General features: G+C 44.0%; 43 protein-coding genes, 2 pseudogenes and 1 other annotated feature (2 of these 46 running past the window's edge). Of the genes and pseudogenes, 9 read left to right on the top strand and 36 right to left on the bottom strand.

The features are described 5' to 3' along the window. The 3 genes from nhaC to C8268_RS09595 all read right to left on the bottom strand — a co-directional run. A protein-coding gene (gene nhaC, locus C8268_RS09605) for a Na+/H+ antiporter NhaC (RefSeq protein ID WP_106767458.1) crosses the window boundary here: on the bottom strand, positions 1 to 175 show its 5' end (the start). 1217 nt of this gene lie to the left of the window's left edge; 175 of the gene's 1392 nt are visible here — the first part of the coding sequence; the start codon lies at positions 173 to 175; its stop codon lies beyond the left edge, outside the window. Between the two features lie 237 nt (positions 176 to 412). Then, positions 413 to 1498, bottom strand: a complete 1086-nt coding sequence (gene asd, locus C8268_RS09600; protein ID WP_106767457.1) for an aspartate-semialdehyde dehydrogenase — start codon at positions 1496 to 1498, stop codon at positions 413 to 415. A 121-nt stretch (positions 1499 to 1619) separates the two neighbouring features. Continuing rightward, positions 1620 to 1882: a binding site (T-box leader), on the bottom strand. Positions 1883 to 1989: 107 nt separating this feature from the next. After that, positions 1990 to 2445: a hypothetical protein gene (locus tag C8268_RS09595; RefSeq protein ID WP_106767456.1), complete on the bottom strand. Its 456-nt coding sequence runs from the start codon at positions 2443 to 2445 to the stop codon at positions 1990 to 1992. 161 nt (positions 2446 to 2606) lie between these two features. On the opposite strand from C8268_RS09595, the gene C8268_RS09590 reads away from it, so the two are divergent. After that, entirely contained in the window at positions 2607 to 3749 is a 1143-nt protein-coding gene (locus C8268_RS09590) for a serine hydrolase domain-containing protein (RefSeq protein WP_234032729.1), read from the top strand. 58 nt (positions 3750 to 3807) lie between these two features. Here C8268_RS09590 and C8268_RS09585 read toward each other — a convergent pair. After that, positions 3808 to 5162, bottom strand: a protein-coding gene (locus tag C8268_RS09585) for an IS3 family transposase (RefSeq protein ID WP_106765786.1) whose coding sequence is annotated in 2 segments (ribosomal slippage) — positions 3808 to 4709 and positions 4709 to 5162 — 1356 coding nt in all. Because the reading frame shifts where the segments join, the coding sequence is not laid out codon by codon here. Between the two features lie 251 nt (positions 5163 to 5413). On the opposite strand from C8268_RS09585, the gene C8268_RS09580 reads away from it, so the two are divergent. Continuing rightward, positions 5414 to 6178, top strand: coding sequence for a S1C family serine protease (locus tag C8268_RS09580; protein WP_234032727.1), 765 nt, complete (start codon positions 5414 to 5416; stop codon positions 6176 to 6178). A 139-nt stretch (positions 6179 to 6317) separates the two neighbouring features. After that, positions 6318 to 7628 carry an acetamidase/formamidase family protein gene (locus C8268_RS09575; protein ID WP_106767453.1) on the top strand — a complete coding sequence of 437 codons (1311 nt, stop codon included), beginning with the start codon at positions 6318 to 6320 and terminating at the stop codon, positions 7626 to 7628. Between the two features lie 111 nt (positions 7629 to 7739). Here the strand turns inward: C8268_RS09575 and C8268_RS09570 are convergent, their stop codons facing one another. The 4 genes from C8268_RS09570 to C8268_RS09555 form a co-directional block, all read right to left on the bottom strand. Next, on the bottom strand, positions 7740 to 10121 hold the full coding sequence (locus C8268_RS09570; protein ID WP_199794832.1) for a polyprenyl synthetase family protein: 2382 nt from the start codon (positions 10119 to 10121) through the stop codon (positions 7740 to 7742). 406 nt (positions 10122 to 10527) lie between these two features. Next, complete coding sequence (locus C8268_RS09565; protein WP_106767451.1) at positions 10528 to 11742, bottom strand: MFS transporter; 1215 nt, start codon at positions 11740 to 11742, stop codon at positions 10528 to 10530. Between the two features lie 17 nt (positions 11743 to 11759). Next, entirely contained in the window at positions 11760 to 12785 is a 1026-nt protein-coding gene (locus C8268_RS09560; protein WP_106767450.1) for an ROK family protein, read from the bottom strand. A 426-nt stretch (positions 12786 to 13211) separates the two neighbouring features. Then, positions 13212 to 13889, bottom strand: a complete 678-nt coding sequence (locus C8268_RS09555; protein ID WP_106767449.1) for a protein kinase family protein — start codon at positions 13887 to 13889, stop codon at positions 13212 to 13214. A gap of 239 nt (positions 13890 to 14128) precedes the next feature. Here C8268_RS09555 and C8268_RS09550 point away from each other — a divergent pair, with 239 nt between their 5' ends. Further along, a complete protein-coding gene (locus tag C8268_RS09550; RefSeq protein ID WP_106767448.1) occupies positions 14129 to 15139 on the top strand; it encodes an FUSC family protein in 1011 nt (336 codons plus the stop codon). On the opposite strand, the gene C8268_RS09545 is transcribed toward C8268_RS09550, so the two are convergent. Genes C8268_RS09545 through C8268_RS09525 form a run of 5 tightly spaced genes read right to left on the bottom strand, consistent with a single transcriptional unit; the run spans position 15124 to position 20489 of the window. Further along, on the bottom strand, positions 15124 to 15753 hold the full coding sequence (locus C8268_RS09545; protein WP_106767447.1) for an NTP transferase domain-containing protein: 630 nt from the start codon (positions 15751 to 15753) through the stop codon (positions 15124 to 15126). The genes C8268_RS09550 and C8268_RS09545 overlap by 16 nt on opposite strands. Beyond that, a complete protein-coding gene (locus C8268_RS09540; RefSeq protein WP_106767446.1) occupies positions 15746 to 16789 on the bottom strand; it encodes an XdhC family protein in 1044 nt (347 codons plus the stop codon). The genes C8268_RS09545 and C8268_RS09540 overlap by 8 nt, the downstream gene beginning before the upstream one ends. 24 nt (positions 16790 to 16813) lie before the next feature. After that, on the bottom strand, positions 16814 to 17293 hold the full coding sequence (locus tag C8268_RS09535) for a (2Fe-2S)-binding protein (protein WP_106767445.1): 480 nt from the start codon (positions 17291 to 17293) through the stop codon (positions 16814 to 16816). Between the two features lie 3 nt (positions 17294 to 17296). Next, a complete protein-coding gene (locus C8268_RS09530; protein ID WP_106767444.1) occupies positions 17297 to 18130 on the bottom strand; it encodes an FAD binding domain-containing protein in 834 nt (277 codons plus the stop codon). Next, positions 18117 to 20489, bottom strand: a complete 2373-nt coding sequence (locus C8268_RS09525) for a xanthine dehydrogenase family protein molybdopterin-binding subunit (RefSeq protein WP_234032725.1) — start codon at positions 20487 to 20489, stop codon at positions 18117 to 18119. The genes C8268_RS09530 and C8268_RS09525 overlap by 14 nt, the downstream gene beginning before the upstream one ends. A 175-nt stretch (positions 20490 to 20664) precedes the next feature. On the opposite strand from C8268_RS09525, the gene C8268_RS09520 reads away from it, so the two are divergent. Next, positions 20665 to 21324, top strand: coding sequence for a L,D-transpeptidase family protein (locus C8268_RS09520; RefSeq protein ID WP_420094274.1), 660 nt, complete (start codon positions 20665 to 20667; stop codon positions 21322 to 21324). A gap of 26 nt (positions 21325 to 21350) precedes the next feature. Here the strand turns inward: C8268_RS09520 and C8268_RS09515 are convergent, their stop codons facing one another. The 5 genes from C8268_RS09515 to treC form a co-directional block, all read right to left on the bottom strand. Beyond that, entirely contained in the window at positions 21351 to 21647 is a 297-nt protein-coding gene (locus C8268_RS09515; RefSeq protein ID WP_106767442.1) for a hypothetical protein, read from the bottom strand. Beyond that, on the bottom strand, positions 21648 to 21947 hold the full coding sequence (locus C8268_RS09510; protein WP_106767441.1) for a DUF2089 family protein: 300 nt from the start codon (positions 21945 to 21947) through the stop codon (positions 21648 to 21650). 181 nt (positions 21948 to 22128) lie between these two features. After that, positions 22129 to 22860, bottom strand: coding sequence for a trehalose operon repressor (gene treR / locus C8268_RS09505; RefSeq protein ID WP_106767440.1), 732 nt, complete (start codon positions 22858 to 22860; stop codon positions 22129 to 22131). 41 nt (positions 22861 to 22901) lie between these two features. Continuing rightward, positions 22902 to 24923, bottom strand: a complete 2022-nt coding sequence (gene treP, locus C8268_RS09500; protein WP_106767439.1) for a PTS system trehalose-specific EIIBC component — start codon at positions 24921 to 24923, stop codon at positions 22902 to 22904. A gap of 27 nt (positions 24924 to 24950) precedes the next feature. Then, complete coding sequence (gene treC / locus C8268_RS09495; protein WP_106767438.1) at positions 24951 to 26669, bottom strand: alpha,alpha-phosphotrehalase; 1719 nt, start codon at positions 26667 to 26669, stop codon at positions 24951 to 24953. A gap of 222 nt (positions 26670 to 26891) precedes the next feature. Between treC and C8268_RS09490 the strand changes: the two genes are divergently transcribed. Further along, on the top strand, positions 26892 to 28826 hold the full coding sequence (locus tag C8268_RS09490) for a BglG family transcription antiterminator (protein ID WP_106767437.1): 1935 nt from the start codon (positions 26892 to 26894) through the stop codon (positions 28824 to 28826). 111 nt (positions 28827 to 28937) lie between these two features. After that, positions 28938 to 30932 carry a PTS fructose transporter subunit IIABC gene (locus C8268_RS09485; RefSeq protein WP_106767436.1) on the top strand — a complete coding sequence of 665 codons (1995 nt, stop codon included), beginning with the start codon at positions 28938 to 28940 and terminating at the stop codon, positions 30930 to 30932. A gap of 82 nt (positions 30933 to 31014) precedes the next feature. Here C8268_RS09485 and gshAB read toward each other — a convergent pair whose 3' ends face one another. The 7 genes from gshAB to C8268_RS09445 all read right to left on the bottom strand — a co-directional run bounded on the left by gshAB (position 31015) and on the right by C8268_RS09445 (position 40310). Further along, positions 31015 to 33342, bottom strand: a complete 2328-nt coding sequence (gene gshAB / locus C8268_RS09480) for a bifunctional glutamate--cysteine ligase GshA/glutathione synthetase GshB (RefSeq protein ID WP_199794830.1) — start codon at positions 33340 to 33342, stop codon at positions 31015 to 31017. Positions 33343 to 33366: 24 nt separating this feature from the next. Next, positions 33367 to 34710: an MATE family efflux transporter gene (locus C8268_RS09475; protein WP_106767435.1), complete on the bottom strand. Its 1344-nt coding sequence runs from the start codon at positions 34708 to 34710 to the stop codon at positions 33367 to 33369. Between the two features lie 38 nt (positions 34711 to 34748). Further along, positions 34749 to 35066, bottom strand: a complete 318-nt coding sequence (locus tag C8268_RS09470) for an ArsR/SmtB family transcription factor (RefSeq protein WP_106767434.1) — start codon at positions 35064 to 35066, stop codon at positions 34749 to 34751. 233 nt (positions 35067 to 35299) lie between these two features. Further along, the gene (abc-f, locus tag C8268_RS09465; protein ID WP_106767433.1) at positions 35300 to 36856 is read right to left on the bottom strand and encodes a ribosomal protection-like ABC-F family protein; all 1557 of its coding nucleotides are present in this window, start codon (positions 36854 to 36856) and stop codon (positions 35300 to 35302) included. Positions 36857 to 37514: 658 nt separating this feature from the next. Next, on the bottom strand, positions 37515 to 38282 hold the full coding sequence (locus C8268_RS09455; protein WP_106767431.1) for a GNAT family N-acetyltransferase: 768 nt from the start codon (positions 38280 to 38282) through the stop codon (positions 37515 to 37517). 91 nt (positions 38283 to 38373) lie between these two features. Further along, on the bottom strand, positions 38374 to 39237 hold the full coding sequence (locus C8268_RS09450; RefSeq protein ID WP_106767430.1) for a sugar phosphate isomerase/epimerase family protein: 864 nt from the start codon (positions 39235 to 39237) through the stop codon (positions 38374 to 38376). After that, entirely contained in the window at positions 39237 to 40310 is a 1074-nt protein-coding gene (locus C8268_RS09445) for a Gfo/Idh/MocA family protein (RefSeq protein WP_106767429.1), read from the bottom strand. The genes C8268_RS09450 and C8268_RS09445 overlap by 1 nt, the downstream gene beginning before the upstream one ends. A 183-nt stretch (positions 40311 to 40493) precedes the next feature. On the opposite strand from C8268_RS09445, the gene C8268_RS09440 reads away from it, so the two are divergent. Continuing rightward, positions 40494 to 41270 carry a DeoR/GlpR family DNA-binding transcription regulator gene (locus tag C8268_RS09440; RefSeq protein WP_106767428.1) on the top strand — a complete coding sequence of 259 codons (777 nt, stop codon included), beginning with the start codon at positions 40494 to 40496 and terminating at the stop codon, positions 41268 to 41270. A 25-nt stretch (positions 41271 to 41295) separates the two neighbouring features. Here the strand turns inward: C8268_RS09440 and C8268_RS09435 are convergent. The 5 genes and pseudogenes from C8268_RS09435 to C8268_RS09415 all read right to left on the bottom strand — a co-directional run. After that, positions 41296 to 43458: pseudogene (locus C8268_RS09435) on the bottom strand (heavy metal translocating P-type ATPase); the annotation flags it as partial. A 214-nt stretch (positions 43459 to 43672) separates the two neighbouring features. Next, positions 43673 to 44047 (bottom strand): ArsR/SmtB family transcription factor, encoded by a 375-nt coding sequence (locus tag C8268_RS09430; RefSeq protein WP_234032723.1) that lies wholly within the window; start codon positions 44045 to 44047, stop codon positions 43673 to 43675. 989 nt (positions 44048 to 45036) lie between these two features. Further along, positions 45037 to 46821, bottom strand: a complete 1785-nt coding sequence (locus C8268_RS09425; protein WP_106767426.1) for an ABC transporter ATP-binding protein — start codon at positions 46819 to 46821, stop codon at positions 45037 to 45039. After that, positions 46818 to 48563: an ABC transporter ATP-binding protein gene (locus C8268_RS09420; protein WP_106767425.1), complete on the bottom strand. Its 1746-nt coding sequence runs from the start codon at positions 48561 to 48563 to the stop codon at positions 46818 to 46820. Before C8268_RS09420 ends, C8268_RS09425 begins: the two co-directional genes overlap by 4 nt. Positions 48564 to 49023: 460 nt before the next feature. Then, positions 49024 to 49974 (bottom strand): acetylxylan esterase, encoded by a 951-nt coding sequence (locus tag C8268_RS09415; protein WP_106767424.1) that lies wholly within the window; start codon positions 49972 to 49974, stop codon positions 49024 to 49026. A gap of 231 nt (positions 49975 to 50205) precedes the next feature. Between C8268_RS09415 and C8268_RS09410 the strand changes: the two genes are divergently transcribed. After that, entirely contained in the window at positions 50206 to 50703 is a 498-nt protein-coding gene (locus tag C8268_RS09410; RefSeq protein ID WP_106767423.1) for a hypothetical protein, read from the top strand. A gap of 100 nt (positions 50704 to 50803) precedes the next feature. Here C8268_RS09410 and cydC read toward each other — a convergent pair whose 3' ends face one another. The 6 genes and pseudogenes from cydC to C8268_RS09380 all read right to left on the bottom strand — a co-directional run. Then, positions 50804 to 52537, bottom strand: coding sequence for a thiol reductant ABC exporter subunit CydC (gene cydC / locus C8268_RS09405; RefSeq protein ID WP_106767422.1), 1734 nt, complete (start codon positions 52535 to 52537; stop codon positions 50804 to 50806). Beyond that, positions 52534 to 54366, bottom strand: coding sequence for a thiol reductant ABC exporter subunit CydD (cydD, locus tag C8268_RS09400; RefSeq protein ID WP_106767421.1), 1833 nt, complete (start codon positions 54364 to 54366; stop codon positions 52534 to 52536). Before cydD ends, cydC begins: the two co-directional genes overlap by 4 nt. 65 nt (positions 54367 to 54431) lie before the next feature. Further along, a complete protein-coding gene (locus C8268_RS09395) occupies positions 54432 to 55445 on the bottom strand; it encodes a cytochrome d ubiquinol oxidase subunit II (protein ID WP_106767420.1) in 1014 nt (337 codons plus the stop codon). Further along, a complete protein-coding gene (locus C8268_RS09390) occupies positions 55442 to 56809 on the bottom strand; it encodes a cytochrome ubiquinol oxidase subunit I (RefSeq protein WP_106767419.1) in 1368 nt (455 codons plus the stop codon). The genes C8268_RS09395 and C8268_RS09390 overlap by 4 nt, the downstream gene beginning before the upstream one ends. Before the next feature lie 681 nt (positions 56810 to 57490). Beyond that, a pseudogene (locus C8268_RS09385) lies at positions 57491 to 57628 on the bottom strand (excalibur calcium-binding domain-containing protein); the annotation flags it as partial. A gap of 6 nt (positions 57629 to 57634) precedes the next feature. Beyond that, a protein-coding gene (locus tag C8268_RS09380) for an alanyl-tRNA editing protein (protein ID WP_106767418.1) crosses the window boundary here: on the bottom strand, positions 57635 to 57671 show its 3' end. 1139 nt of this gene lie beyond the right edge of the window; 37 of the gene's 1176 nt are visible here — the last part of the coding sequence; the start codon falls outside the window, past its right edge — the gene reads right to left on this strand; its stop codon occupies positions 57635 to 57637.

Raw genomic sequence — 57671 nt, 5'->3', positions numbered from 1 at the left:
ACTCCACCTTTTTCCATGTAAAGCCGAATAATCGCAATAGAGCGGCTGTGCCGACGGTTGTTGCGAGAAGCGGTATATGCGGTTCCGATTTTAAAAGAAAAAGGGTCACAAACAATAGGGTTAGAATAAAAACCATAAGTATGACACTTTTTGTGAAACTCAGTTGTCTGTCCATGTTGATAGAACTCCTTAACATTTATAATAATCGGGATAAAATTCGTATCTCCGATTCCATAATAAAGCTTCTCCGCTTTTATGCTTTTTGGCTTTTTTGCATTGAAGCACAGATGTATAATATAAACGATAAAAGATTTCCAGTCAATACTCTTCGTTCCGATAGCGTCCTTAGAACAGACAAAGGAGCCGCCCCGGGTCAATAGACCTTTTGGAACAGCCCCTTAAACTAATGTTTTTATTTCGCTTGAATGTAGCCTTCCGCTTTCAGCAGCTCAGCGATCAGAACGGCACCGCCAGCAGCACCACGCAGCGTATTATGAGATAACCCTACAAATTTATAATCGTAGATCGAGTCCTCACGTAATCTTCCGACAGAAACGCCCATCCCGCGCTCAATATCACGATCCAGCTTCGTTTGCGGTCTGTTTTCTTCCTCAAAATATGTGATAAACTGCTTTGGCGCACTCGGCAGACCGAGCTCCTGTGGTCTTCCTGAAAATTGACGCCAGCGATCCAATATCTCCTCTTTCGATGGTTTGTTCTCGAACGATACAAATACGGTTGCTAAATGTCCATCTGTTACAGGAACGCGAATACACTGTGTTGTAATTATAGGTGAAGCTGCTTTTACGATTTCACCGTTTTCAATACTGCCCCAGATGCGCAGCGGCTCCTGCTCGCTTTTTTCCTCTTCACCACCGATATACGGGATTACATTATCCAGCATCTCCGGCCAATCGTTGAAGTTTTTACCTGCACCGGATATCGCTTGATACGTCGATGCAACGACCTTGGTCGGTTTGAAATCAAGCAAGGCATGAAGCGCCGGTACATAGCTTTGAATGGAGCAGTTCGGTTTCACTGCAATGAACCCGGTGGAAGTTCCCAATCTTTTTCTCTGTGCTGCGATGATCTCGATATGTTCCGGATTAATTTCCGGAATGACCATTGGAATATCAGGAGTCCAGCGATGAGCCGAATTGTTGGAAATAACGGGCGTTCCTGTTTTGGCGTAAGCCTCTTCCAAAGCCTGAATCTCGTTCTTCTTCATATCAACTGCACAAAATATAAAGTCAACCTGGGCCGCAACCTCATCCACTTTCGAGGCATCCTGTACGACGATATGTTTCACATCTTCAGGAATCGGAGTGGACAGCTTCCATCTGCCCTGAACGGCTTCCTCATATGTTTTGCCTGCTGAGTTACTGCTTGCTGCAATGAGGGTTACTTTGAACCATGGATGTTCATCCAGCAATTGAACAAAACGCTGTCCAACCATACCTGTTCCACCGACAATACCAACTTGAAGTTTTTTTGCCATGAGCTATTCAATTCCTTTCTTAATAAATACATATTCAGACTCGCTGAATTGTGTACATTTCCTTTTTCAATATGCTTGATATGCATGAAATAATAAAAAATCCCACCCCCAAGACCGTAGTCTTAGGGACGAGATTGTATACCCGTGGTACCACCCCAGCTTTGCGAGATATGTCGCCATATTCGCCTTGTCGAGTACGACATTACACAATCATGCTATACTCCAGCTCTGTAACAGGAGCTCCTGTCACACCATCCCCTATTGATCTGGTTCCGACGTGCTGCTCAGAGTCTTTTTTCAATAAGCAATCCTTTACTCCTTCTCAACTACCGGAGCTCTCTGTGAAAGAATTCGTTTATTTACTCTTCTCTTCATCGCATTTGATACGATTATAATATAAAAATCACTTCAGGGGTAACCTTTATTTATATTTTTTATAATTATGCTTTAAAGCGCACATAAATACCCCGTTACTTCGAGTCGACTTTCGTTCATTCATTGAATAAATCAGTAACTTTCGTAATATCAAAATCGTTTGTAACCTCATATTCTCGATTGTATTTCTTATGCATGGTCTCACTGTTATCGATTCTCATGAGCTTCTGATCGTTAAAGACTACATAAAACGAAGGACCACTCTTAGTATAAATATACATTTTATAGCTGTCCTCGAATAGAAATCTTTGTTCAATCACTTTTAATTTTGCACCCGAAAAAACTTTCATGATTTCATTGATCTCATCAGAGTCCGTAATTTCAATTCCTGGTTGTCTCTCTTCATCATCTTCCTTATATAAATGGATCGACTTAATTTCATCTGGTTCATTCAAATGATCAAGAACGAGCTCCTGAAATGACGTTCGGGATTGGGCCTTATCGTACACGAAGGCACTCAGAACAATCAAAACGACTGCCGTAATAAAAATCTTCCATGACCGGTTACTCATGCTCTACATCCCTCCCATTGATTTTCGAATCCAGATCGCACGTATTCCAATTTACGATGAAATTGGTAAAACATCAAGACTCTTCTATCGATTTTGTATCCTTTTCATAGTAAGGTACAATAGTAGAATATATAACATAAATATGGCAATTGGAGGTCTTGATGAATTTGAACACGGCAGACAAACAGTATGATTTAACCAAGCTGGCAACGATGCTAGATGAAGAGCATATTGCATGGAGCTTCAGAAATATGAACAAAATCATGCCCAAACATGATATTAAAGCGCCGGAACATAAATTTGTTTTTAAGAAAAACGAACAACCGCTGAATGAAATCCATTATGAGCATAATGGCCTAATCAGCACAGTCGCAGATTATTTGCAGAAGGTTCTTGCCACCGGGTTTTTGGTCATTAAAGACGATACGATTATGACCGAGCAATATTTCAACGGATACCAAGAGCAGTCGACCGCGATGTCAATGTCTGTAGCCAAATCAATCGTCTCCGCTCTAATCGGCATTGCGTTTGATGAAGGGGCTATGAACGATGTCCATGACCCGGTTACATCCTATTTGCCGGAGCTGATCGGCAGCGGTTATGACGGAGCAAGTGTGAAAGATATTTTGCAGATGTCTTCGGGCGTTCGCTTTAATGAAGATTACAGTGATAAGGATGCTGAAATTCACACATTTTTGATTGATGTATTTAGTGAAAAAGCTGTGCCTATAACCGAATATGTACAAAAGCTGACAAGATTGCAGCCACCCGGAAAATTTGAGTATAAAAGCGTAGATACTCAGATTCTATGCATGTTAATTGCAAGAACAACCGGTATGAATGCCGCCGCTTATTTGGAAGAAAAAATTTGGCAGCCGCTTGGTATGGAATACGATGCGTATTGGAACACCGATCTGCACGGCAATGAGATTGCATTTACGTTCATTAATTCAACGCTCCGAGATTACGCCAAATTTGGAAGACTCTATTTACATAACGGAGATTGGAACGGACGTCAGGTTATATCTGAAAAATGGGTAAAAGAATCCGTCACGCTTGACGGCCGGGCAGATTTGCTGCCAGAGGCAGCGGATGATTTCTTCGGATACCAATATCAATGGTGGGTTCCGCAAAATAGCAACGGCTCTGAATTTATGGCACGCGGCATTTATGGCCAGCATATCTATGTGAATCAGAAGGAACGTACAGTCATCGTCAAAACCGGAGTAGATCCGACGATATTTAATGTTCATGATTACGAGGCGGTTATCGCTTACCGCGCGATCATCGATCATTTGAAATAAAGAAATCAACAAGCCGCAAGTCTGAAGTGACCCCCAAAAGTTAGACACGGTTATTTCATCAGGCAGCTTTCTCAAAATGAGTTCGGTACTGTACCGGACTCATTTTGAATTTTGCCTTCAACCGTTTAGTATTGTAGTATTCAATATATTTTTTCAGTTCTTTCTTGAAATGTTCCACATTTTCAAACTCTTTACAGTACAGAAACTCCGACTTGAGAATACCGAAGAAATTCTCTATGACGGCATTATCGTAACAATTCCCTTTTCGTGACATGCTCTGGAGAATGCCTCTCGACTTAAGCGCATGGCGATACGGCTTCATTTGGTAATGCCATCCTTGATCTGAATGAAGAAGAAGATGGTGCTCTTCCGGCAGACGCTTCAGTCCTGCATCCAGCATTTCAGATACCAGAGAATATGTTGGTCGTGAACCAATGGTATAGGTGATAATCTCCCCGTTGAATAAGTCCAAAATGGGTGATAGATACAGCTTTTCTCCAAACAACTTAAACTCCGTGATGTCCGTCACCCATTTCTCATTTGGCGCCTCCGCCGTGAACTGGCGGTCCAGATGATTCGGTGCAATCTTGCCCACTGTCCCTTTATACGACTTATACTTTTTCATGCGGACTAGGCATTTAATGCCTAGCTTTTTCATGAGCCGCTGAACCTTCTTATGGTTTACTTTCCATCCACGGGTTACCAGTTCATCACGAATACGGCGATATCCGTAACGCCCCTCATGTTCCGCGTAAATTGACTGAATTTCAGCTTCCAAATCGGTATTCAAATCTGGTTGATTTATACGTGCTATAAGGTTGTAATAGGTGCTGCGCGGGATACCAGCCAGCTGTACGAGTGCCATCACCGGATATTTATGCCTCAGTTCCCAGACGACTTGTGCTTTGTCTTGTTTGGTGATTTTTCCTTGTTTCGAACTAAGGCATTCAACTTTTTTAGATACTCATTTTCCATTTCAAGCTGCTTGATACGTTCTTTAAGTGCTTCGTCAGACCCTTCAACTACGGATCGTTTGATAGACGAATTGGAATCTTTCTTCATGGATGGACGCCCCTTCTTTTTTGGCTCAAGGGCTTCTAGACCGCCTGTCTCCATCTTTTTCTGCCAGGAATACAACATGGAGAAGTCCGGAAGGTTGAACAGAGCAGCGGTATCCATGAGAGAAGCGTCTGATTGAGCCATATGATTGAGTACGTCCAGTTTAAAGCTTGCCGGATAATTTGTATAGCCGTTAATAAAGGCTGACTGACCATGCATCTCATAGAGCTTCAACCAATATTGGAATTGGGACTTAGTAACGCCCATTTGATTTGCGTATTCCGTCTGCGATATAAGATCAGGGTCATACCCTTGAATTATCGCCAATTTACTATCTTTCGTAAATTTAGTCATAAAAAAACTGCACCCCCAACTGTTAGAGTGTGTCTAACAATTGGGGTGCAGTTCAGTCTCAACGACTTCGGCTTGTTTTGTTTTTTTACAAACATCATGTACCTGTTTTCGACTACAGCCTGCCAAGGTTTGTTATAATCATCTTGAATCTGTAATGTTTATTTTCTCATAGCAGGGAGGTACTGACGATCCGTAACGAGGAGTTAAATGATCAAAAAGCATCGACAGATCCACTAGAGAAGCCGGATGATTTGCTTCATGAACAGGATGAACAATTTTGGAATCTAGACGAAGATAATGAAGAGGATGAGCTTCATACTCCTCCAAAAAGAACGTGGGTCAAGAAAACAATCATTATTATGCTCGTCATCTTGCTTTTTGGAAATCTGATTGCCTTTATACCGCAGGTTTACAACCTTCCGTCGCTCCGGTTTTTGAAGAAGGATTCCCAATTATCACAAGAAGAACGGATTCAGCAATATAAACAAGCCGTAGTCAATGTCAGTGTCGGCGATCGCAAAGGCACCGGCTTTAATATCGACCCAAGCGGCCTTATTATTACGAATCAGCATGTAATGGCTGATGACAAGGCTGGCATAGTCCAATTTCTCCATGGAGAATCATATTTGGCCGATGTTATCGTCCATGACAGTGAAATCGATATTGCAATACTTAAGATTCGAGACCATGAAACCAACTTGCCTACGCTGCAATTGGAAACGGAGAACACGTATCAAGCAGGCGATCCTATTCATGTTATAGGAAATCCATTAGCATTTTATCGAATTGCCACTGAAGGTACCGTAATAGGTATGACTCCATCAGAGAGTCGCGAGCTTCCCATGCTGATGATAAAGGCCCCAATACATAGCGGGAACAGTGGCAGCCCAGTGATCAACACCAATGGACATGTCATCGCCGTTGTGTATGCTACAACAACTATAGCTCAGCAGGACCAATCGACTACGGTCGGGCTTGCTATTCCAATTGATTATTTAGAGAAATATTTAAATTGAAGCGGGTAAAATATCCGATGCCTATTCTTCCAAGCATCCACCTGCTACCTATTTTGGATACAGAGATCAATATGGACTATACTAGTAATTAGACACCGCACAAGTCATACGATCATCTAAGAATAAGGAGAGACGATGAATGAGCACAGCGCAAGCAAAGGAAACCGTTTATGTTGACACTTATACGAATGGCATTTTAGATCCAAACGAGCCTATGCTAGGTCCTGTTCGTGATGGCGGGCATATTATTGCCAATACCGCACCTGGTTGTTGGGGACCGATGATTACGCCCAAGCTTCGCGGAGGTCATGAAGTAACCAAGCCAGTATTTGTTGAAGGTGCAGAGGTCGGTGACGCAATCGCCGTTCATATCAAATCGATTCGTGTGACTTCGATTGCAACCGCTTCAGGGAATGACAAAACGATGGAAGGCCGGTTCGTCGGTGACCCATTCGTTGCGGCAAAATGCAATACTTGCGGAACCATGTATCCGGAAACGCGGATTGAAGGAATCGGGCCGGAATCGGTTCGCTGCACTACATGCGGCTCCGATGTAACACCGTTTGTGTTCACAAATGGTTATACAATGGGCTTTGACTCGCATCATCAGTTAGGAGTTACCCTGCATCAGAAAGCGGCAAAACAAATAGCGGAGGATGGTCACCGATTCATGGCGATCCCCGGCGGTTCCAGTCAAAATCCGATCGTTACATTCGCTCCACATGACATCGTCGGTGCAGTTGCTAGAGTTAGACCGTTCCTGGGGCAACTGGGAACAACACCGTCTCGCCCTTTTCCCGACTCACATAACGCCGGTGATTTCGGTTCCTTCCTGCTTGAAGCGCCTCATGATTATGCCGTAACCAAGGAGCAGTTGGAGGAACGCACAGACGGACATATGGACATCAACCGGGTGCGTGAACATGCAACCTTGATCTGTCCGGTCAAAGTTCCGGGAGGCGGAGTGTACTTGGGCGATATGCATGCCATGCAAGGAAATGGAGAAATTGCAGGGCATACCGCAGATGTCGCCGGAATTGTAACACTACAGGTCCGCGTCATCAAAGGGTTGAAGCTGGATGGTCCAGTCCTGCTGCCTGTGGAAGAAGATCTCCCATATCTGGCAAAACCATTTACCCGTGAAGAGAAAGAACGAGCGCTGCAAGCAGCCCGAAGCTGGGGGCTCGATCATATCGAGGATACCGCACCGATTTCCTTCATCGGTACAGGCGCTACCCTCAACGAGGCGACCGTGAGCGGTCTGCAACGGGCAGCAAACGTACTTGGGATTTCCGTACCGGAAGTGATGAACCGGGCGACAATAAACGGTTCGATCGATATTGGCCGGGACCCGGGCGTTGTGACTGTAACCTTCTTGGCACCTGTTCCTCTCCTAGAGAAAGCAGGATTGGCAGATGTGGTGCTGAAGCATTATCAGTTGGAATCGTAAAAGGCTGGTTAAGCTCAGGCTTTTTTCCAGAAGGGATAGAAGGCGTTTAACGCCGTAAACATAATGAAGAAGACGGCCCTTGAGCCGTCTTCTTTCAAATACAACGCCCGCTTACGATTCACGGTTAACGATATAATTCAATAAATGCTTTAGGAAGGGAACATTTCGAGGTATCTCTTTTAGCGTCTCCATCCCAAGGCAGTAGTGCTCCCACATCTCTTTTCTGGCCCCTTCTTGACCAAGAACCGTAACAAATGTGGAGGTGTTGTTCTCTACATCCTGGTGTGTCGGTTTGCCAAGCAAGAGCAGATCCCCTTCCGAATCAAGCAAATCGTCTTTTATCTGAAATGCAATGCCCGCATGATAGGCATACTTTTTCAATGCTTCAATCTCTACAGCCTCAACCTCAGCAAGTATAGCAGGCATCACAAGACATGCTTCAAATGCAATCCCCGTTTTGTAGAAACATATCGTATTCAATTGCTCCAATGTGAGCGATGTTCCTTTGTACTGTAAATCCATCGCCTGTCCCATGCACATTTCCCCTGCTTTTCGGGACGAATACTGCATCAAGGCAAGTACGTTTTTCGCATCAAACCCACTTAGAGATGCTTGTTCCTCAATCGCTTTCTGAATCAGGTACAAGCCCGTTAATTCCGCAGTGGAACTGCTATGGACTTGATGCAGGGTCGGTATTCCTCGACGGGTATCAGCATTATCCTGCGAAGGCAGATCATCAAAGATCAGCGAAGCGGTGTGCATATATTCCAATGATCTGAGAAGCGGCACAATGGCCGAAGATTGAAGACCATATTCTTCTACACCCATGACCCAGGTTATGACAGGGCGAAGTCTCTTTCCATCTCCTTTTAGGCTGTAGTTGGCGGCATCGATTAAAGACTCTTTCATAGGAGGCCCGTCATCTTGAGAAATTGGCAATTGGTCGTTGATCTGATCGCGAACGGTTTTTAGCGTATTGAAAAAATACTCCTGTTCCTCCCGATCAGTTTTCAGATTGTTCACCATCTGGTCCCTTAGCAGCTTATCAAAGAAATCGACATCATCAGCTTTTCGAACCATTTGCTGTACGAGACGATTGAATTCAGGATTCCCAGAGGCAAAAACGCCCATTATTTCATTGTATTTTTCTGTACCTACCCGTGCCTTGCACCGCTTCAAGCCATTGATCGCCCGATTTAGTATCACTTCGCGGGTTTTGGCATCAGAGTGATACACGTTATGGATCAAATGGAAGATTACCGTCCAATACAACTCAAACGGATTTATCAGATCCGGACGCTGTTTTCGATACTTCAGATAATAGGTGTAAGGTGTGACGGCTCCGTCCTCCATATCGTCAAACATATCCGCAAAGTCATCCGCAAGCTGATTATAGATACCATAAAAAAAGGTTCGATCCTCAAAGCCTTCATCCTCGGGGGCACTAATGACAGAGCGTACTATCAAGCGAGAAGATGAGGATTTTAAAATGATAGGTAGAAAGAGTTCTTCATTGGTGTAGTTTGCGTTTGAAAGGTCCTTAATCCGATCCAAATGCTGGGACTGAAAAAATACATAAGACTGCTCGAAAAACGTTTGCTGCATTTCCGGGCGCTGATATTTTTTAATGTACTCAAAAGCTTCTCGAAGCTCCGAATGGACATAACGGATCAAATCTATATGATGTCTTTCCCATTCCCCTAATTCCGGTACAAATCGACTTACAATGGCAGTACGTATCATGCGTGAATACTGTTCTTTCTCTTCATCGTTTAGGACCCCTGAATCGAGAAGGTCGTCAATAAACGGATAAGTCAAACCGTAAGAGTAACCGAGCCTGATCGCTTCATCAAGTCGCTTGGAACGCTCCTCAGGCGGTACCTTATCATCCATCTCTTCCATCACATGCAAAATCACACCAATGATGATTTTAATCAGTTTACGCTGCGCTTGCTCTGCATTCATCCCTTCCGGAATATGGGAAGCTACGTTTTTCAACTTGTCGATTACCCAGATCGCGGCCGTTTCGATTCCTTCCTTCTGAGCCCATCGGTAAAAGCCGGTTAAGCTCATGTACTCAGGCGGGTCTTCCCTTCTAGTTTTGCCGGAATCAATCAAATGTTTTTTGAGCTTGGCAACGAAGCGTTGAATCCTGATCTGAGTATCGGAGGAGTCTAATGATTTACCCAGATCCCTCATGTACATATAAGAAACACTTCGATCCAAATAATCGTCCAACTTACCTGTAACATTCAGCCAATCGATATATCTATAATAATCCCGGGAATCCGGTTTACTCTTTATCCGTGAATAGAAAGATAACCACGACATATGCCGAATATGCTTCTTTTTCCACAGTTGAATGTCTTCTGTCAGAGCAGGTATATAAGTCTTGTCATTTAGCTGAACTTGAAGGGCTTCAAAATATGAAGCTGCCTTCTGTTCAGCCAGCCGATACGATGATTCGGCATAATCTGTAAATTGTTCATTCATACGTTGGATTACCTCAACAGTCTATTATTGTTAAACATGAAGCCATAAGAGAGAAGGAGGTTTCTCCATGGACGTAAAACGGATTTGAATGGCTTAAAAACCATTTCATCAGATCATGTTTATATCTATATACGTGAAGAAGTCTTGGGAGGTTACGAAATGTTAGGTCGCTGAAACATGTGGCATCCCTATATCCGAGGCTGCCTCGTCGTCCAGTCCTGAAGCGCGAAGCTTTGAAGTAACCATCTTCTTTAACACGGGTTCATCAAATAATACATAGTGCATCTGAATATCACATGTTCATTCATCCTTCACATATTTTCACCAAATTATATCATGGTTTCAATAACAAAAAACGCCATACATCCACATCAGAATAGTGAATGACTGGCGTTTCTATTATCCATTAACTAGAGACTGTTTCCTCTCGTACCGATCGCAGCTTCATGATTCGGTTGACACTTTCAGAACCGAACAACATCATGATCACATACACCGCAACGAAAGAAGGTAAAATCGCAATTGTTGTCTGGGAAGCGATCCAACCGAGCATCGGAGGAAGCAGTGTTGTGCCTGTATAAGCAACAGCCATCTGATAGCCCATAAGCTTCTGGGTTTGCTCCTTGCCAAATCGGTTAGGCGTTTCATGCAGCAAACACGGGTATACAGGGGCGAAGCCAAGACCAATGAGCATAAGCCCGATCAGAGACATTATAGTTGGCAGCGGCAGGATCATAAGAAACACTCCGATTAGAGAAATGAACAATCCGCTGCGAACAAGAACACGATTGCTTAGCTTAAAGGTCACAAAACCGGTGATGAACCGACCAACGGTAATGCCGCCGTAATACATAGACACCCACTGTGCTGCCATCGCTGCCGACAACCCTTTCGTGTTGACTAGGAAGCTGCTGCTCCATAATCCAACGGTTGCTTCAGCACCGCAATAAAATAGAAATGTCATTAAAGTCAGTTTGACACCCTTGATCTTCATCGTCCGCTTTGCAGGCTTATCGGAATTACGATGAAGGTCTGTTTCCTGACCAGATTCAGCAGCATGACGATGAGTTTTCTCCATCCGCTTCCATAGTGGGAGCGTAATAAACAGCACAACAACTAAAGCGAATTGTATAAGGGCAACGGTTAAATAGCCGTCTCGCCATAAATCATTTTCACGAATAAACCCGGACATAATAATCGGCCCAAGTGTAGCTCCTACACCCCAGAAGCAATGAAGCCAGCTCATATGATGGGCTTTATAGTGTGTGGCTACATAATGATTCAATGCCGCGTCAACCGATCCCCCACCTAGCCCGAGCGGTAATGCCAATACCACTAACCAACCTATAGAAGGGGCAAAATAAAATCCGAGCAATGCGGTTGCTGTCATCAAGCAGCTAATTAGTGTTACTTTCCCTGTTCCGAGTCGTTTCAGCATCATACCGCTGGCCAAGCTTGATACAATCGTCCCGCCTGCAATGATAATCGATAAGACGCCCGCAGCGCCAAACGGTGCTCCATAATCCGCTTGCATTACAGGCCAAGCTGCTCCAAGTAATGAATCAGGCAACCCCAAGCTGATAAACGATAAGTATATAATGATCAAAAATAATGTTGCCATTTTCCCTGTCTCCTCAATTATTTAACTTTCGATAATACGATGTCCGGTTCCAACGTAGCTAACGTCTGTGCGATCATTCCTTCCAAGTAATCAGCTGTAAAATCCTCTGAAATGATGATCTCGGGTACCGCACTTGCCGGTAATTTTTGCTTACACTGTTCTGCTACTTTTCTTCCACTTTCCTGTTCCATAAAGCTCCCGTTTAAAATGATATAATCCGGATTCAAAACAGCACAGATTGAAATGACCAGCTTGACGACAGCTTCTTCAATCTGCTCAGGAATAGTCGTACTTTTTACTTCATCCCATGGGATGCCCAAAGGGATATTCGCAATTTCACCTGCAAAGTTTCTCGTTCCTTTAAACAACTTTCCGTTAATGAGAATACCTGCCCCTGGCGGAAATCGATCTGGGAAATACAAATAAACGATAGCTCCATCCGATTGGATCTGCTTCCGTTCACAATATCCAACGACTGCAGCATTTACATCATTTTCCATAATGACAGGGATTCCATAACGCTTCCTGAAATCATCCAGAATGGAAACGCCAATTAAAGCTTTATAGTCGGAAACAATAATTTCTCCTTGCCACTCTGCGCCTGGCAATCCAAAGCCAATAGCACGAATTGCTGGATAAGAAACGATTAGAGAATCGATAATTTGCTCGAAACATGCTACATCAATATCATCTACCTCATCCGTTTGCTCAAAAACACGATTACCGAAAAGATTAACAACCGTACTGCGAATGATGATCTGACCTGCGGCTTCATATGGAAAGAGAATCAGTGCATATGCATAATCACCGTTATATTTAAAACGCTGAGCCGGCCGGCCTCCACTTGAAGAGCAGAGCTCTGCTTCCTTCACTTCGGATGTTTGCAGTAATTGTTGCAATATAGTTCCTACTGTAACTGCACTAAGGCCTGTTTCTTTCGCAATCTGCTGCTTGGTTGCTTCGCCTTTTGATTTCATTATCTTTCGGACAAGATTGATATTCACTTCTTTCATCACCATAGCATTGCCGCCAATTCGTTTCATCGTTAGGCCCCCCATTTTAGAAGTAACGACGTCGTCATTTTGTGTGAATAATGAAAAGTATTTTCGAGAAATGTGAAGTGATTCCCAGGTGAAATTAACACTTAATAAAACACTTTTATTAAGTGTTTTATTAACTCGTTTACTGTATCTAACTTATGTATTATTGTCAATATCGTTTTCGTTTAAAAAAGCACAAAAGGACCAAAGCGGCAGTACCGCATTGGTCCTTTCTGCGTGGCCAGAACGTTACCCGTTCCGTTAACTGGCCATAAGGAGGAGAAGAAAAGGTTACGAATACCTTGTCCTCTCATAAGTTATTTTAACGCCTTAGAACAAGAAAAACATCAAGTAAGTTTTGGTAAGCCATTATTATCCATTCATATCTTTTCATATTTATTTATATGATAGATCATCTCATCGGGATATCTATTTTTTTAAAAACAGCCGTTTAATTCGACTAGCAAATTCCGGCAGGTTCATGTTGGATGAATCCAAACGATAGTATCCATTTTTCACAGCCTCCATGACCCAAGCAGGTATCTTTCTTCCCTCCAATAACGGATAAACGTTATCATACGCCCACACAAGATGCTCCCATCTCATGTCGTTTCCGGGCTGTATATATTCAGAAACATCCAACACTTTACCCCGGCCATCTTGCAGAAGAACATTTTTCAAATGAATATCTCGCGGGTTAAGCCCCTTTTCCCTTACGAAGGCTCGTGCAACTTCAACGTCATCGATCACCTGTCTAGGAACAGGAACCCCGTATAGTAAACAATCGTATAGCGTTATCCCTCGTTCACGGCTGATCACTACATACAAATCTCCAGCCCCATAAAACATCGGAAAATAAGGATTGCCCGCCAATTGACGATAGACTGTAATCTCCGCTTCTTTTTTATGCAAAGCGTCCTCTGCATACAGTTTGTAGGCATAAGCCGGCATAGGCTCATAGACAAATACAGCCGCATCGGTTCCAATGCCGATACAATGCAGTTCATCCGAACCACCTTCAATCATTACCGGGTCGTTTACTCCTTGCTTCAATACTTTCACACAAGACAGAGCTGTTTCAGCCTGCTTCCATCGTTCATTATTCATGAGCCACCTCATTTGGCTGTTGCTGAAATTTATAGTTATTCTTAAAAATTACCCATGTCCCTGTCCACATTAACATGGCAAGACTTTTTCTCCTGCTTCAGCTGAAGCCTGCGCTTTAAATGTTTCATTTTAAATACAGGATTCATAAAGCAAAATCTAGATTGACATACTACGTGTGATATATTGTTCGTTAACAAAACAGCAAGTATGAACAGACCATAACAGATGGAGCTAAAGGTATGAATACAATTATGGATTTCGTAAAATATAAAGCGGTTTTTTGGAAGATCCCATTGGCAGCAGCACTGGCATGGGAAATTGCGGAATGGGCTGGCTCCAAACATCCTTATCTAGCCTCTCTGGCAGTGATTTTAACTGTTCAATTAACCGTTCATATGTCAGTACAATTTGCATGGAAGCGTGTCCTGGGAACGACGGCGGGTGTTATTCTCACAACTGCCATAATCCCTTATGTGGAAGTGAACGGCTGGAGTGTGGGCCTCCTTCTTCTTATTGGAATTTTTATCATCATGTGGCTCCGATTAGATCATTCTTTTATGGTCCAAGTGGCGCTGAGTATTGTATTGGTTATGTTTTTCCAAAGCAAAATGCCCAGTTATCCCCTTGATCGCATACGCGATACCGTGATCGGTGTACTCGTTGCCTTACTGATTCATGTCCTGATATTCCCGCCCGATTCCATAAACAAAACCAAGGGTAAAATGAGCCGCTTTACGGGTCATTTATCCAATCATTTCATAGACACTGCGCACTGGGTGAAAAACGGCTGTCCCCCAAATGAAGTTGAGATTTTGCTATCCCAATTACAAAGCTTGTTCCAGGAACTTCATCAAGCGACAACGGAGCTGATAGAAGCGGAGCAAAGTTTTCGTTACCGTCCGTTTGGGCGTAAACAACGCCTGACATTAAAACAATTAGCTGTGGATATGCAGCTTCTTCAATCGGGTTATGCCAACCTTACCGATATGATGCGAGTTCTTGAACAATGGTCCGAAAGCGGCAGCTTTGCCCAAGCAAAGCAACAGGAGTGGGCCGATCATCTATACTCGCTGGCGGACGTGATAAAAAATTGGAAAAAGAAACTGGAAGATTCCACTGGTTATAGCCCACTTTCCCATGTTCAAGCTTTACAATTCCAAACCCCGATAGATTCAAAAAATGACCTCTACCCTATGGCATTATATATGAATGCGGAACAAGTCATTGAAGATTTTCAAAATTCCATTTGATCAAGCAAAGTTCTGTAGTCTTCGGCGGTATCTACATCCAGAAACAAGTTCGGACTTAAAAAATCAATACAGATCCCGGATTTGCCTTCACGAATCAAATGACGGGCCCCCTGATCATCCTGAAGCTGCAAAAGCTCTTGGTACATTTGCTTGTCAAAAACAACTGGCGGCCTTGCCAAATGTTCATATCTCGATGCCACAAAATGTATATTGCTCTTCATTCGATGTGTCTGATAGCATTGCAGCAGTTCATTGATCATTTTGGTTGAAATAAAGGGCTGGTCTGCCAGCAGGATCATGACAGCCGTTGCTTTCATTGCCATCGCTGCCGCAAGACCGCATCGCAAGGAGTATGCTTGCCCGTACAATGCTTTGTGGCAAAGGGTTACAGACCATTTTCGGTTAAAGGGTTCTTGATACAATGTACTATCGATCCAATCGGGTACATTATCATTTGCAATGACACAGACAAAATCCAAATCGGAGTGCAAAGCTGCAGTCAGCGCAATACTCCCCAAATTCATGGAGCCTAGTGTAAGCTTCAGTTTATCCGTACCCATACGAGTGCTCAAACCTGCTGCCAAATAGATGCCCACGATCTTATGACTAATCATGATAAGAAGGGCTCCCTGCTCTATTTTTTCGATACATATAAATCATTTCAGCGAGAATGCTCACTGCGATTTCCTCCGGCCCTTCAGCCCCAATGGCAAGTCCTACAGGAGAATAAACTTCGTTTGGAATCCGCTTGCCATGGAATAATCGAGCGGTTCTATTCTTCGAGCCGAGAATTCCCAAATAACAAAGCTGTTGTTTAGAGAGGAAACGAACGAGCTCTTGATCACGTTTAAAATGATGGGTCATCACGACAGCATAATCGGAAGGTGTGAAATGAATCATGTTGATCGTTTCCTCTGGAAACCCCAAAAGGATCGAATCTGCATCCGGGAAATAACGCCGATTGCAAAGAGCAGCTCTCCAATCAGAGACGACAACAGAAAAACCAGTAGCCGCGGCAAAAGAAGCAAGCGATCTCGCATCCGGACCAGCACCAAACAGAAGCAGGCGAGGCTTAGGATAATAAGTATGGAGAAATACATCCGATTGTATGGATGGGACTAACTTCACCCCGCTTCTCCTTGCTTCCTCAGATAATGTCCCGTCTCTGAATGCTTGCGGAAATTCTCCTGCCCATTCCCCGAACAGGAGCTGATCCTTAGTCAGAAATGCATAATCGGACACAGAACCATCCACATCAAATCTTTTAACATGGATCACCTCCGTTTGATGATCCAAATGTTTTTTTAATGTAAGCAAATGATTCTTCAACCGATCGTGAACAGCTTCCATCGTTACATGAATAACACTGCCGCATCCTGAATCTTCACCAAAGGACAGAGGATCAGGCGATGACATGTCAAAGATAAAGCTTTGAGAGCTTTCCGCCGCTAAAATATCCGGCACGCAGGCTGAAAGATGGGTCTCTAAACAACCAGCGCTCAATACCCCGATGTGTGAGCCATCTTCCAGAAACAGCATGGTGGTTCCTTCTTTACGATATGCTCTGCCTTCGACGTGAGTAATGGTCGCCAGCACACTTTTTTGATCGATACGCTGAATGGTTTCCAATATACGATGGATTTCTTCCATATGCGACCTCCCCCAAGTCCCCGATCACCCTTCGTTTTTCAACTTAAAGACGTCCATGACGACCTGATGGATTTCTTCATAGGATGTGCACCTGCAAATATTGGATTCCAGCCATAACCGAATGGTTTCTTGGCCTGCATCCGGCTCAGCATTCAACAGTCCCTGACAGTTCATAATAAATCCGGGAGTGCAGTATCCGCACTGAAACGCCTGATTCCGGGCAAAGGCATACTGGACGGAAGAGTTCTTCAAACCCTCAATCGTTATCAGCTGTTTTCCGGCAGCTTCGACGGTGAGCATCAGGCATGATTTCATCGGGAATCCGTCTAATAAAATGGTGCAGGCGCCGCAATCTCCGTTATCACAACCGGGCTTGCATCCCGTAAGTCCAAGTTTGTCCCGAAGTGTATACAGCAGGATATCCGCTGCTCGGACTCGAATGAACTGCTTCTCCCCATTGACTTGTAATTCAACCGGATAGTTCGCTGCATCATGAAATGACATGCTTCACCTGCTTTCCAGTGCATGTATCGTGTCCAACATCGTTTGTTGAAGCACAAATTTGCGATAAGAGGCTGATCCTTCCGTATCTGTCATAATGGGAGCAGGCAGCTGAAGAATCGCCTCATGAACTCTTTGAGCACGCGGCAACGAAATATCGTTCAACAACCGATCCATTTCAGCCGACTGAAACGGGAACGGGCAAACTCCACTATAAGCCGTATGAATTTGTGTGTCTTTCTTGAGTGCGGCTATAGTTACAAGCGGATAACCGACAAAACCGATCTGTCGTTTTTTGTAATGAACATAAGGTAACGTTAGATACGTTCGGTCAATGAGAACACATACAAGAAATTCTCCAGCTTCCAATCTCCTTTGCTCCGAAAAGACATGATGAATCGAAATCTCTCGTATACCTTGTTTTCCGGCGATAACGATATGACTGTTGGACAGCAATAGCGGGAGTACGGCTTCTCGATAAGGAATTTCACTGAAAATATTTCCTCCCATCGTTATTTTGTTGCGGGCGGTCTGGTCGGCAACTCCCTGTGCCGTTTCACTAAGCAGCGGAAAAGGGTTGACTGCTGTGAGCGTCGATAATGTGACGCAAGCCCCGATCACCAGCCTATCGTTCTGAAATCCCAACAGATTGCATTCAGGAACCGATTTCAAATCTATAACAGCTCCGGGTTGGATGGATTGGTTCCGAGCCAATGTAATGATTTCGGTTCCTCCGCCGTAATAGATCGGATTCTTCCCTTGTGCTTGCAATGATTGAAACCATTCAACAGCCATCGAAATGGATTCAGGTCTGTAGTATTCAAAATCAAATGGGATCATGAATCGTCCTCCAGATCATTTCGGGGGTTAAAGGCAAGTGGTTAAGCTCTACACCGGCGGCTTTTGACAGGCTGTTGGCCAATGCCGCTGGCATGCCGATTAAACCATGCTCGCCGATTCCACGTAGTCCGTAAGGAGCTTCCAAGTGAGGGGTCTCCACGAACTCAACACAGTATTCCGGCTGCTCTCCATATCGAAGTAATTTGTAAGTCCGAAATTGCGAATTCAAGATGATGCCTTGATCATCAAATAGAAAAGCTTCTCGACTGGCAAAGCTTAACCCCATACTCATAGCACCTGTTATTTGGCCTCGGGCGAGCTCAGGATTGATTACATTGCCTGCATCAATGACCGTTGCCGCTTTAACGATCCTATACGTGTAATCTCGTGTATTGAACTCTATTTCGACTGCTTGTGCCCCTAAAGTCCACTCCGGACCGGGATTTCCTTGTCCCGTTTCCGGGTCCAGCGATGTTAAATTCCGCATCGAATAGCTTCCACGACCGATGACCTGACTACCAATCGTATTTCCATTGGGAAATGTATATCCGTTGGCAATATTTTCGATCCTGATTCCGATTTTCGGGTTCTTTTTACAATAGACTCTGCCTCCTCCGACTTTTAGCTCCAATGGCGAACATTGCAGAACGACGGAAGCAATGTTCTTTAGCTGTTCGATGGCATCATCAGCAGCAATCAAAATGGCGTTGCCAACCAGAAAGGTACTGCGGCTTGCTACCGTTTTCCAATAATAAGGATCGGATTGCGTATGGACATCCATCGAAATATGTATCATTTGCTCATCCATGCCCAATCGTTCTGCCAACAGCTGCGTCAGCGTCGTTCTTGTCCCCTGGCCAATTTCGACTGCACCGCACAGCAGATTGACACTTCCATCCGGGTTGAATTGAATAACTGCGCCCGCTCCGGCATTGGTTGGCGTGTTCGAATTTTTCCAGAAACAGCTTACCCCTTTTGCTCTGATGAGGTGCTCACTGATTTGTTGACATATAGGCTGTTCATCCCAGTGGATTAATGCTTTCAAGCTGGCAATACACATAGGTAAGTTCCCTACATTGCTTCTATTTAATACCGTTTGTGTCGGAGTCGTATCCCCCGGGCCAATGGCGTTGTGAAAACGGAATTCTAGCGGGTCCATTCCTGCTTTTTCTGCCAACCTATCCATTGCTCTTTCTATAGCTAGCGTATATTCCGGGTGTCCAAAGCCTCGAAATGAAGTGGAGTAAGGATGATTCGTGTACACACATAATGAATCGCATTGAACATGATCAATCCGATAAGGGCCTGTGCTGTCTATAGCGCCTGCACGGTTCATGATTGCACCGCGATCGGAATAAGCTCCGCCATCATACAAATATTCAATTTCAGCAGCCATTAATTTTCCCTCGTTCGTACAGCCCAGCTTGATACTGGCATCCAGCCCAATATGAACCGGAGAAGAGACCATATCCAGTTCTCTTGGGTTTATCAATGCCACCGCCTTTCCACCGACTGCGGATGAAGCTATGTAACCAAGATACTCCAGCTGAATTGCGGCTTTACCGCCATAGCTACCACCAACCAACGGTGTATGTACGATCACTTTGTGCAGCGGAATTTGAAAGGTTTCACTGATTTCTCTACGGATCTCATAGGGTGATTGCGAAGCAGAATGAATGGTTACGATTCCATCCCGTGAGATTTCTGTTATACAGCATCGTCTTTCCATGGCAGCATGATCCGATTGAGGTGAAGTGACCCGAACTTCAATCACATGATCGCATTTCCTCCACCCTTCCTCCATATTGCCTTTACGTATTTTGGTCCGATTGGCAATGTTGGTTCCTGGCTCTGGATACACCTCTTGATCCCGTTTGTAATCGGCAAGATGCTCATGAATGAGCGGCGCATTGCTTTGAATAGCTTCTCTTGCGGAAAGAACCACGGGCAACTGTTCATAATCCACTTGAATTAGAAGAGCTGCCATCTCGGCAATATATTCCTGCTCGGCAACAACGAGGGCGACAGGTTCGCCATAATATCTTACTTTATCGATGGCGATCGGCGGACGGTCTGCCAGTGGAGAACCGGTCAGTATCGGACAATCTTTTCCCGTAATGACCGCCTTTACACCTGGTATTTTTATCGCTTCTGAGTAATTTATTGATTTTATGATGGCATGAGCATAGGGGCTGGCGGCTATTTTGGCATGTAAAAGATCCGATCTTGTGAAATCATATATATACTGCGCTTCTCCGGTTACTTTTCCCCATGTTTCTTTTCTGGGAAGACTCGTTCCAATCGAGCGTTCGATGGACCTTCCCTCCCTTCTTCTATCTTCATTTCTATGTATATACAAAATTTATTGTCCATATTATCTATACCGTTGAAAAGATCATGCTATTGAAGAGAAGAAGCTGGATCAACGAATGAAAATCCATCATTCGGACAACCTACAAGTACCTAATTAAATGTGGTGAGATATGATGATGTTAAGACAAAAACCGTGGCTTCCACTTCGTGTGATTACGATAATGTTAATGATTTTATTCATAACTGAAAAAACGAATGCCGACTCTTTGTTTGCTGATCCATCCCTGCCCATTGTGGCGGAGCAAAGCATTTATTCGATCGAGGTTTATCCTCAATATCATCAATTGATTGTACGAGCACAAGGACAGAAATTCAAAACATATCCTATTGCTGTGGGAAATCCTTCAACGCCTACTCCTGTTGGAGAATACAAAATTGTGTATAAGGGGAAAGATTGGGGGCCGTCTTTTGGCCCTCGGTGGCTTGGTTTAAACGTTCCTTGGGGGACTTACGGGATTCATGGCACGAATAGACCGCATTCCATTGGGCAGCATCAAAGTCACGGCTGTATTCGTATGCGTAATAGAGATGTGCTTGAGTTATTTGAGATCATACCGATCGGTACGAAAGTGACCATTTATGGGCATGTATTGGGGGGACCGAATCATAACCCGCGAGATCTTGCAGAAGGTGATGTGGGCGGTGACGTGCAATTGATACAGTCTCGTTTGAAAAGTGCCGGTTACTATACAGGGGTATGTGATGGAAAGTTTCGATCGGGTACAACGGCAGCCTTAAAAAACTTTCAACGAGACCATCAATTGGCAGTAAATGGAGTGGTATCAAAAAAGGTGTATGAGGCGTTAGGATTGGTAGAATGAATGCATAACTTGTGGGTATAGACGAATCATAAATCTTTTGCTTTCATCATGTCCATTTCTTTCTGACGACGTTTATGGAGAGATCTTCGACCTCTTACCCACTCCTCTATCAAAAAAATTAATCCAACCAGAAGCAACACAATGTATTTCGTCGTACTTTCAATGCTGTTGGTAATAAACATCCATGTCATTCCAGCAGTGAACATCAGAGGTACGATTGCACCAAGCAAGAAACTATTTCTACTAGCTATAAAAAACTTAGCCAGAAAATACTGAAACGCACACATACCAACAATAATAAAGAATACAACAAACTCAGACATCTATTTACCTTTCCTTTCTGCATTATATTTATCGATAAGAAGTCGTGCATCTTCCAATGTTATACGCTCTTCAATGGCAAGTTTCTTAATAAGACTAACTAACGGCTTTGATTCATCATTCTGGGCCAATTCGATTTTTTGAATTAGTCTGTCTAATCTAATACGAACAGTAGGATAAGAAACGTTATATGCTTTTGCAAGATCCTTTAAGGAACCAGAATTAATAATGAATTTACGTACAAATTCGATATCTTCTGAATCCAACGATAAAATCCACGAAGGAATATTGCCCTTGCCCATCTATCCACCTCCTTCTACCCAAGGATATCATATTTAGTGAATAAAAGTAAATATTATTTTTAACTTTATTTAAAAAAAATAAATTTTATTTATAACTCTCGCGATTGTTGATACAAAAAAAGAGGCTACCCGGAAAGTCGAACAATACTGACTTTCTGGATAGCCTCATTTCGATTGAAACTTAAGGATTATCTGCCCTGGATATTCTTCTGGCAAAATCAACAAACTGAAATTTGTCCAGACGATGTCGCGACTCCGTATATTGAAAGAGTGTTGTATCATCCAAGTGGACATATCCACGCACGACAACCACATGAGTATCATTTTTAAGATCCATATACTTACGGTCCATCTCTGTAGCACGCTCTACGCAAATTACTTTATTGGCATAACTGATCTTGAGTTGAAGCTCCTGCTCCAGATATTCATAAATGGAATTTTCCGCAATTTCTTTTGTCAAATTCGTAACGATGTCGGCAAGCAAATAATCGATGTCGAGGATGATGCGTTCCCCTTCAATTTCCCTGGCGCGTATAACCTTCCAAACCGGTTGGTCCGGCCCGATCTGAAGCTCCTTGGCGATACGGCTCCCTGCCGGAACACATTCTGTCACATAAACAAGGGTTCGGCTCTTTTTGCCCATCCGTTCAGAGAGTTCTTTATAACTGACTAGGCCCGATACGGGAAATTTCAATCTTCCGGTATCCAGAACAAATGAGCCCTTCCCTTTCACCTTGTTAATGTAGCCGTTTTGAGCCAGCAGGTTCAGCCCTTTACGCACCGTTTCTCTTGAAATCTGATAGGTTGCAGCCAGCTCATTTTCCGACGGAAGTTTGCTTCCAGGCTTTAGAGCTCCCGAATCGATCCGTTCGGCGAAATCATTGTACAGTGTCAAAAATATATTATTTCTCATCGCTTATCACCATCGTTATTGTACCATGTTTTGCGGAAAATTCATTCCTCCCCCTTTGGGGTGGAAACGATGGATACCTGTAGAATCGGTGTCTCTCCTTGAATCGCTTCCCCTTCATACTCTGTAATCCCGTCAATATAATCCTGACCGTCCGGAATGACAATCGGAGTAATGGCAGACAAGCCTGCTTGTTCAATACGCTCTTTATCAAATTCCAGCAAAAGCTGTCCTTTGGTAATTTTGGCTCCTGTTTCTACATGAGCGGTAAAGCCCTCTCCTTTGAGGGAAACCGTATTTATTCCTACATGAATCAATACCTGAATCCCGTTAGGATCGATAAGCACAAGTGCATGTTTACTTTTGATCAGGTGCGCGACAGTTCCATCAAATGGAGCATATACTTTGCCTTCGGATGGAATGATAGCGATCCCTTGCCCCATCTGTTTTTCAGAGAAAGCCGGATCAGGAACTTCCGATAGGGATACGATCTTTCCATTCAGCGGTGATGCAATTTCTATATTCTGTTTTGCTGGAGACAAACTTGTTTCCGATTGCTCTTCTTTCTCTTTCCGATCATCTTCTGCTTCTGTCGTTGCGGCCCCTTCATTTATTGCTGTGCTCGGCGAATGTTCATTTGTGGTAGCCAGTTGTCTGGTCATCTGGTATCTACCGTACAATAGCGTGCCGGCAAAAGGAACTACTAATACAATCGCCATCCCCAGGAAGAAAATCCCCCATTGATTCGGGAAGATCGACAAGAAACCCGGAATACCGCCTACACCGATGGAAGAAGCAAGAACGTTATTTACAGCTAGTAGCACACCTGCAATAGCAGAGCCGATCATTCCGAAAATAAAAGGATATTTCGCCCGTATATTGACACCGAAAATCGCCGGTTCAGTTACCCCCAAAAAGGCGGAAATGGATGAGGTTACGGCAAGTCCTTTCGCCTTCTGTTCTCTTAGGACGAACATCATGGCAAGCGCCGCGGCGCCCTGTGCAATATTAGACAGCGCTAACATCGGCCACAGGAAAGTTCCGCCCTGGCTTCCGATAAGCTGAATATCCACAGCCAGAAAAGTATGATGCATTCCTGTTATAACGAGAAGGGCATATAATCCGCCGTATATTAATCCCCCGAGTGCTGCAAATGAATTGAAGATATTCACAAGCCCTGAGGTAAGCACATTACCGATTGCGAATGTAATCGGTCCTACAACGATGAATGCAAGGAAACCGGTTACCAATAAAGCGACAGGGGCCACAACCAGCAGTTTAATAGAATCATGGACCCGTTTGTCCAGGAACTTTTCAATCTTGGCTAGAATGTAAGCGGAGACAAGTACAGGCAGCACTTGCCCTTGATACCCGATCTTTTCGATTTCAAATCCAAATAGATTCCAGACAGGTACCGTTCCTTCCAGCTTAGCATCTGCATATTGATAAGCGCTCATCAAGTCCGGATTTACAAGAATCAGACCTAAAACAATCCCCAGCAGTGGATTACCCCCGAACTGCCTTACGGCAGACCAACCGATCAAGACAGGCAGGAAAGTAAATGCTGTACTTGCAATCAGGTTGATGATGGAAGCGACATCTCCCCACTGCGGATGAACCTCAATCAACGATTTCCCGTCGTAAAAAATGCCTTGGCCTGTAAGGATGTTATTAATCCCGAGCAGAAGACCCGCCATAACGATCGCCGGCAGGATTGGAATAAAGATATCAGCAAGTGTCTTGATGGCACGCTGCAGCGGGTTTTGTTTTTTGCTCGCAAGCGATTTTACATCTTCCTTGGTCGCTTTCGCTCCCCCTGTCACTTCAAGCATCTCATTGTATACCTGTTCAACCAAGCCTGGCCCGATCACAACCTGAAACTGACCTTGGGAAGAAAATTGTCCCTTGACCAGATCATTTTCATCAAGTGCTTTGGAATCAACCTTCCCCTCATCCACAAGGGCAAATCTTAATCTGGTCACACAATGTGTAGCGGCTTCAATGTTGTCTTTTCCTCCGATCGCTTCCACGATCTGCTCCACATGTTTACGATTTACTTTTGACATGGCCACACGCTCCTGACTCTAAAGATTTTAATGAGTGGTCTTCATCAGCCACATATAAGACCCATAAGGCGGGAGTTTCATAATCGGTGAGAGTTCAGGTTGATCCTCTGTGTTCCCTATTAGAAGTTTTGCTGATCCATCTTCAGGAATCTTCTCGGTGAAGTTCTTCGGAAAATCAAACCGAGCCTCTTCTTGGCTAAAATTAGAAACGACGACAAGCGTTTCAGATGCGTTTATCCTTGCATAAGCGTATATCTGCTTATGTCCTTCATCAAGGCGAACATATTTGCCATCGGTTAATACTGGAATTTTCTTGCGATATTCGATCAACTTACGATAATGATGGTAAATGGAATCCGGATCTTCCACCTGTACCTTGGCATTGATGAACGGGTAACGTTCGTCAATCTTGATCCATGGTGTGCCTGTCGTAAATCCAGCTTGATCACTATCATCCCACATCATAGGAAGGCGCGAGTTATCTCTGGAGCGTACACTTACAATATGGGCAGCTTCTTCAGGAGTTTTCCCCTTCTGCTGAAGAATGTTATACATATTCCTGGATTCAACATCCCGAAACTCGGAGATATCGTTCCATTTGGGATCAGGCATACCGATTTCTTCGCCTTGGTAAACATAAGGGGTGCCTTGCAATCCATGCAGCGTGGTTGCAAGCAGTTTGGCGCTTTCATTCCGATACTCACTATCGTTCGTAAATCGGCTTAACGCTCTAGGTTGGTCGTGATTGTTCCAAAACAGCGCATTCCAGCCGCCGCCCTGCTGCATACCGACCTGCCAATCGGAAAGCACTTGTTTTAGTTCCTCAAAATCGTAAGGTTTAAGCTCCCACTTTTGTCCGTTAGGATAATCTACTTTAAGATGATGGAAGCTGAAGGTCATGGAAAACTCATTTTCCTTCGGATTGGAATACCGAATACAGTGTTCCAGCGTGGTTGATGACATTTCTCCTACAGTAACGAGATGATATGGTCTGAATACTTTTTCATTCAGTTCTTTAATATACTCATGTACCCGAGGTCCATCCGTATAAAATTTTCGGCCATCCCCTGGCGGTACAGAGCCATCATCATTCGGGAATGCAGGGTCCTTGGATATCAAATTAATCACGTCCATTCGAAACCCGCTTACCCCTTTGTCAGCCCAAAATGTCAGCAGGTCAATGACCTCCTGCCTTACTTTTTCGTTTTCCCAGTTCAAATCTGCTTGAGTTTTATCATAAAGTGTTAAATAATACTGCTTCGTTCCTTCGTCATATTGCCATGCAGATCCTCCGAATTTGGACTGCCAGTTGTTTGGCGGCCCTCCATCCTCAGCCGGATCTTTCCAGATGTAATAATCCCGATAAGGATTATCACGAGAAGACTTCGCTTCTTTAAACCAGGGATGCTCTGTCGATGAATGATTGACCACGATGTCGATCATCAGATGCATGTTTCTTTTCTTAAGCTCCTGAACAAGCTGCTCAAAATCCTCCATGGTACCGTATGCCGGATCAATATTGTAATAATCCGCTACATCGTAACCGTTATCATTTTGTGGAGAAACATAGACCGGCTGAAGCCATACGATATCGATTCCAAGTCCTTTTATATAATCAAGCTTTTCTGTCAAACCGCGAATATCGCCCGAACCGCGGCCGGTTGTATCCTTGAAGCTTTTCGGATATACCTGATAAACCGTCGAGGTTCTCCACCAATCCGGAGCCCTTTTTTCCTCATTTTTCAATATGTTCACCACCCTCTTCATCTTGTATATACATGTTGTTTATAACCAAATCATATACCTGTATATACAGGATGTCAACCACTTGGAAATAAGTACACGTTTCTCGCTGTGATGAATCTACATTTGACTTATCTGATTGGATAACCTTGAATGCTAAGTTATAATGAGGGCTATTCGGAGGTATTCACAAAATTAGAAAATGTAGCAAGGTGTGACATAACGATGAACATGCGTCAAAAGGAAATCATTCGGATGCTGTTAGCTGATACAGACCGATATTTTATCGTGCGCGACATAGCTGTGGAATTAAACTGCTCTGAAAAAACGATCCGAAACGATTTCGAAGCAATTGATCTTTATTTATCCGAGCATTTCGATGCCGCTCTCGTTCGGAAGCCTGGGAAGGGTGTTTGTTTGAACATTGAAGAGCACGAGCAAGCTGAACTGTTCGATCAATTGTTCCAATCCGAACGGGAGAAAGAGTACAAGCGGGACAATCATCGAATGGCGGCTATCGCCTACAAACTGCTCATGAGTATAAAGCCGATCACATTACAGGAGTTCGCGGACGAATATTATGTCAATCGATCCGTAATCCGAAGAGATTTGGACACTCTGGAAAAGTGGCTTGCAAAATGGAGACTTGCCGTGATTTCCAAGCAAAAGGTTGGCATTACCGTCGAAGGAACCGAAAAGAATAAACGGGCCGCGCTTTCAAAAGTACATCAATTAATCGGTACAACGAGCACTCAATTCATTAAAAATCAGTTCGAAGTCCACGAAGTTGAGATCGTAACCCGGGAGCTTCGGCGGCTCGAGGAACAAGAAACGTTTCGTTTTACAGATGAAGCCTTTGATAATCTGCTCGTTCATACTCTATTAATGATCCGAAGAACGAAACTGAAGCAGCCGATTTCATTTTCGAAACAGGAGAAAGCCTTTATTCAAAACAAAAAAGAATATCCAGGGACACAAGCCTTCATTAAAGAGCTTGAACATTTATTCTCAATCGATTTCTCTGAAGATGAGCTGTCTTATTTAACTGCACATCTTCTAAGTGCTAAAATCCGCTCGAACACTCGGGCAGATACCGTTCAGCTATCCCATCATCCGTTCATCATTACGGCAGAGGTCACCGAACTGGTCGATTCGCTTCTGCGAAAAATGTCCCGTTTAACATACGTTGATTTCACTAGAGACGCTACGCTTACGGAAGGGCTATGTATTCATTTAAGCTCCACGATCAACCGTCTGAGCTATGGATTCAGCGTTACCAATCCGCTGACCCAGGATATTAAAAAAATGTATCCCTATATGTTCAATATGGTTATTTTCGCTACAAATCAATTGAAACAAAATTACCAGTTCACGATCCCCGAAGATGAAGCCGCCTATCTGACATTGCATTTTCAGGCAGCCATTGAACGACTGAACAAAACGAGCATGAAACGTATTGTAACCGTATGCCATATGGGAATAGGTATTTCACAAATACTGCGAACGAAATTGGAAAGCCATTTCAAAGATGTTGAAGTGCTGGATTCGATCAGAAAAGCGGATCTGACAACATATTTAAATCAGAATTCCGTTGACTTTATTGTCTCTACTGTTTCTTTGGAGGATATAGAGGTTCCCTTTATCATAGTATCCCCTTTATTGGAGCCTCCAGATATTAAAAGATTAGAACATTTCCTTCATCAGCTGGATGAGCAGGCTGCGGAAACTGCGCCCTCGATTTTGCAAACATATACACGACCAGCATTGATCTTTCCGCAAGTTGATGTTTCTCATCGCTTCGAAATAATCGAACAATTAGGCAACCGTTTATATTCACAAGGATTTGTAGAGCAAGATTATGCCCATCAGGCACTTTTGCGAGAACGGATGTCTTCGACAACGATTGGCGGCGGAATTGCCATTCCACATGGCGACCCGAAATTAGTGAAACAGTCACAAATTGCTGTAGCTACACTGAAGAAACCATTGGAATGGGAACAGGAGAAAGTATGGATTGTGTTTATGCTGGCTTTGCGAAATGAGGAGCAGCAGAATACTAAAAAGTTGTTTCACCGTCTGTCCTTGCTCAGTGAGCAGCCCTCTTTAAACGAACAGATCATTCAGGCCAAACGCTCAGAGGATATTTTCTCCTTATTGTAAAAGAATAAACTTGTTTTACCGCAGGCTGCGGTAAAATAAAAAACTTTTCCTCTTTTTTAATCAGGTAGAATGAAGTTGTAAACGTTTTAAAGGGTAAGGAGGAAGGTCAAAATGAAGCTACTGGCAATTACATCCTGTCCGAACGGTATTGCACATACTTACATGGCTGCGGAAAACTTGCAAAAAGCAGCGGACAAGCTGGGTGTCTCCATGAAGGTGGAAACTCAGGGCTCCATCGGCGTGGAGAACGAGTTTAGCGAATCAGATATCACCCAAGCGGATGGGATTATTATAGCTGCTGACAAGTACGTGGATAAAAGCCGGTTTATCGGCAAAAAAGTGTTAATGGTCGGCGTTCAGGAAGGGATACGAAATCCGGAAACGTTAATTCAAAAAATGATCAGCGGGGATGTTCCCCTCTATCAGGAACAAGTCGGAGCTGACCCGAAAGACACCCAAGTGAATCAAAATCCAGGGCAGCAAAACCAGATTTACCGGCATCTGATGAGCGGTGTATCTTATATGGTTCCGTTCATCGTTGTTGGCGGGCTGCTTATCGCTATTGCATTATCCATCGGTGGTGTACCAACGCCAGGCGGTTTGCAAATTCCAGAGGATTCTTTCTGGAAGACGGTCGAGAGTCTGGGGGCCGCTTCCTTTACATTTATGGTTCCAGTCCTGGCCGCTTTTATCGCCTTTAGCATAGCGGATCGGCCCGGTATTGCTCCAGGTATGATCGGTGGTTACATTGCTGCTAACGGAAGCTTTTATGGCAGTGAGGCCGGAGCAGGATTTCTCGGCGGTATTATTGCCGGATTTATGGCAGGGTATGTCGCGTTATGGATTAAAAAAGTGAAAGTGCCTAAAGCGATCAATCCGATTATGCCGATCATTATTATTCCGGTCCTGGTATCGCTTATTGTCGGCTTACTCTTTATCTATGTGCTCGGCGGACCGATTGCGGCAATTTTTGAATCATTAACCGTCTGGTTGGCAGGCATGCAGGGAACAAGCTCGATTTTACTCGCTATAATACTCGGGGCGATGATCTCATTTGATATGGGCGGTCCTGTTAACAAAGTTGCTTTCCTGTTCGGCTCGGCCATGATCGGTGAAGGAAACTATGAGATCATGGGAGCTATCGCAGTTGCCATATGTATTCCGCCTATTGGTCTTGGCCTTGCAACATTTTTATTTAAAGAGAAATTTCATGAGGCAGAACTTGAATCCGGGAAAGCTTCCTTTACAATGGGGTTGTTCGGAATTACCGAAGGCGCGATTCCATTTGCAACCCAAGATCCACTGCGTGTCATCCCAAGCATTATGATCGGCTCGATGACTGGTTCTGTCATCGCCATGATCGGAAATGTCGGTGACCGGGTCGCCCATGGCGGACCGATCGTTGCAGTACTAGGTGCAATTGATAATGTGTTTATGTTCTTTATTGCTGTCACAGTCGGCTCAGTCGTTACTGCTTTCATGATTAAACTGCTCAAGAAGGATACCGTTCAACCACAAGTAATTATGGCTGATGGCGAGAATATATCTCCATCCGTTGTTGATCAGTCTAGTGCAGACCAGTCCAATGTTATTCAACCACGTGGTGATTCCAAGCCTCTTCATCAATCAGCAGAACAGCATAAAGCTGTTGGCAAGTTAACGGACATTATCAGTTTGGACCTCATTGACACAGCATTAACGGCCAATTCCCGTGACGGCGTTATTGATGAGATGATTGACAAGCTTCGCGCGGACGGTGCGCTCAGCTCTTCGTCAGAATTTAAACAAGCTATCCTCAATCGTGAGCAGGAAAGCTCAACCGGTATCGGCATGAACATTGCCGTTCCCCACGGGAAATCAAATGCCGTCCTGAAACCACGAGTTGCATTCGGAATCAAGCGGGAAGGTATCGATTGGAACAGTGTAGACGGGACTCCCGCCAAATTAATTTTTATGATTGCTATTCCTGCCGAGAATAAAGGGAACGAGCATCTGAAAATTTTGCAGATGCTCTCCCGTAAACTGATGGACGACGAATTCCGTGACCGGCTGTTACATGTACAGACGAAACAGGAAGCTTATGAACTCCTAGATGAAATTCATTAGAAATTTATAAATCGAAAAGCCCCCTTACAAGGATCAAGTACGATCTTGCAAGGGGGCTTAACGTTTAATCGTTTAGGTCACGCTAGCCGAATAATAAATCTAAAATTTTCTCATCGGCCTTTCGATTTTTTCCTTTGTACGGATAGCAGTGGATGTGAATGGCCGGGTTAAAATTAATTTCGATAATGCTGTAATTGGTATCCGTAGCCTCTTCCTCTATATTATCAATCATCATATCCACACCGCAGAACGTTGCTCCCGCAGCTTTAGCCGATTGAATAGCCAATCTCTTATAGCTCTCGGGTATATCATCGGTATAGTCAATACTGTCTCCACCTGTGCTGATGTTCGAATTTTCTCGCAAATAAACGATTTCTCCTTTTTCAGGGATATCATTCCAGCTCTTAAAGTGATTTCTTAAAAACATCTCTTCCGCTTCTCCTAGCTGAATCTTCTCAAGCGGAGTTTTATAGCCGCGCCCTCTAAGCGGATCTTTGTTTTTCTCATGAACGAGCTGCTCAATCGTGTGGACGCCATCTCCGATCACATTCGCAGGGACACGATGCAGAATTCCTACCACCTCGTCTCCCATGACCAGAAAACGGTATTCCTTGCCTGTCATGAATTCCTCCAGAAGTACCGTCTGATCATGCTGGAAGGCCATTTCGAACGCCTGCCGCATATCGTCCTTGGAGAAATCTTGATTAAAGATCGTAATGCCCAATCCGAAATTAGTTGATTTCGGTTTAATGACGATCGGCATACCGCGATACTTATCATAGGCCGTCATCGCTTCGTCCACACTTCGAAACGCTTCCCCGGACGGAACACGAATGCCGTGCTGCCTGAGCACTTGTTTCGTAACCACCTTATTCTCCATAATCAATACGGTGCTGTAGGAATCCAAGGAGGTCTTTGTAGCTTGTTTCACATACTCTTCCTGATCACCGCGCGTTAGCAATACAAAGTTCTCATCTCGGTCAACCAATGTGAACTTAATCCCTCTTTTTACGGCAGCCTTCAAAAGCAGCTGGGTAGACAGTTCAAGATCCTCAAATCCAGCAAATCGATATCCGTTTCGAATGCTATCCTCCGTATATTTTCGGGCTTTATTCAAATGGTACGTCAGATAAGACGATTGTTGAATATCGGACCTTACGATGGATGAAGGGCTCAGATCCGGATTGACAATCTTTCTCTTTTCACCATTCAGTATGCTCAAATAATCCTCTCTTTCAGGAAAAAGATGTTCGATCATTTCCTTCATCTCTTGTATACAAGTAAGCGCCATTTCTTGCATCGTTATTCCGTGATTCTCGTGATCATTCAAGCGACCCTCTATACCTTGCGTGATTAATTGATCATGATTTAAATTCGCTATCTTTTGATCCTCTAGATCGAAAGGTTCATCTACTTTAAGGAGCATAAATAGAATGAACAAATGAATAAAATGCATCGTTTCTTTATTGATTCCAATTTTGTAAAGCGGGTTTAGGTCAATAAAACGAAGCTCTATATAAGCTACCCCATCTTCCATAAGTTCCTGTAAAGGATCGATACCTTTTTCTGTTTTCATACGAACAGGGCTATAAAATTCTTTAACGTCCATTAGCACATCCTTGCCAATCATTTCTTTCAAATCCTGGACATATGCCTCAGTCGACTCAAAAGAGACGTACACCGGTTTGTTATTCCGATATCCACAAGCGCTGTTCCGAAGCGAAATCATATTTGGAAAATAAAAGCTTCGCTCATCATATGAAGCACCTAAAGCTACGCAGCGTTCGATATATGTTTTGTCAAAAACCGGACTTGCCCCGGTTAAATAAATAAGTATCCAACGATATCTCAACAGATTACGTGCCACTTTAAAATAGATGGCATCCTTGAATTCTTTAAAACTTCTGCCCCGACCTTCAGTTTCATAAAGCTTTCCCAGAAAATCTTCGTCAAACGAAAAATTATAATGCACTCCACTTAGCAATTGTTTTTTTCGGCCATATTTACCCGCCAATTCGCTTCGATATTCCTCAGCGGCAGGGTCATTCATTTTGGCGATGGGAATCTCATGCTCTTTAGGTAACATCGGAGGATTGCTGCTCGGCCACAAATATTCATCTTTTAATTCCAAGGAAACGATATCTTGCAAGGCTTCCATGAAATGATAAGTCTCTTCAATCGAACGAAAAGGCGGAGTGATCAACTCGATCTGACTCTCTGAAAAATCAGTCTGTATATATGGATTTTCCGTTTTGCTGCCAAAAGCTTCAGGATGAGGTGTCAGTGCAAGCTTTCCATCCAGATCAACCCGTACATTTTCCTTTTCCAAACCAAACTGGCCCTTCAGCAGACCTGCTTGTAATCCTCTGTCAATTAACATCTGTATAAGCTCATGATTTAACAATTTCACCTGTATAACCGTCCTTGTTTGATATTAATGAATAGCTTGCGCTACATTTATTTTTCGTAAGTATCTTTTGAACCAAAAGACCAAAATAACTCCCTTGAGCATACTGCTTAAAGCAATCGACATCCATACCCCATTCAAACCAAATGGCTCGGACAAGATCAAAGCGAGCGGTATACGCAGTGCAGTCAACAAAATACTGAACATCGGCGGGATATGTGTCTTCCCGATTCCGTTAAATGCACCTACTGTCATCAGTTCCAGACACATGAACAGCTGGGAATATCCGATGATTACCATATAATCCTTCCCTAGCTCCAAACTTGTTTGATCCGTTAGGAATAATGAAAAGAGCTGGTGCGGGAACATAATAAATATAAATGATATCATGATGCCAAACACACTGGTGATTAGCAGCGCTTTACGATAACCTTCCTGAATTCGGTCCAGCCGACGAGCTCCATAATTTTGTCCAAAAAAAGCAGCGATTGCCCCTTGCAAGCCACCTATCGTCATAAAGGAGATCGATTCGATCTGTATCCCGATTTTCTGCACCGCAATGGCCTCTGCTCCCCACTGTACAATAATTTTGGCAATGATGATGGATATCATCGTAAACGTGACACGTTGGACTGTAATCGGAATTCCCATGCGCACTACCTCTCTCAAAAGATGGAAATTCCATGCGGACGATTTGGATATCAATCGTGAGTTTCTAGTATGAATCACAAATAACCCGGTCACTAATAAATTGGCCGTTAATGTCGCAATGGCTGCTCCTGCAACTCCCCATCCCTTGAAATTTCCCACTCCAAAAATTAAAAATGGATCAAGGATGATGTTTAAAATCAGCCCGGCTGAGAAAATATGAAACGGCTTCTTACTGTTTCCCATAGCGTTCAAGATGGTAGCGTACAGATTATTCAGAATTGAAAAAACGGTCCCCATGATAGAAATGGATAAAAATTGTTTGGCCATCTTCTCAACTTCATCGCTCCCTAACTCGAAAAAACCAATCAGTCGATCCTGAGTTAAAACGACAAACATCATGTACAGAAGTCCCAATAAAACAGACATGAAAAATCCGTTCTTGATATACAACCTTGCCTGTTCGAACTTCCCTGCTCCCATACAATGGGATACCTTGATTCCCGTACCGATGGTAACTATCGTTGATAAAGCAAGCGCTAGATGGATAAAAAAGCTTGCCGTCCCAATCGCAGCAACAGGACCGCTTCCCAGCCTTCCAACCCATATCATATCTATAAAGCCATAGGTAGTAGAAATGAAATTGGTTGCAATGATCGGAAGCGTCAGCTTCATTAATGTCGGCATAATAGGACCTTGGGTTAAATTGTTAGTACCCTTCATGGTCTAATTGCTCCTTGTTTTCCTGATGCAAAAATTGCTTATTCGCACAAGATGCTCTTTATTTTTTGGCGGTCCTTCTCTTCAAGCTTGGGCAGATGTGCAAGCGCATGTTGAAGATGCGGCTGATCCGATAGGTGCAGTGAATAATAAATCCATTGCCCCCTTCGTTCTTCTTTCACCAAGCCTGCATGTTTCAATTTACGAAGATGCTGGCTTACATTCGGTTGTGTCGTTTCAAGCAAGTCAACCAACTGGCATACACAAAGCGAATGTTCGTTTAAAATAAACATCATTTTTAACCTGGTTTTATCTCCTAACAGCTTAAATTGCTCAGCCATTTCTTCGATTGAAATCATGAATCATGTATCCTTTCTTTAAAGTTTAATCGCATAATATAATCAGCTCGTTATATAAGTGATTGATTATATGTTTGTATCTAAAATAACACAATATAATGGAATCCTCAAATGACATACTTGCTCCGTAACCTTTTTTAAAGGACACAAAGAAAAGAGGCTATCCCAACAGTCATTGAAAATGACTTGGGACACCTCTGGTTAACTGTATTCCTCGCTGGAAGTGCCATTTTTTAAAACACTTTAGTTGTCCATGACTCACAATTCCATATATCCGTTGCAATATCTTTATAGAATTCAGGTTCATGCGAAATCATCAAAATGCTGCCTTTATATGCCTTCAAAGCCCGCTTCAGCTCATCTTTCGCATCGACGTCCAAATGGTTCGTTGGTTCGTCGAGTACGAGCAGATTCGTTTCACAGTTAATGAGTTTACACAAGCGTACTTTTGCTTTTTCTCCACCGCTCAACACAGCAATTTTGCTCTCAATATGCTTTGTGGTAAGGCCGCACTTGGCTAGAGCCGCACGCACCTCAAACTGGCTGAGGGAAGGGAACTGTTCCCAGATTTCCTCAATGCATGTATTGTAATTGCCTTCTTTCATCTCTTGCTCGAAATAACCGATCTCCAGATTATACCCCAGCTCCACAGTGCCGGACAATGCGGATATTTCACCTAAAATACTTCGCAGCAATGTCGTCTTTCCGATTCCGTTGGCCCCTACCAGCGCCACTTTCTGACCCCGTTCCATCCCGAGATCAAGCGGCCTCGACAGCGGGCTGTCGTAACCGATCACCAAACCTTTTGTCTCAAAAATCATTTTTCCAGACGCTTTCGCTTCTTTGAAGTTAAATTGCGGCTTCGGTTTTTCCTTTGCCAGTTCAATCATTTCCATCTTGTCGAGCTTCTTCTGTCTGGACATCGCCATATTCCGGGTAGCTACACTGGCTTTGTTACGGGCCACAAAATCCTTAAGTTCCGCAATTTCCTGCTGTTGTCGGTTATAAGCCGATTCAAGCTGTTGCTTCTTCATTTCATATACTTGCTGGAACTGATCATAGTCACCCACATATCGGGTCAACTTCTGATTTTCCATATGGTAAATCAGATTGATTACACTGTTTAAAAACGGAATATCGTGCGAGATCAGAATAAATGCATTTTCATATTCTTGAAGATAACGCTTTAGCCACTCAATATGCTGTTCATCCAGGTAGTTGGTCGGCTCGTCAAGAAGCAGAATGTCCGGCTTTTCCAGGAGCAGCTTGGCGAGCAATATTTTTGTACGCTGTCCGCCGCTGAGCTCGTCTACGTCACGATCCAGTCCCAGGTCTGTAATTCCCAGGCCGCGGGCGGTCTCCTGTACCTTCGCATCAATCATATAAAAATCCTGGTTGGTCAGCGTATCCTGAATCGTCCCAACCTCTTCAAGCAGCTTCTCCAGCTCTTCCGGTGAAACTTCGCCCATCTTGTCATACATTTCATTCATTTCCTGCTCAAGGTCAAACAAATATTGAAATGCGCTTCGCAGCACATCTTGAATCGTCATCCCTTTCGTCAGAACAGCATGCTGATCAAGATAACCTACGCGTACCCGCTTGGACCACTCGATTTTGCCCTCATCCGGCTGCAGCTTGCTCGTAATGATGTTCATAAAAGTCGATTTTCCTTCACCGTTAGCACCGATCAAACCAATATGCTCGCCTTTTAACAATCTGAACGAAACATCTTTAAAAATGGCTCGATCCCCAAAACCATGACTTAAACCTTCTACGTTTAATATACTCATTCGATAGACACCTTTTTCTATATTTATCGATCTATTATAAGCATGATGAAGTGAAAAGTTCAATAAGGAGTATGCAGTCACAGCAGGAATCGCTGGTGTGATAGACAATAGACTCAAGCGAGAAACTTTTCCAGGTCCCCTCATGGGCATGGTAAATTATGGTACAATACTTAGAGCTGTTCAAACTCATCAGCTTCTTTCCATAAAGGGGGCTTACATAACTTGTTATTCAGATACCTCAAAGGCGCTGGAATTTCATTATTTGTTGGAATAGTGCTTTTTCTTTTTGCAGATAAAATCCATATTGAGTATATTGAATTACATCTCCTATTTGTCACTTTATATAATTATATTTTTTGCTTACTTGGGCTTGCTGTGTTCTTTGTTCTCAAAAAGATGAAAATTGAATCGAAGCATTTCATCAATGTAGTGATTTATATACTTTTAGGGGCTGTTTCATCACTAAGTTTTCCTCCTCTTTATTTCATATTTATATCAGGCTCTGTAGTTTTTTATTTAACGCAACAAATACAGAACAGAAAGTTATCTATAGCTCTAACTTTCTCTGGTCCTCTTCTCTTCATTGTCCTGTTATTGGTTTTTTAAACAAACCGTTATGTCCACTAGAGGATTAACGCAAAAGTATTATTCCTCGTGTTTACGAAGTCTTTTGGTCTAAGCTCAACAGCCATTTTTCAAATTTGTTTGGGCTCATAATATCATGGGTCATAAACTTGCCATTGTAAAACATAGAAAAGGTTGTCCATACGGCCGGGGACTTCCGCGCCTCTTCCCTCGTGTTTAGTCGATGACTCGTAAAATTGATTCCCTGCTGTACAGCAACTTTCCTGAGCTCCTCTACAACCCCTACTGCAAACGGGCATTGAGCTGTATAAAACACAGCAACCCCGCTATTAGCAGGCAACGTGTTGTTAACCGAATCTGCAAAAGCGGGCATAGAAGCCTGATCATTCCACTTGAGGACAGCCAGTTCAAAATAAGGGTCTGCATGATCAACGATTTTAAAGCCCATATGCTCAAAATAACGCTTATCACTTAAATAAGGAAGCTTCTTTTTGCCTACAATGTGGACGATTCCATCCATTCCAAGTGCCATCGCATCTTCTTTGCATTTATCCAGCAGTGCTCTACCATGTCCGTTGTCCTTGTGCCGACCAGAAACCCACAAACAATTGATATACATATAATTGGGTGCTTCAATCGGTACCCAAGCCTTTTCTGCAGGTAAATATTCGATAAAAACTTTGGCTCGATCATCCAGCCGGTAAAAGGTTAATCCTTCTTTCATGCGCTCCTTCATCCAAAGCTTCTTCTCATGAACAGCCTGTTCATATTGCTTTGCACCCAGAGCACAGCAAATATGTTCGGGGTCCACATTGTCTTTTGTGATATGAATATATCCCATGTTCTTTGGCTCCCTCTAATCTATAAGTAATTTGTAATCACGATTAAGTATTTGCAATTGTTTGAAATTGAAATTGGCTCTAACCTCACCCCTATCCATTGTAAGTCTTTTCTTCATCTCTTTGCATTTCCTCAAGTATGTCTCGGACATAAGATATGCTCTCTTCTACCTGCTCTTCCTTCAAACCGTGCAATATCAACGCGCCATTAAATTTAGCAGCTTTAAGCAACTTCAAATAATGTCTGTAGTCAATTACACCTTGACCAGCTGCAACAAACTCGGATCTACCACTGCCTGTGACATCCTTTGCATGTGCTATGACGATTTGATCCCCTAGCAGGTCAAATGCCTCGCTTAACACGTCATTCATAGGTCTGATCTGCCCGGGATCGTACAGATTGGCAGCATCCATCACAATTTTCACGTTCGGTGATTTTATTTCGTCAAGCAGTTTTTTTGCTTTTCTGGCATCATAAACGACATTGGATAATTCAGGCTCAACGCCGAGCGTAACGTCATATTCCTCAGCAATCGATACTGCCATAGCCATTGTGTTCATCATGTCATGCCATGCATCAGCACTGCGGTTATCCGGATGATGCCGCCACATGCTATCCGTATTTCTGCTTCCTGTGCAAAGCGTAATAACCGACGTGCCGAGGCTGCTGTTTGCCTCTGCCAGAATACGAAGCCGATCAATCCCCTGCTTTCGGATCTTTTCACCCGGGTGCGCCATATTAAACGTCCCGGAAACGGCAGACATGTCAATCTTTCGCTGCAAGCACTGCTGCCTGATATTGGCTGCCCGTTCAGGATCAATCATCTCCGGCATGGATGGCAGGCCAGCACAAGACATATTAAATTGAATACTGCGTAAATGATATTTATAAACCGCATCCAATACTTCCTCTACAGAATGCCGGATAAACGTTTTTGCAAAGATTCCTATTTCCATCATACCGCTCCCGAAACGTCAGCCAGTTTTATTTTTCCGCCGGTCTCAACCGATCTGGCGATCGCGACAAGTGCTCTCATATTGTGAACGCCGTCATGAACGGTTGCGCCTATCATGGGAGCACCGTGCAAAATTGTATCGGCAAATCCTTCTAATTGCAGCTTGTAGAAATGCGCATCTGCGCCAAGTGGCTTGCGAGTCAGACCATCTTTAGAGGAAAACACCTCTACATCGCTTGCTTTAAACAACCAAGGGTTATATGTTTTGGCGATCACGCTGCCATGCTCTCCGTATACCTGAAAACCCTCATGCCAATCCATGCGTACGGGTACGGTAAGATCAAGCTGGCCTACAACGCCGCTTGCATATTCGATGGTACACAGCCAGTTATGGGCTCCGAATTTATGAGTATGCCAGGCCTGAACACTCATCATCTCTCCTCCCAAAAACATAGCCGTGTCAATCAGGTGACTGCCATGAGTCATCAAATAATAGCGCTGCCTATCAAGCTTTGGATTACCCTTCGGTTTCTTGGCATGCTGGCTGGAAACGATAACCGGCATGACATTATCGGTCATCTCGTAGCGATAGATAGAATCACAATACCACGCTTTTAGCGCAAGCATTTCTCCCATCTCCTCTTGAATGAACCTTTGTGCATATAAAATACCGGGATCAAAGCGTTTCATGTTTCCTACCTGCAATACCAGATTTGAGCGACGAACAGCCTGTTCCAGTTCTTCGCATTCCTCGATCGTAACGCCAAGCGGCTTCTCCACAAGTACATGCTTCCCAGCGGATATCGCTTTTTTAGCCATGGGCACGTGAAATTGGTCGGCAATGCCAATAATAACGGCTTCCACTTCAGGATCTGCCAACATGGCGTCATAATCGTCATAAGTACGTTTGGGGCTGTATTTATTGCTCATACTCTCCAATAAGTCATGTGCGACATCACAAATCGCATGCAGTTCCACATTATTTGCCCTTGTACAAGCTTCTAAATGAGCAGCCTGAGAAATAACACCGCAGCCTAACACGCCAATTTTCAACTTTTTGTCTTCTGGCTTCATTGTATCACCCTGCTTATCTGATGGTTACAGCTACAATATCACGCAAAAAACAAGTACAGTCAATTATAAAAACGCAAAATATACTCCGAATTTAGTAGTATCAAACCGATTGACCTGCATGTTTTTACACGTTATAGTATCCATATCTCTAAAAATGCTTGAAATGAAAGGATTGTAAGCAGCATGTTGAAAGAAGAACGGCATCAGTTCATCTTGGAGCTTCTTCATAAGGAAGGGAAGCTTATAGCTACTGAATTAAGTGCCCGCTTGAACGTATCCGAAGATACGATTAGGCGTGATTTGCGCGAATTAAGTGCTTTAGGGGCTTTGCATCGTGTTCATGGAGGAGCTCTAAAGAAGGGGCCTTCAACTGTAAAGTTTGAAGAAAAATATAAACAGGCGCCGGAAGCGAAAGCTTCTATTGCCCAAGCAGCCTTAAATCTTGTTCATCATGATCAGGTCCTCATTATTGATGGCGGAACAACTCCCTTGGCATTTGCCCAGGCATTGCCTGCTGATTTGAAAGCGACAGTTATTACCAACAGTCCTCCTGTAGCCGTCTCTCTGGCTTCCCATGCCAATATAGAAGTCATTATGCTTGGGGGAAATTTGTTCAAAGATTCTCTAATTAATATCGGAGCTCAAACGATAGAGGAACTTCACCATATCCGTGCGGATCTGTATATTATGGGAGCTTATAGCGTTCACCCCCAGATCGGCATTAGCATTCCGAATCGGGAAGAAGCGTTTATCAAACGGAAAATGGTGCATGTATCTGCGGAAACCGTTGTTTTGGCCGAAGCTCATAAATTGGGCACTGCATCCACGTTTATCGTTGCAAATATGGATGAAATCAGTTATCTGGCGACAGAACCACATGTTTCCCGTGATGTTCTCGCCCAGTATGAACAACTTGGGGTTACAGTGCTGCAACAAGAAAAAACGCCATCGTCCTTTTGATGAGGATGATGACGTTTCTCAAAAATTATGAAATAGAGTCCGTTTTTAATACACGGATGGAGTTTAATACGGCTAGGATTGTGACGCCGACATCGGAAAAGACAGCTTCCCACATCGTCGCGATACCGAAGGCACCAAGTATGAGGAAAATAGCCTTTACACCCAGCGCAAAAACGATATTTTGCCAAACAATGCGGCGTGTCCGTTTCGCAATGCGGATCGCGGATGGAAGCTTCGAGGTTTCGTCGGTCATAATGACAATGTCCGCAGCCTCGATCGCTGCATCCGAGCCAAGGCCTCCCATGGCTACGCCGATATCAGCTCTTGCCAGCACCGGTGTATCGTTGATACCATCACCAACGAATATGATCTTTTCGTTCGGTGATTTTTGCTTATCCAGCTTCTCGATTTCTTCCACTTTATGTTGAGGTAACAGTTCGGCATGTACTTCATCCAGATTCAGCTGGCGGCCTACAGCTTCTCCAACAGCTCTCGAATCACCCGTCAGCATAACTGTCTTCTTAATTCCCAGCTCTTTCAGAGAACGGATTGCTTCCGCCGAATCTTCCTTCACTTCATCGGCAATGACAATGTATCCGGCATATTCACGATCAATCGCTACGTGCACTAAGGTTCCAAGCTCTTTCGGTTCCGTGAATGCAATATTCTCTCTAGTCATTAATTTCGCATTACCTGCAAGCACTTCTTTTCCATTATATTGAACCTGAATACCGTGTCCGGCAATCTCATTGTATCCTTCAAGCATATCTTCTCTTAGTTCTTGACCGTACGCTGCCCGAATCGATTCTGCAATCGGGTGAGTGGAGTGCATTTCTGCATGAGCAGCTATTTTAAGCAGCTCATCTTTGGAAATATCGCTTGAAGTATGAACCTTGGTTACTGTAAAGACGCCTTTAGTAAGTGTTCCCGTTTTATCGAAAACGACATATTTCACATCATTCAGCGCTTCTAAATAGTTGCTTCCTTTAACCAGGACACCCTTTTTGGAAGATGCGCCAATTCCACCAAAGAAGCCAAGCGGAATGGAGACAACGAGCGCGCACGGACAAGAAATAACGAGAAACACCAGCGCGCGATACATCCAGTCAGAGAACGTGGCTCCGCTAATGAACAGCGGTGGAACAACAGCGAGCAGTACGGCTACAATAACGACAACCGGCGTGTAGTACCGAGCAAATTTCGTAATAAAGTTCTCGGTCGGTGCTTTTTTATTACTTGCATTTTGAACCAAATCCAGAATTTTTGAAACGGTCGATTCGCCAAACTCCTTCGTCACTTCAACAAGCAACACACCGTTTTTATTGATAAACCCACTTAAAACATCATTGCCAGCCTCGACCTCTCTAGGAACAGACTCACCGGTCAATGCCGACGTATCCATCGCCGAATTCCCTTCGATTACGACTCCATCCAGCGGTACACGCTCACCTGGTCTGACAACGATAACATCGCCAATCTTGACTTCTTCAGGAGTAACCCGCTTGGTTTCCCCGCCGACTTTCAAGTTAGCGTAATCCGGACGAATATCCATAAGAGCACTGATCGATTTTCGCGATCGGTTTACAGCCATCCCCTGGAACATTTCTCCGACCTGGTAGAATAGCATAACGGCAACGCCCTCAGGATATTCCTGAATAGCAAATGCACCCAGCGTTGCAATGGTCATTAGGAAATTTTCGTCAAAAACCTGACCCCGGACGATATTTTTAGCTGCTCTTAAAACAATATCTCCACCGACAATGATATAAGCTATGACGAATAATGCCAGTTCCCAAAAGCCGGTGAGCGGACCAAATACACCTACAGCTGCCAAAATGGCGCTAATCATAATTCGAGTCAACGTACGTTTCGTGTTTACATCACCATGATCGTGATCATGAGCATGTCCCTCTGCATGATCATTGGTTTGCGTATTGCGCGATTTCAAACCCGACTTGTCAATGACACGGATATGAGGTTCAAGCGAGTTTACTTTCTTCTTCGCTTTCGAAACGACCAGCTCATCCTGACCGCTAGTTGTTTCCAACACCAATGTCTTCGTTGCAAAATTGACAGTACAAGAAGATACGCCTTCAACCTTCTTTACCCCGTTTTCGATTTTCATGGCACAGTTTGCACAGTCCAAACCGTCTAAGAGCAGTTCCTTTTTGACTTTCATCTGGGCCTCACTCATGGGATATACCCTCCTTTAAAACACCTTCCCGTTAACACATGAGCAACTATTCATATATTATTTAAACACATTATATGCAATTGAAAAGCAACTTGTCAATCAAAAGCAAAATATAATATGCGTATTCTTTGTATTTTTTTCAAAATTATGATGGGCTACCTATTGAATGCACAAAAAAAGCACCAGCATATAGGCTAGTGCTTCTTGATTATTCCCCATGCATCGTATGCAGCAGGGTTTGAGTGAATATCTGTTCAATATGGCTGTCATCCAAGGAATAGAAAACGGTCTTTCCTACCTTGCGTCGTTTCACAATTCTCATATTACGGAGATACCTGAGCTGATGAGATATAGCGGATTGCCCCATCTCCAGCAATACAGACAGATCATGGACACAAAGTTCTTTCTGAAGTAAAGCATTGATCATTTTTACCCGTGTAGGATCACTAAAGGCTTTAAACCAGTCTGCAAGCTGAATCGCAGCTTGATCATCAACCATGGCATCCTTAATCTGTTTTAAATCAGCCTCTGTACCAAAGCATGAATTTTCGCATTCTTCTGTTAATGGCTCCTTCTGCTCCAAACAATATCACCTTCCTATTATATCTTTCTATATATTATACCAAAGGAATGGAAAAGCGGAATCTTTACGATTAAGCAATCTTATTCTGCCAATCCCCAGGTAACTTCATAAATAGTTATATATTGAACTAAAAATCCTAGCCTTAGCATCATTTCTACGAATTCGGATTATTCTTCCGATCGCTCTTGCCCCCCAGATTTCTCTGAAGGATTTAAACAATCGTTGAAATCCGGGGACAGCTTACGCTTTCGAAGCGAGCTTTCCTACGGAAAGCTTTTAGGCGAACACTGACGTTTCTTCAGAATAATTCCGACTTCTTTCATTGAAGTAATACTATTCTTTAGTTCAATCTATATAGATACAATAGGCTTTCACTGAAAATAACTAAGATATACATCCTCCAAATTAGGCTTGACCGCTCTAGATTTAAAACGATCTAGCGGTTCATCATAAACCATTCGCACCCAAACTCCTTCCGAATCACTTGTATGGTAGAGATAAAATTGCGGATACGAATTATATGAAGGAAAACTCAGTTCTCTTTCGACATATGCATTGCAATTTGAAGGACTCGGTTTATTTGTACAGCTGTGGTCAGGTCGACTGTCGAGCAATACAGGAGTCGTGCTTCCTTTTTCCATATAGTAAATCAGATTATGCTGCAAAAAGTAGTAACCCTGTGGCAAATGCTAGCATTATAGATAACAGATATATTTTTTTCATCACAGATTCAACCCTCATTAAATTTTACTTATCTCCATAACTAACACCTGTTATTCATAAAAGTTGGCTAAAATCACTGTAAAAAAATACACCAAGCGCATTCGGTATAATTTTCGGCCCTTCCGAATGCACCCTGAATTATACTATATTTACGTCTGTTATTTTGTACTTCATTTAATAGAATCATAGAAAACGCTGTTTCACAGATTTCAAGAAAAATCAAACAGGGGCGGTCCTAGATAAACCTTAGCCGCCCCTGTCTTTATTCACTTCGTACTGTTTACGTAATCCCTTTCTGAAGTTTGCTCTCCTTGCCATAGAAGCTGCATCTCTTCACAGGATTCCAGCAGTTCAGATAAGGTGCCCTCCGCTTCGATCCGGCCGTTTTTCATGACGATAATGTGATCGGCCTTCGCAAGTGCTGCTCTCCGGTGGGATACTGCAATACAAGTTACGTCTCGTTCTTTAAACAATCCGTTCCATACTTGCTGCTCCGTTTCCACATCAAGAGCGCTGGATAGATCATCGAAAATAAAAAGATCTGCCTCAGACATCAACATTCGAGCGGTAGCTGCGCGCTGAATTTGGCCACCTGAAAGCATGACACCTCTAGGACCTACGAACGTTTCAAGTCCTTGATCCAAGTCCTTGATGTCCTTGTCCATGACCGCCAGCCGAATTGCACGATTCAAAGCCTCCTCGCCACTCTCCTTCTTTCCTTGCACAATATTTTCTTGCAATGTGTCGCTGAATAATCGCGGTACCTGCGGCGTGTAAGCGGCTCTAGGCGGTATAAGGAAGGTGGCAGGATCAATCTCTTTACCATTCCAGCAAATGCTTCCCTCTTGTGCAGGTAACAATCCCAGGAGAGTTCGGACAAGCGTTGATTTTCCAGACCCGATACGCCCTGTAATAACAAGAAATTTGCCGCGCTTTAGCCGAAAATGAATATCTGAAATTTCGTTATCCGAGTTTGGATATTGATACGACAGGTTATTTACTTCAAGAAAACTCAGTTTTTCCCTTGGATCATTATGGATCGTTGGCAATTCTGGCGGGTCCTCGTTAAGATAGGTTTTCCTTGCTTCAATAATTGAATCTTCCTCACCGGGACGGAATAAGGTCCGCATCCGATCAAAGGACACTTTCAACCGTTTATGCTGAAAAACCATATAACCGAACAAGGAAATACTGTAGCCAATATTGACAAGATATGTCGTAAACAGAGCAAAATCCCCTACGGTAAAACGCCCTGCTTGCATCTCTGCAGCACACATCAGAAGAATCAAACCTGTACAAAAGCTGAGCACATGTTGATTAAGTGACCTCATCCACTGCTTGAACAGATTATCTTTTAGTGCGGCCTGACGGCGACTTTCGTTCAGCTTCGTAAAGCGCTCATGAACATGATCCTCCGCTTCCCCCAGCTTGATCGCTTGAACCGCTCCGAAAGTTTCTGCAATAAAACTCGTAATCCGTCCGGTTGCTTCACGGTTCTTTTGCCCATATCGCCGGGCACGATTGCCGGATAAATTGTTTAGCAGCGTTACAATGAGAAACGGCAGTACCGAGATCAGCGTGATCTTCCAGTTAATCTTTGCCATAATGATGATCGAAACGGTTGTAAAAACCAGCTTTCCCCAAAAATCCACCCACGACTCCATGTATTCAACAACCTCATCGACGTCATCGCGAAAGCGGCTCATCGCCTCTCCCGGTGAAGCGGGAAGATTGCGCCCTGGCCAGCGCATGATCCCTGCCAGCATATTTGTACGAAGAATGGCCTGAATATGGTAAAAATATGTTACCCATTGATAGAATGCCGCAAAAAATGTACCTACTCTTGCCACCCTTACAGCGGCAATAAAAATCAACGGCACGGCGAGCCATATATAGTCGGTCGAATTAGAAGTCGCCCGTTCAAAGAACCACTGCATGCCCAATCCAATCAATAGCGGCAGAGAGTGAAATAAGCACCACAGCAAGCCGTTAACTATAAACAACCCGAGTCTAAACCGAAATAAACGCCCTATAAAACCAGTAACGGTCATGCTAACTCCTCCCTTCCTCCTGTGCTCAGCAGTCTTGCATAATGAGATTCCGGATCTTGAGCTAATTCCACCCGATCACCGAACTCCAAAATTCGTCCATCACCAAGCACCATAATTTTATCCACCTGCTCTAAAGTTGCCAGCCTGTGTGCGATGATGATTCCTGTACATTGGCTCATCAATTGATCCACCGCTGCCTGCAGCATCGCCTCCGTAGCAGCATCCAGACGTGAAGAAGGTTCATCCAGAATGACCAAGCTCGGCTGAGACAAAAATACACGGGTCAACGCAAACAACTGGGCTTCCCCTGCCGAAAGGGATGTCCCGCCTGCGGACAGATGAGTATCCAGTCCTTTCGGCTGTGCATCAATCCATTGGCGCAGTCCGAGCCTTTCCGTTGTATCCAGGATAAACACATCCGATACAGCATTGTTAAACAGCGTCAGATTATCTCGAAGTGATCCATCAAACAGCTGCACATCCTGCGTTACCATACCTACCCTGCGATAAAGGGCTGGTAGCTTCAACTTCGTAATATCCGTTCCTCCGACGCGGATAACTCCGCTATCAATATTGTACAGTCGAAGCAGAACACGGCTCAGACTCGACTTTCCACTTCCGGTACGACCAATAATTCCGAGTCGTTCTCCAGGCCTTATCACAAAGTTAACGTCTTTCAAAACTGGTTTATCCTCGTTATACCTAAAATGAACATTTTCAAATTCAAGTCCCAAAGCTCCCTCTGGCAATTGCTCCTCGTCCCCGCCTACAATTTCACTGCGTTGGGATAGCAATTCTCTAGAGCGAAGCATACCGGATTTAGCCTTTTGAAATTCTTGCACCTGATCACCCAACATTTCAATCGGGTCGTTCAGCATCTGTGTGTATTGATAAATAAGAAACAGGGTTCCAAGCGTAATCTCTTCGATCAAATAATAATGAACCCCTAACAACAGAACAGCTGTAACCGCTAAAGCAAATAAAATGACCGTCGTATTCCATGGGACAATCCGCATCATCCAGGCCTTTCGTCCTTTTAAAAATACAGAGCGCATCAATCGATAGAATCGATTCATGACATACGGCACATTTCCGTTGGCCTGCACATCCTCGATCCCAGCAATCCGCTCTTCGATCAAACCGAACAAGGAAGCGCTGGCTTCGCGTTCTTTTTTGGATGAATCAACACCCAGATTACGGATGATGACCATAAACATAATCGATATGATTGTAAAAACCGTCATCACTAATGCGATTGGAATGTTCACCGTAAACATAAATACTAAAATGCCACCCAGCAGTACAAAGCTTCCGATGACCTGAACTATAAACATGGCAAAAAAGTTTGATATATTCGTCACATCACCATCAATCCGTTCAATCATCTCTCCCGGTGTTTTCTCATTATGAAATCGCATATCCAGCCGTAAACAATGTTTTAACAGGTCTCCGCGCAGTCGATTCGTGGCACGCCATGAAATATCGTTTCCTAAATAACTGACACCGACCGTGATCAGCTGATTCACTACGGCTACAATCAGATATAATCCTGCAAGCTGGATTAAAGTAGTTAAAACTCCACCGTATGCTGCCGTATCAATAAAGCGCTTAATAATCTGTGGATTGATAAGCTGCAATCCTGTTGAAGTTAACAGCAACATAAGCAGAATCACAAGCCGCCCCTTCACCGGGCTCAAATAACGCAGCAGCCACAACATCGATATTTTCTCTTCTTTGGGCACATGCCCACCCCCATATGTTAACAAATGTATAGCTTATTCCTATTTCAAAGCTTCTCCTTTCCATGCGATGAGACTGATGAAAACACAAAAAAGCTGCAGATGAACAAATGTTCACCTACAGCTTATAACAACAAGTATACAGCATAAGCTATTAACTTATGCGAATCCTTGTATGCATTTTGCAATAATGATGAAAAAGTTCAAGACAGAATGAGCACAAACGTTGGCAATACATCATCAGATCCGACGTCTGTATGTATCACCTTACGTTCATGCCATATTAAGTTATCGATTTATCGATAGTCCCTGTCGAACATTTTTCATCATCATCAATCCATTCACATCATTTGCAATTATTGTATTCGCTAACAAAGGCAGACGTCAAGAACATTTTTACTAAATATACATGAATGACCATTAATTATCGACAGATACCGCCTGAACTCTTCTGTTATTCCTCTTACATATTTCTTTTTTTCAAGAAATCAAATACCTGACGTTTTTGATACGCACTAACGGCATGCCCTGTAAACGGATAAATATTCAAAATCTTCTCAGACGTTAGCCGATTATACGCCGCAAATACGGTCTCTGGCATACATACGGTATCCTTTAGTCCAACCGACATCATGACCGGAATATCAATTCGGTCTGCAAGATGAAGAATATCGAAATAGCGCAACGTCGCAAGCACAGCTTCGGTATGTTCCGGAAACCGATCAACGAATTCAGCCACTTCTGTCAGTGATCCTGTTGAATTCAACAGTCCGAAGTCCATATGGCACATGTTCGGAATATTAGCTATAACGACAGAAGGTGTGTCACTTAATGCAGCTGTCAACAAGCTTATACCTCCGCCTTGGCTGTCACCGGCAACCACAATTTTTGAAGCGTTAACTTCCGGTTGATTAGCCGCCCATTCCACCGCCTTTAGTGCATCCACTGCAACCGCTTTATAATAACAGGTATCCTTGTCCAGAATTCCTTGCGTTATCCAGCCTTTCGTCATCCCATATTCGCTGTTCATCTGGTTCCCTGTCTCTCCGCCTTGTCCGCGCACATCAACAGCGAAGACGGCATATCCAAGCATGAGCCAATCCGCATATTGCTCCGGAAATCCTTTTCCCCCTGTATATCCATGGAATAATACGACACAGGGCAAGCTTCGCTCCATCGTAAACTTAGGCAAGAGATACCAGCCTTTAAGCGGGGTATGATCATACCCTTCATATGTAACGTGATATGTTTCCATCGCAGGAAATGGTGTGCTGGTTTGCACCCTTATGCTATTGTCTGAACAGCTTTCCGCCTCCGTAACGGTCCTTCTCCAAAATTCTGAAAGGTCTGATGGTGCCGTCACTTCCGGATTATATTGATATAATTCCTCAATTCTTTTCTCAATTGCATCCATCTCCTGTTACCGCCCTTCCCATCAACTGATATTACATATTCAACCATACACCATTCCTATTCATATCGCTATAAAATCCCTTGACGATGAAAAGGAATATATCTCTTTAAAATTCCAACACCCAAATGTTTCCCTAAGGAAAAATTATTGTTGATAACCAAAATTATATCGATTATACTGGTGATAAATTCCAAGGGAAGACGCGCAGAATATTGAGGAGGTAAACATAGATTGTTAGATATTTCACGAGCTGTTATTGAAGGCGGGGCCTTATCCATTGTTTTTTTAATCCTTATGATTTCTACGTTAGCGTACAATCCAAGAGTGTGGCTGCAAGACTACCCGATGGATATTCAACAGATGGCATTACCGCAAACCCCCAGCGAAAAGAAGAAATTGAGGGTTATCGGCTCATTCACATTTCTGTTTGCACTGGTTCCGTTTGTCATTTCCCTCATGCTTGATGGCGATCAAATTACGTACTGGGAGACTTTCTTTCACTTCTACATTGTGTTCAGTATTGTAAGTTTTGCTGCTGATCTCATTATTCTTGACTGGATTGTTTTTTGCCTGATTACCCCAAAATTCATCATTATTCCAGGTACGGAAGGAGCCAAGGGATACAAGGACTATATGTTTCATTTCATCGGCTTTTTAAAGGGCGCTGTCATACTCGGAGTATTTAGTCTCATACTGGCAGGATTGCGCGTTGCTTTGACCTACCTTTAATCGCTCCATCCCTCGATCTATCCTTTGCGTAAAAATCAGCTAAAAAAAGCCCAGTGATCTGCTCTTGAATGCTGATCATTGGGCATTGTATTTATTCACGCTACACTCCAGCTTCTCCGATCATTTGCTGTTCGATTTGCTTCATCTCATAAAAATAGCCTTTTTGCTCCATCAACTCCGAATAGGAACCTGTTTCGACTACCTTACCTTGGTCCATGACCACAATCTGGTCCATCTCTTCCAATCCGGTAAGCCGATGACATATCAGGATAAGTGTATCTTGAGCCGCCTGTGCATAGAGATGCTTCAACACGTGCTGCTCTGTCACATAATCCAGCGATGCAGTGGGTTCGTCCAGAAGCCATAACCGTCCTTTGCGGAGCATTGCTCGCGCCAGAGCCAGCCGCTGCTTTTCGCCGTCTGACAGATTTTCCCCTTTTTCATACACCATATCGGTCAACGATGTACCTAGCAGCTGCACTTTAGCCAGCACATCCAACAATTGTTCGTTAGAATGTTCTTCTTCATTCAACAGCAGGTTATCGCGGATCGTTCCCCGGAAGAAATGACTTTGCTGCAACACCACATTAGCCGCTTGCCAAATGCTCGTCTCATCCAGTTCCTTTACGGAAACGCCGTTTAATCGTATGTCGCCAGCCGCTGGTGTACGCAGCTTGAGCAGTAATTCGATAATGGTTGACTTCCCTGACCCGCTCGGCCCGACAATCGCCGTTTTGGAGCCGGGTGAAATATGCAGGGATATATCCCGGAGCGCAGGTCTCCATTCCCCTTCATATTGAAATGTTACACCGGATAGCTCTATCGAAACGGCATGATCAACAGACAACGCACCGCCTGGCTTCGACTGTACATCGGCGGACTCGGTGGACTGAACCGTTTCTGTCAATCGTTTAGCTGCGTGTTCGGTATCCTCCTTATACGCGGGTAAGGTGGCCATTGCCGCCGCTTCTTCAAACACGGTTAACGAGGCCATGACCAGCATAGCAAGAAACACCCCAGCAAGCTCTCCGTTCATAATTAAATAGGCTCCAAGCGCGAGCACCCCCCAGGAAATGAGAAACGTAACCAAAGCATGCATCGATTGCCCGCGGAGCAAGTGCCCCGCTGCTCGTTGCTGTTCAGCTGCCAATGCAGAGGAAGCCTGCTGAAGCTGCTGCTCCCGCTGTGCCAATTGCCCGTACACTTTCAAATCCCGGAAACCATACAGCACTTCGGTGACTTCCGTCGAAAGCTGCGCCCGCTGCTCGCGAACCCGCCCATGTATTCTCCGCTGCCCGAGCAAAACAATGCCCGGTACAATGAATGCCGTTACGAGCATACCTATTACAAACAGAACAGCAATCCAGAACGAAAAGGCGGAAGTAAACAACACCGTAGCCAAAAACACCATGACGACTATGATGGGGGGATAAGCCACTCGCAAAAAATAATTTTGCAAACTCTCCACATCCCCAACGATCCGCGCAAGCAGATCCCCGCTTCGATTTTTATTCAATATACCAGGCGTTAAAGGAATAAGCTTGGCAAAAAAGAAGGTACGCAAACGACTGAGCATCGAGAACGTCGCCCGGTGAGAATACAAGCGCTCTCCATAACGACTTGCCGCCCGAAGCAGACCAAGCAGTTTGACCATCGAGGTGAGCACAATCAAAGTATACAGCGGGGGCGCAAATACCGTTTGCGAGATTAAATACCCGCTCGCGGAGAAGAGTGCCACGCCAGCTATACCTGCGATAAATCCTCCCAAAATTGAAAAAACGATATCCTTGCGCTCCTGAAGCATCGCCTTTGACAGAACAGTCAGCTCGTTCATGATGACACCCCCCTATTCTGCTGTATATTAACCATTTCGGCATACTGGGGCAGGCGCTCCTGAAGCTCGTCATGCCGTCCGGCGTCCACTAATACTCCATTGTCCATGAACAAAATCTTGTCGGCTTGTTGAATCGTATATAGTCGGTGAGCCACCGTAATCATCGTAGCCGTTTTTGCCAGTTTGGCAATGGAGCGTTGCAGCACCCGCTCGGTGTGCAAATCCAGTCCAACGGTGGGTTCATCAAACAAAATGATGGCAGGCCGCTTCAAAAATGCGCGTGCCAAGGCAAGCCGCTGTCTTTCTCCACCGGACAGTCCCCTGCCTCCTTCACCAACAAAGGTATCCAATCCATGCTCCAACTGGGCTGTAAGCCCAGCAAGCCCGGCTTCCTCCGCCGCCCGTTCAATTTCAGCTCTGGTGATGTTCCCACCAGCACCAATCGTAATATTTTCAGCCAATGTTCCTGCAAAAATATACGGATGCTGTGTAATATAGCTAACATGCTCGAACCACGCAGCCTCATCGTATTGCGAAAGTGGGCTTCCATTGACCAGAACCGTTCCCGATGCTGGTTTCAGCAAACCCGCAATGAGATGGAGCAAAGTCGTTTTGCCAGAGCCGCTTTTGCCAACGATGGCAATGTGTTCTCCCGGACCGAGCGTGATCTCTCCAGTCTCAAGCTCGAAAGAATCCGGAGCATAACGAAACCGTAGATGGTCCAGTACAATGGATGGCGGCATTGAAAGATCATCGGAATGGGCCATCTCGAATTTGCTTATCTTGTCGACCTTATTCATGTTGTCGATCTCGTCGCTTTCATCGGATGTACCTGCTCCTTCATAGATGTTCGCCTCCTTGCTCTCTCCTGCCGTTTCCTCAAGCATCTGTTCCACCTTACGAATAGCCCCCATACTTGTTCGACCGCTGTGAAAGGCCGTTCCCGTATTCTTCAACAGGCTGTAGAACTCGGGAACGAGCAACAAAACAAGAAAGGCGGTGTGGAACGTCATCGATTTAAAAACGAGCAACTGGATGGCCAGTTCGAGAGCGACAATGCCGATGCTTAGCATCACGATCGATTCCAACATAAAGGTATTCGTAAACGCAATCTTCAAAATGTCCATTGTGGCATCGCGATAACTAAGACTGCTGCGTTCAATTTCCTGCTGCTGACGGTTAGCCCGTCCAAATATTTTTAGCGTCACCAGTCCTTGAAGAGAATCCAGAAACGCACCTGAAAACTCGGCCAGCTGCGCATATTTTTCTTCGGATTTATTTTTCGTTTTAAGCCCGACCAAAATCATGAACAGCGGGATGAATGGAGCTGTAAACAGCATAATGAAACCTGTGTTGGCATGCTCAGTAAATGTAACAACCAGAATCAAAATCGGGATGATGGCCGCTTCCATCATACGCGGCATGTACTGACTGAAATAACTGTCAGCCTCATCCACAGCATCCAGAGCAATACTGACCTTCCCTCCTGTCTGTCCACGAAGGGTTGAAGGCATTGAGGCATGGGTCAAGTTTTGTAGCACGGCTGCTCGCATATTCGTCTTGGCAGCGGCAGCCATCCGCAAGCCAACTTTACCGTTTCCATACGACAACAGTGTGCGTACAACCATAACAGCCAGAAGCAGGCCGAGCAGCACGATAACCGATGAAAAGGAAGCTCTCTCCACAAAAATCCGCTGAACTGCTTCAGCAAGCAATCCAGCCTGACTCACAATAGCTGCACCTAGAGCGAGCGAAAAAACCGCGAGGAGAGTCATGTTTTTCCTTTGTGAAGACATTTGCTGAGAAATCAGACTGGATTTCCTCTTCACAGTATTCTCCTCCTTTATATATAGACGTAAAGAAACCTCTTACGCGCCGCAAGGGACTATATGCATTATCTTTTCCCTTTTACATAATCCGCATCAAACAGGAATAGTTTGAAGACCAGAAAAAGGGACGGGATCAAGAGGAACAGACCACCGATAAATACAACAACTAACGCGAAGCCCATGGCTGGTGTAGTTGCGCTGCTCTGAATCGTAATGTACGGGTCAAGAATATAAGGGTAGTGCCCAATCCCGTAAGCGAAAAAAGCACTGAAAAATTGCAGCATAACGCATATAAAAGCTAATCCGTAACGGCGTCCGTTATATAACAGCCACATGGCGATCATGAAAAAAGCAACGGAAAGCGCGAGCAACCACCATAAATCCATCATATTTTGAAAATGCCGCTCATTATGTTGACCCAAATAAATAAATGCTGTCAGTGCGAGAATAATCGTCGGTGTGCTCCAAAACAGGGCATAGTTCCGCATCAGCTTCAAAGCAGAGTGATCCTCTGCCCGCGAAGCGTAAAATGTCAGAAATGAGCCACTAATGAACAACACGGATACGATGGCGAGTCCAACGATGCTCCAGGATAACGGATTGGTAAACAGCGCCCAGTAATCCAGAGAAACCGTCTCACCCTGCTTCACGATAAAGCCGCCTTCAGACAATGTTAGAGCCACTGACAACGAAGCCGGAATAAGTAAACCTGTAGCTCCGTATAAAAAAAGATACACGATGCTTTTCTTGGAACCGTAATTTTCAAAAGCATAGAATGAGCCGCGGATGGCAAGCAGAATCACTGCTATGCTTGCTGGAACAAGCAGCGCGGAACCATAATAATAGGCCGTGTCCGGAAAAAATCCGACGATGCCAATGTAGAAAAAGACAAAAAATACATTCGTAATCTCCCAAACGGGTGATAAGTAACGGGAAATCAGACGGTTAATCAGATGATCCTGCTTCGTCAAGCGTGCATAGAAAGCGAAGAAGCCCGCTCCGAAATCAATCGAGGCTATAATTAAGTAGCCGTACAAAAACAGCCAGAGCACCGTGATACCAATCAATTCGTAACTCATTTTGCAGGATCACCCTTTTCCGTAGTTTGATTAGGCTTTTCCTTCAACCATTTTTCCATCTCCACTTCTGCCGGATTATTGTTGAACAAGCGTCTTAGCACGATTACACACATGATGCCCAGTACGATGTACAGGAGCAAAAAGACGAAGAATAGAGTTCTTACATTCGGGGAAGTCGTAGCGGCTTCCTCTACACGCATGTATCCACGAATAATCCACGGCTGTCGCCCAATTTCTGCATAAAACCAGCCCAGCTCTACACCCAGAAAAGCGAGCGGTGCGCTCAGTGCGATGAGGCGAAGCATCCACTTGTTCAGCTGATTGCGTTTTTTCCAGAACACAAACAGGAAATACAGAAACGAAATAGCAAGCAGAGCAAATCCGATTCCGGCCATTACATCAAACAGGTAATGAACGAGAAGCGGTGGCCATTCATCCTGGGGGAATTCCTCCAGCCCCGTAACCTCTGCATTAAAGTCTCCAAAGGCCAGGAAGCTAAGCAGTTTTGGCAGATGAAGTGCCCCTATAATTTCATGCTCTGCATTCAGCCACCCCATTAAAATTAAATCAGCGCCGCTTTCCGTCTCAAAATGCCACTCTGCCGCCGCAAGCTTCTCCGGCTGATGCTCGGCCAAAAACTTGGCGGACACATCTCCGGCCAATGTGTTCAGCAAGCCGAACAGCAAAGCAACAGCCATCATGAGGTTCAAAGCTTTTTTGTGATATGCGGATATCCCTTTTCTCAGCATCGCAAAGGCTGCAATTCCGGCTAAAAGGACGGCTCCTGTCAAATAGGCCGAGCTTAATACATGGAAAACCTTGGAGAACGTCGCCGTATTCAGCATCGCTTGTACCGGGTCAACCGCTGTGAATTGACCTGCTTCCATAACAAAGCCTTCAGGCTGGTTCATAAATCCGTTCACCGTCGTAATAAACACGGCAGACATGCCTGCCCCGGCCACAATCGGAATCGTCAGCAGCCAGTGGGTATACGGATTTTTGAATCGATCCCAAGTATACAAATAAATGCCCAGGAAGATAGCTTCAAAAAAGAATGCGAACACTTCCATGAATAACGGCAGTGCAATGACATTCCCAGCCATCTTCATAAAATTTGGCCACACCAAGGCCAGCTGTAGGGAAATCACTGTACCGGTCACGACACCAACCGCAACCGAAATGACAAATCCTCGTGCCCACCTCTTCGCCATCAATATATAATGGGGATCTTTCTTGCGAATCCCGATGAACTCTGCAATGGCGATCATTAATGGTATACCGACGCCAAGCGTCGCAAAAATAACGTGGAACGCGAGCGTCATACCTGTCACCAGCCTGCTCCACAGTACCGTATCAACTGCCATTCTGTACTGCCTCCTTTCAAATTCTGTTCCAGTTTAGGTATTCATTAACCTTTTGATTAGGCCTGCTAATCGCTCAGCTGCATTCAATATCAGGTTGGGATAAGCTCAAAGACATCGTAGCCTGTTGAGTTTTCATAAGGCGCTCCTCGATCTCAGCTATGTAAAAAGGGATTTTTTTCACAAAGTAAGATGCAAAGGATGCTGTGCCCCATCATGATTGCGTTTTACTGCCATTTGTTCATGCTAAAGAGAGATCTGACGAGCCTGTGTTAACCTGGTACTGAATGCAGTCAAAGTACGGGGCGAGACCTAATAGTAAAAATTATTATATCTTTGTTCACCAGTAATTCAATGACTGACACGTGTTCGTCCCCAAACGTTCAAGAAAAGGACAACTTTTTCTGACAACTTAGTGAAAAAGCGCACAGAAATCACGAGAAGGAGCAATTAATCCACTGCCCTCATACGAGTTACTGCAAGTCTCCCCTCCCATTTCGATAGCTTCCGTTTCTTCTCGATTTGATTATTTTCTTAATCTATGTAATTTTTCGTCTGAAACAAACTTAGCTATAAAAAAACTGCACCTCCAATGTTAGATGGTGTCTAACAATTGGGGTGCAATTCATAGCAGATAGCTAAGGGCTAAACAAAAAGCCGCAAATCTGCGGCTTGATTAACTCTTTATTTTTCACAAGCGATTAAATCCTTGTCACGGTCACTTTTTTTGTTCGCCTCGTACAGCTCTTTGGAAACAAAAGGCTTATACTTCGTCTTTCCACCCTTATTTTTAACCGAGGAGAATTTAGCAACTCCGCCTTTAACATTCTAGTTATTTTTGAACATGCGTTTCGTAAATTCGTAA

The organism is Paenibacillus faecalis, from assembly GCF_900289175.1.
Taxonomy (GTDB): domain Bacteria; phylum Bacillota; class Bacilli; order Paenibacillales; family Paenibacillaceae; genus Paenibacillus_AQ; species Paenibacillus_AQ faecalis.
This window is presented reverse-complemented; position numbering and strand designations above follow the sequence as displayed.

What these genes read in the sequence shown, in the direction of transcription:
- C8268_RS09390 (WP_106767419.1), bottom strand. Translation starts at nt 56,809, where the DNA reads ATGGCAGTTGATACGGTACTGTGGAGCAGGCTGGTGACAGGTATGACG.
- C8268_RS09545 (WP_106767447.1), bottom strand. Translation starts at nt 15,753, where the DNA reads ATGATTAGTCATAAGATCGTGGGCATCTATTTGGCAGCAGGTTTGAGC.
- C8268_RS09415 (WP_106767424.1), bottom strand. Translation starts at nt 49,974, where the DNA reads ATGGATGCAATTGAGAAAAGAATTGAGGAATTATATCAATATAATCCG.
- treR (WP_106767440.1), bottom strand. Translation starts at nt 22,860, where the DNA reads ATGAGAAATAATATATTTTTGACACTGTACAATGATTTCGCCGAACGG.
- C8268_RS09535 (WP_106767445.1), bottom strand. Translation starts at nt 17,293, where the DNA reads ATGTCATTTCATGATGCAGCGAACTATCCGGTTGAATTACAAGTCAAT.
- C8268_RS09440 (WP_106767428.1), top strand. Translation starts at nt 40,494, where the DNA reads ATGTTGAAAGAAGAACGGCATCAGTTCATCTTGGAGCTTCTTCATAAG.
- C8268_RS09595 (WP_106767456.1), bottom strand. Translation starts at nt 2,445, where the DNA reads ATGAGTAACCGGTCATGGAAGATTTTTATTACGGCAGTCGTTTTGATT.
- C8268_RS09475 (WP_106767435.1), bottom strand. Translation starts at nt 34,710, where the DNA reads ATGAAGGGTACTAACAATTTAACCCAAGGTCCTATTATGCCGACATTA.
- C8268_RS09425 (WP_106767426.1), bottom strand. Translation starts at nt 46,821, where the DNA reads ATGACCGTTACTGGTTTTATAGGGCGTTTATTTCGGTTTAGACTCGGG.
- C8268_RS09485 (WP_106767436.1), top strand. Translation starts at nt 28,938, where the DNA reads ATGAAGCTACTGGCAATTACATCCTGTCCGAACGGTATTGCACATACT.
- C8268_RS09515 (WP_106767442.1), bottom strand. Translation starts at nt 21,647, where the DNA reads ATGTCTGAGTTTGTTGTATTCTTTATTATTGTTGGTATGTGTGCGTTT.
- C8268_RS09565 (WP_106767451.1), bottom strand. Translation starts at nt 11,742, where the DNA reads ATGGCAACATTATTTTTGATCATTATATACTTATCGTTTATCAGCTTG.
- C8268_RS09555 (WP_106767449.1), bottom strand. Translation starts at nt 13,889, where the DNA reads ATGAATAATGAACGATGGAAGCAGGCTGAAACAGCTCTGTCTTGTGTG.
- abc-f (WP_106767433.1), bottom strand. Translation starts at nt 36,856, where the DNA reads ATGAGTATATTAAACGTAGAAGGTTTAAGTCATGGTTTTGGGGATCGA.
- asd (WP_106767457.1), bottom strand. Translation starts at nt 1,498, where the DNA reads ATGGCAAAAAAACTTCAAGTTGGTATTGTCGGTGGAACAGGTATGGTT.
- C8268_RS09550 (WP_106767448.1), top strand. Translation starts at nt 14,129, where the DNA reads ATGAATACAATTATGGATTTCGTAAAATATAAAGCGGTTTTTTGGAAG.
- C8268_RS09445 (WP_106767429.1), bottom strand. Translation starts at nt 40,310, where the DNA reads ATGAAGCCAGAAGACAAAAAGTTGAAAATTGGCGTGTTAGGCTGCGGT.
- C8268_RS09560 (WP_106767450.1), bottom strand. Translation starts at nt 12,785, where the DNA reads ATGAAACGAATTGGCGGCAATGCTATGGTGATGAAAGAAGTGAATATC.
- C8268_RS09540 (WP_106767446.1), bottom strand. Translation starts at nt 16,789, where the DNA reads ATGGAAGAAATCCATCGTATATTGGAAACCATTCAGCGTATCGATCAA.
- treP (WP_106767439.1), bottom strand. Translation starts at nt 24,923, where the DNA reads ATGTCAAAAGTAAATCGTAAACATGTGGAGCAGATCGTGGAAGCGATC.
- C8268_RS09470 (WP_106767434.1), bottom strand. Translation starts at nt 35,066, where the DNA reads ATGATTTCAATCGAAGAAATGGCTGAGCAATTTAAGCTGTTAGGAGAT.
- C8268_RS09450 (WP_106767430.1), bottom strand. Translation starts at nt 39,237, where the DNA reads ATGGAAATAGGAATCTTTGCAAAAACGTTTATCCGGCATTCTGTAGAG.
- C8268_RS09395 (WP_106767420.1), bottom strand. Translation starts at nt 55,445, where the DNA reads ATGAGTTACGAATTGATTGGTATCACGGTGCTCTGGCTGTTTTTGTAC.
- C8268_RS09510 (WP_106767441.1), bottom strand. Translation starts at nt 21,947, where the DNA reads ATGGGCAAGGGCAATATTCCTTCGTGGATTTTATCGTTGGATTCAGAA.
- C8268_RS09520 (WP_420094274.1), top strand. Translation starts at nt 20,665, where the DNA reads ATGTTAATGATTTTATTCATAACTGAAAAAACGAATGCCGACTCTTTG.
- C8268_RS09575 (WP_106767453.1), top strand. Translation starts at nt 6,318, where the DNA reads ATGAGCACAGCGCAAGCAAAGGAAACCGTTTATGTTGACACTTATACG.
- C8268_RS09490 (WP_106767437.1), top strand. Translation starts at nt 26,892, where the DNA reads ATGAACATGCGTCAAAAGGAAATCATTCGGATGCTGTTAGCTGATACA.
- C8268_RS09455 (WP_106767431.1), bottom strand. Translation starts at nt 38,282, where the DNA reads ATGGGATATATTCATATCACAAAAGACAATGTGGACCCCGAACATATT.
- C8268_RS09570 (WP_199794832.1), bottom strand. Translation starts at nt 10,121, where the DNA reads ATGAATGAACAATTTACAGATTATGCCGAATCATCGTATCGGCTGGCT.
- cydC (WP_106767422.1), bottom strand. Translation starts at nt 52,537, where the DNA reads ATGAACGAGCTGACTGTTCTGTCAAAGGCGATGCTTCAGGAGCGCAAG.
- C8268_RS09530 (WP_106767444.1), bottom strand. Translation starts at nt 18,130, where the DNA reads ATGATCCCATTTGATTTTGAATACTACAGACCTGAATCCATTTCGATG.
- C8268_RS09590 (WP_234032729.1), top strand. Translation starts at nt 2,607, where the DNA reads ATGAATTTGAACACGGCAGACAAACAGTATGATTTAACCAAGCTGGCA.